Here is a 57,671-nt window from a genome sequence, read left to right as displayed (position 1 = left end):
TATTTTTATTATTTCAAAAAGGGATAGTGTCAATACATTGTTTAGGCTGCCGGCTGAGAAATTTGGAAAAGATGAGGTGGAATTGGAAGAGTTGATTAAACTTCCCCTTACTAGCTCCACAGGTGCGGATATTTCAGCAGATGGAAGCCAGATCTTGGTGAAAAATTACTTGGCTATTTATTATTGGAAAAGAAATAACGGAGAAAGTATAGCACAAGCCATGAGCAGAGAGCCAGAGGAATTACCTTATTCACCGGAACCACAAGGTGAGGCTATAGGCTTTCGGTCTGATGGAAAAGCATTCTATACACTGAGTGAAAAACGATTCGATCTGGATCCCGTTCTTTATAAGTACACAGCCAATAAGCCTTGATGCAAACTACTTCTACTATTCTGATGGTTCGTCCAGCAAATTTTGGCTTCAATCCGGAAACTGCTGAAAATAACTTTTATCAACAATCAGATAATAGACCTGCCGATGAAATCAATAGGCTTGCTAAAAAAGAGTTTGATGGATTTGTGGCAATGCTCAGGGATCAGGGTGTTCAGGTGATCTTGGAGGATGATACTTCTCAGCCCGTGAAACCGGATGCAGTATTTCCGAACAATTGGTTTAGCACACACCCTGATGGACGATTGATCCTATATCCTATGTTTTCTCCGACAAGGAGATTGGAAAGGCGGAAAGATTTTATCGAGGATTTGATGAAGCGTAAGTTTCAGGTGGATGAGATTATAGATTTGAGCTTTTTTGAAGACGATGGGCAGTATCTAGAGGGGACAGGAAGTATGGTGATGGATCATCAATCCAAGATAATATATGCATGTTTTTCAGAACGCACTCATGGCATCCCTCTTGACTATTTAGGGAAGTTACTTGGCTATAAAGTCATTGGATTTAATGCTGTACAGGAAAATCAAGGTATTCTTTCTCCTATTTATCATACGAACGTGATGATGCATGTAGGTACAGACTTGGCAGTTGTTTGTTTGGATAGTATTCCAAAAGCTTCCGAAAAGCAGGCAGTACAAAAGAGCTTAACCCAGGCTGGTAAAAAAGTGGTTCCCATTACTCCAAAGCAAAAGTTTTACTTTGCAGGAAATATGCTTGAGGTAGGGAATGATGGAGGTGAAAAATTTACGGTTATGTCGGAAACTGCGCTGGATTCGCTGAATGTGGGACAGATTCAATTGATAGAAAAATACTCAACCATCATTAGTCCTTCCATTCCCACAATAGAGAAATTGGGTGGAGGAAGTGCCCGCTGTATGATGGCTGAGATTTTTTTGCCTCGAGGTTAATACATTGAATCAGGTTTTTGCACCTGGATCTGCAAATTCCTTTTAGCCACCGTGAGTGTCTCACTCACGGTTTTCCATTAGGAATTTTGTAATTTCAATATCATCTCGGGTCACATTTTCCGGAACATAAAAACCTGACTTTTATGCAGCTAGGCAGATTATACTTTTTTACTGCTACAATTCACGATTGGATTCCATTATTGGGGAAAAGAGATTTTAAAGAAATCATCCTAGCTAGTTTAGGGTATCTAGTTGATAAAAAATACATGAAAGTGTATGGGTTTGTCATTATGCCAAATCATGTTCATTTGATTCTTGAAAACATTAAGTTGAATGGGAGAGAGAATCCAAGCGCAAGTTTATTGAAATTCACAGGCCATCGATTTCTGAAAAAATTAATGCAAGAATCCCCTGATTTTCTTCATGAATTTAAAGTGAATCAAGTAAATAAAACCTATGAATTTTGGCAAAGAGATTCATTGGCAGTTGAGTTATATTCACCAAATGTAGTCTATCAAAAATTAGAATATATTAACAATAACCCATGTCAAAAGAAGTGGATGCTGTCTTTTGATCCAATAAGTTATCCTTACTCGTCATTTAATTTTTATGAAACAAACTCTGATAGTTTTGGATTCTTATCTCATATAGGAGAGAGGCTCTGAATGATGGCCTTTTTTGAGCAGATGTTAAAGTTGCGGGTGGGAGAGATTTAGCGTTTTGCCGTTCGTGAGACACGAACTGCGGCAAAAATTGATAGAGAAATACTCAACCATCATTAGTCCTTCCATTCCCACAATAGAGAAATTAGGAGGTGGAAGTGCACGCTGTATGATGGCTGAGATTTTTTTGCATCGAGGTTAATACATTAAATCAGTATTTTGCTTCTGTACCTGCTAAATTCCGGTGTAGTTAAATGGAGAAATCAAACTCAATTCTTCTTTCAATTTATCAGAAATAGGAAGGTTGGCGATGAATTCTGAAATTGATTTTTCCGTGATTTTTGAATTGGTTCTTGTCAGATCTTTCAGTGCTTCGTAAGGTTTGGGGAAACCTTCTCTTCTCAGCACAGTTTGGATTGCTTCTGCTACTACTGCCCAATTTTCTTCCAGATCGGAATGGATGGCAGCTTCGTTCAATTCCAGTTTACCAAGGCCTTTCAGCAAAGACTCGAAGGAAATCAACATATGTCCAAGAGGCACACCGATGATTCTCAATACCGTGCTGTCTGTCAAATCCCGTTGAAGTCTAGAAACTGGCAGTTTGGCTGCCAAGTGCTCCAAAAGCGCATTTGCAATGCCCAAATTTCCTTCAGCATTCTCGAAGTCAATCGGGTTGACTTTGTGTGGCATTGCAGATGATCCGATTTCTCCAGCTTTGATCTTTTGCTTGAAATAGTTCATTGCCACGTATTGCCACACATCTTTAGAAAGATCAAGAAGGATGGTGTTGATACGTTTTAAGCCGTCAAAAATAGCAGCAAGATTGTCATAATGCTCAATTTGAGTAGTAGGATAGCTTCTTTCCAAACCCAAATACTCACCTACAAACCGGTAGGCAAACTCATTCCATTCAAAATTTGGATACGCCACGTGATGCGCATTCATGTTGCCGGTCGCTCCACCGAATTTTGCTGAATATGGAATATGGTTAAGTAAAATTAGTTGCTTCTTAAGTCGGATTACGAATACTTCAATTTCTTTGCCCAGCCGGGTAGGAGAAGCTGGCTGTCCGTGCGTTTTGGCAAGCATTGGAATATCTTTCCATTCAGTTGCCAAGGTTTGAAGTCTATCGATCACAGCATCCAACTGTGGTAGAATAACTTCATTCAAACCTTCTTTCAGCATTAAAGGAGTTGCTGTATTATTGATATCCTGAGAAGTAAGTCCAAAGTGTATGAATTCCTTATACGATTCTAACTCTAAAGCATCAAATTTCTCTTTTAGGAAGTACTCAACTGCCTTCACATCATGGTTTGTGATTTTCTCTGTGGTTTTGATGGTTTCCGCATCATCCATAGAAAAGTTGGTCACAATCGATCTGAGGTTCTCGAAGAGATTTTTATCGAAATCCTTCAATTGAGGCAATGGAAGTTCGCATAATGCTATGAAATACTCTACTTCTACATGAACTCTATATTTGATCAAGGCAAACTCCGAAAAATAAGCTCTCAAAGGGACCGTTTTGCCAGCATAGCGTCCATCTACAGAAGTCACTGCGGTCAATGCATTTAATTCCATCTCTTTAAATCAATTTGGTTTTAGGAAGCTGCAAAGTTAATTTTTTGAAGCCAAAAGTAGGGCCTTGAATACGCTAATTCAGGAAATAACCTTTAAATAATCCGAACCAGCGAAACATTATCTGAGTTATCTAGATCAAATAATCACCCACAAGCCAGAATATTTGGCATACAAGGTTAATTTTGCATCCATTAAACAAATAAAAGCTCAGATCAGGAATGTTCAATTTATTTAAGAAAAAGAAGGAAGAGGTAAAGGCACCACAGTTTTTGCCACTAAAAGTGAGAGAGGTAGTAAAAGAAACAGCAGATACAGTTACCCTGTATTTTGAGCAGCCAGAGCCATTTTTGGATTATAAGCCAGGTCAGTTTTTGACATTGGTTATGGAGTTTGAAGGGAAGGAGCAGCGTAGATCTTACAGTCTCTGCACTTCACCATATGTGGATCCCTTTCCGGGAATTTCTGTAAAACGTGTTCCAAAAGGTAAATTTTCCAACTTTTTAAATGAGCGTGTTTTTCCTGGGAAAACTATCAATGTGCTTAAACCTTTGGGGAATTTCACTACTAATTTTCACTCCAAGAACAAAAAGCATTTCTTCTTAGTAGCCGCAGGTAGCGGGATCACGCCTATCATGGGCATATTGAAATCCGTCTTGGTGAATGAACCAAATTCCAAGGTTTCTTTGCTTTACTGTAGCCGTAATGAGGAGCAGATTATCTTCAAAAAGGAATTGGAATCACTGGTGGAGAAAAATGGGGATAGACTTGAAGTGATACATAATTTGAGCCAACCAGGAGCGAACTGGTCTGGCTTATGTGGTAGATTGTCGAAGGAGACGATTTTAGAATTCATCCAAAAAGCAGAGGCTGAGCAAGATTTTGATAAGGAATATTTTGCATGCGGGCCTGAGGGAATCATGGATAATGTAGTGGCTGTATTGGATGAGTTGGGCGTTCCGACTGAGAAAGTACATCGTGAAAGTTTCTATTCAGCTGCCGCTGACAAAGCTCATGATGATGCCGCCCATGGCATTACGGGAGGGTTATTGACCCGTGATGTTACGGTTGTTTTGGAAGGTGAAGAAAGGATAGTGACTGTTTCACCTGACAAAACTATACTTGAAGCTGGTCTTTCTCAGGACCTGAACATGCCCTATAGCTGCCAAAGTGGATTATGTACCGCGTGTAGAGGTAGATTGCTTAGTGGCAAGGTGAAAATGGATGAAGATGCTGGTCTTAGCCCAAATGAAATTGAAGCTGGCTATGTACTTTGCTGTGTAGGTCACCCACTTACTGATGATGTCAAAATCACCATTGAGTAATTTGGACAACAGTAACGAAACTCCAATTTTGGAAAATCAGGAATTCAGGAGGGTTTATAAAAACCTTGATCAACTAATTTTGATCCTACTGATCTTGGTTTTACCACTTTTTGGGATGATCTATTTGTATCAATCAACTGGGGAAATCAACTGGGATTTGCCTGAGTTGCCAGTGGTTTTTGGACAAATTTTATCTGGTGCTGGCATTGGTCTATTACTTGCCCAAGACTTACTTTTCCGCAAGAAAATTAAGGTAGTCTTCGATACTGATGAGCTGCTGATGAAACTAAAGATCTATGCAAACGCTACCAGGGAACGGTATTTTATACTTTTTCTGGTTGCTTTGATCTGCTCGGCCGGATTACTTTTTTTCGGATCGGCCATTTACAACGTGATTTTTGCTGTGGCGTTATTTTTCTTTTCTGTGGCCAAGCCAACTCCTGAGCGAATTAAAAGGTTGCTAAAACTCAATAAGGAAGATGCTGAAATTATTAGGTTGGCGTCAAGACCGGATTGAGAATTGAGACCTTAGCCTAAAGATTTTAGAATCAAGATATCAGAGTCAAGAGTCTATCCACTTGAATTAAAGGGCACTAAAATAACCTGTTAGAATTTCCTTTTTAAAGCGCTGAAAGCGCTTAATATTTTTAGACCAGCTTGATAGGGCTGGGTATTTTAATGGATTGTAATTTTCAGCTCTGAAAGAGCGAAATAAAGCATTTAGAAATTATTGCGCTCTTTCAGAGCTATCTCAATCATACTAGATATTGGTCGACCCAGCCCTAACAGGCTGGGCTCTTTATATATTTGGCTTTCATCCCCATTCCAATATGGATTAATAATCCCTTATAGCGTCCTAATAACTTTTGTGCTCCGAACAGTAATAAATCAAGCACAAAAAAAGCCAATCCATGCGGATTGGCCTTTTCGGATAAATTATAGCTAATTAATTTTCTATAGAGATGTTGCCCGATGAAATCGATCCTTTCACCCACGCGGAAGCATCATTATCGATTTCCAGGTTTTTGCCTGTGCTGATGCTTCCTACTTTCAAATTTCCAGAGGAAGCCTTTAACGAGAAATTATATGCTTTCAAATCAGATGGAGTCTGGATTTTGAAATTTCCGGAAGTACCGTTGAAGTTTGTGTTTCCACTGAGTCCAGCGTTGGTTGCACGAATGTTTCCTGATGTAAACTTCATTGATCCTAAAGAACCTATGTTGCTCAACTTGGCATTTCCTGAAGTAAGTGCTACGCTTAATTCGCCCTTAACTCTATCTGCGTCCAAAGAACCGCTGGTAGACTGATATTTTACACTTCCGCCCACATTATTGATGTCAGCATTTCCGGAGGTCACTCCAGCATCAATGTCTCCGGATACTTTGTCTACGTACAGCGATCCTGAACTTGCTCTGATTGAAAGGTCTCCAGAGATATTTGTAGCGGTGATTTTGCCTGAGGAAACTCTCAGATTAGTTTCATTCCCGATTACCTTATCTACCGTCAACGTACCTGAGGAGTTTTTCATGTCCAGATCAATATTCATTGGACCAGTGATTTTGATATAGCCTTTGTTTCGGTTATTTCCCCAGGAAGAATTGTTTGAGCTTTGTTCATAGGAGATTTTGAGTACATCGCCTACCGTTACAAAAATGATATCCTGGTTTTCATTTGATGATTCAAGAAATGCTTCCACATTCACATCAGAATCTGAACCGCCCATATACGATACATCCAGCCAGCCACCACTTACTTCGACGGCTTTGATGTTGGAGTAGTTTTTATTGGTATCTACCAATACTTTCTGTGCAAAGCTGACCACTGAGATCAGCATCATGGCTAATGCCAAGGTTGATAATTTAAAGAATTTGTTCATAGTTACGTTGTTTATCTGATAGTGACTCCGAAGCTCAAGGCTTGAACTTCTGGGCCTAAATTTTCTTGGAAAAGGTTGTTTAAATCGTAATTAAAGAAAAGGATAACATCACTAACTCCGATTTCTGCGCGGGCTCCATAGCGGAAGTTTTCCACGTACATGTTTGACTTTTCAAATTGCTTTTGCTTTTTGCCGTTTTCATCGTCATAGACATATTTACCACGTCCGCCGATTCTCACGCCTGCATATCCACCTAATCCAAGGCGAAGTTTCTGGTTGTTCGTGAGTAGGGTAGGAACCAAAGTAAAGTTGAGGTAGGAAGCTGAGATTTTGGATTTGGTACCTGTGCCTGGTCCTGCGAATTCCTCCCAAACGATTCCATCCGGATTTTTCACTGCGATCAAACTTCTGTCTTCCAGTTTGAAATTGTACCAATTTACTCCCAGAGAAGAGTACAGATGAAAGTTTTGAGAGATTTTTGTGGTTCCCATCAGATTGATGGCATAGTACCAGGAACCCCAAGGCTTCACTGTTGGCATCCTGTCAGTAGGTGTCACCTGGTTGATTCCAAGTTCAGTATCCAGCCCTACAGAGAATCGCCTCGTTTTATGGATGTCACTGATTTTCACTTCATCAACTTCTTGCACGTCGAGAATCCATTTTCCGTCCTCTTTTTTCTGGTAAGACCAAGTGTTCCCAAATACTTTGATGACCTTAGTTTTGGTATAGATTACTGTATCTGGTTCGCTCTGCGCAAAAGCTTGGCTTAAGGAGAAAACCAATATTAATAGTGGTAGTAGTGTAGTTTTCATGGTGTAAAATTTTTGAGAAAAAACTCGTTTTAAAAATGTCACGCTGAGTGGAGTCGAATTCTAGTTCGATCCCGATAGCAATCGACTCCGCTCAATGTGACTTAAAATACTATCCCAAAAGTGATCGGGTTAAGTGCCGGACCTTTGTCTTCCTGAAATAATTCATTCAGGTCGTACGTGGTGAAGAATTTGACTCTTCCGATTCCCAGCTCGCCACGTATACCATATCTGAAATTTTGTAGGTACAGCCCAGTGTCTTGTTTGTCTTTATGACGACCTGATCCACCTAATTCTCGATACACATATTTGGATTGGCCGCCCAACCTGTATCCTGCGTAAGGTCCTGCAGCGATTCTCAATCCTCTTCGGCCATCGTCGCTCATCTTGCCAAAATCCAGCTCCAGCATAGTCATGGCGGTGATGTAAGAAGCAGAGATTTTGCTCTTGAATCCGTCCACATCAGTTCTTTGGATAAAGTCAATGGAATTATCGCCTCTTACTGCTTGGAAGTCCCTGTTTTCAAACTTGAAGTTGTAGAACTGGAAACCAAGTCCGAAGTCCCAATAGAATCCTTTAGAAATACGTTGCGCAGCCATCCAATTGATTCCTACATTCCAGCTTCCCCAGCCTTTTACAGCGTATGGATTATCTGAGGTTGGGAATTTTCCATCTTCCAGGTAATTATTTACTCCTAGGTCCAGGTTAAAGTATGTTCTGAAAGGAGGGTCGCTGCGTCTTTTTAACCCTGGCTCAAAACGTACTTTGGTATTTTCTCCCGTCTCATCCACTAGGAGACGCATATTCCCGATGTATACTTCGGTTTCTGCTCCATCTTCAGTCACTTTTACAACTTGCTTGGATGAGCCATCTTTTTTCTTGATTTCAACGATGGTTGTTTCTCCGGTTTCTTCATTTTCTTCCAGATCCAGCTCACGGATGATCTGATTGATGTTCATCAGTTTTAGCTTTTCAAAATCTTCTTTGCTATTCACGATGATTACTATTCTTCCGGCTTTACCGAATTCCACCACTACACTGTCACTAAGAACGCTGTGGTCTACCGATGGCATGGTTCCTGCAAATCCCATTTGCACGATGGCCATCAAACAAAATAATAGAAGGTATTTTTTCATTGGTATTTAGAGTTATCTATCAAATGGCATCCTGCATTTCGGGCAAAAAAGGTCTCCGATTGATGCATGGGTCATGCCCGTCTGCCAATGGCAGGCTCGATTTAATGTTGAGTTTCGAATTATTTTAGTTGGTGAAGTTTACTTTTCTGCCTTTGATTTTCGGGTTGTAATAGAAGCGAAGAGATTGTTTTTTGCATCCTGCAGGTCTGCAAATCCTTGATCTACTTTGCCCAATAAGCCCTCTACTTCGCTGACAGTTTTGCCGATCTCGGCGATTAGGTTTTTATCTTTCGGTTCTTCAGTCAGTCCACTGGAGTAGATTTTAACCCGGTATGCTGGTTCAGCTTCAACTGGCTCAGTTGCCTGCGCCACAGCTTGTTCGAAGTTCAAAGGAGGAAATACCGCTTCTTTAAATTCTGGTGTTTCCACCTCAATTTTTGGGGCTTCCGTTTTTATTGGCTTTGGTTCCTCTTTTACTTCGTTCATTGCCACAAGATTTTGAGGAGTTGTATTCTGAGGTTTTTGAGTTTTAGAAGAAGTATCAGCAGGCTTGGCTTTAGGTTTTCTGATAGTAGTTGGTTTAGTCTTCAATTCCTCAGCAGCCTGCTGATTTTCAATTTCTTTTTCCGTCTTTTCTGGTGTGGTAATTTCTGCTTTCTCTGTTATTTCAGGCGTTGTAATTTCCGGTTGAGTTGGTGTTTCTGAAATCACCTCAGTGGTATTGTCAGCAAGTATTGGCTTTTCTACGCTCACATCTCCTTCTCTCAACACAAAGTAACCAACAGTAAAAAGGATAGTAATAGAAGCAGCCGCTGCCCACCAAATCCCCTTGTAGGATTTAGATTGCTGAGGAAGCTGAGACTCCAGCCTTTCCCAGGCAAGCTTGCTTGGTCTTACGGTATGGTTTTCGAGTTTTTCTTTGAAAAACTGATCGAGATTATTTTTTTCCTTAGCCATTGATTCTCCTTTCTTTTGGTGTTTGACTGGCAATTTTTTCCTTCAAAGTATTCCTTGCCCGATTGAGCTGGGACTTTGAAGTGCTTTCTGTGATTCCCAAGAGATCTCCAATTTCCTGGTGAGAGAAACCTTCGATTGCGTAAAGGTTGAAAACTGTCCGATATCCTACCGGGAGGCTTTCCACCATTCTTATCAAATCTTCAGTTTCCATATGATTGAGCTCGTAGTTGTGATCCTGATATTCAGTCTCATTTTCCATGTTGATCTCCATCATTAGATGACGATGACTTCTCAACGTCATGAGAGCTTGAGTGACGATGATCCGCTTCATCCAGCCTTCGAAACTTCCCTTTGACTGAAACTGAGGGAGTTTTTCAAAGATTTTCATAAAGCCTTCGATCATCACATCTTCGGCATGTTCCCGATCTTTTAGATATCGGATGCAGATGGCCAAGAATTTTCCCGAATACTGATCATACAAGTGGCGCTGCGCCATCCTGTCTCCTTTGAGACACCCTTGTAGTAAATCTGATTCGTTTGAAAAATTGACTCTGCTGAACATTTGAATTAGCTTTCAATAAGGTAGATGCCCGTATTTAAAAAATGGTTGCTTGGGTTAGTGAAAAAAAGTTAATAATTTTTCTAAAGTGACTTGCTTACTACTTTCAATAATAGTTAAATGCTTTTAAATGAGTTATTTATGATTATAAAAAGTCTCATGTATTTCTTTGTTTTTTATTGTGTCGAAAGTAAGGATTAAAAAGAAAAGGTCTCCACTTGATATAATTTATTATCAAGTGAAGACCTTTTAAATTGTGCTTGTAATGCTTAGAATTAGAAGGCTGCCTTGTAATTAACGACGATATCGAGTAAAGTCCATTCGTTTTCTTTAATGGTTACTGGCTGGATATTTCCATCGCCATCAAAAATGCTGGCGAAAAGCCCGTCTTCTTCTACGGTCAGGATGGAATATCGTCCTGGGCTCAAGTTGATGGAGTATTTTCCGTCTTCGTCAGTTTCGATTTCTGTGATCGGTTTTGCAGCTACAGATTGAAACAAGCCATTTTCTAATGTTACATCAGATATTTTTAGCAAAGGATATACGCGAACGGTTCTTTGCACCGGATCACCTACAGTTATTCTTTTGTCTTTCTTACCTTCTTTGGCATCCTCAGTGATCATAGGCATCTGGTTTCCTTCTTGCCAGGTGACCAAGCCAACCACACCTTGACCTTCAGGTTGGTATGGGGCACATTGAAAAAGCAGTAGCGTAAATGCTGAAGCGAAAAGCATTCTAAGTAGTTGGTTCATGTGTTAGGGGGTTGTAAATTCAAGCGGAGCAAATCTCCTATGTTTTATATCCCCTCAAACAGCATAAATGATTCCAAATAATTTGGGATTACCGTATTCCAACCTAATTCATTTTTAAGTTTTTGTGAAAGCGCACCCGAACTTTCCTCCTCTCCATGGACAATAAAGGCAAGCTTTGGCTTTTCGCTAAATCCTTCTGCCCATTCCATTAGCTCATTCTGGTCAGCATGAGCCGAAAGTCCTTCTACACTATAGATTTTCGCTTTCACGGGCACTTCTTGTCCATAGATTTTTATCTCCGGTTCTTCATTGACCAATCTCCAGCCACGTGTGCCTTCAGCCTGATAGCCTACGAATACGACCCCGTTATTTTCATTAGGCAAGTGATGGAATAGGTGATGAAGCACACGTCCACCTGTAGCCATACCGCTAGCAGAGATGATAATAGCCTTTCCCTTTAGATCATTTAAAGTTCGGGATTGCTCCTGTTTTCTAAAATAATGTAACTGGGAATGATGAAATGGATGCTGATCGTTGTCGTCCAAAACTCCAATCAATTTGTGGTCTTGGTGAAATTGCTTGTAAAGATTTGAAACGTTGATTGCCATAGGAGAATCCAGGTAGATGAGTACTTTTGGTATTTTTCCTTTTCTCATGAGTTGATACAAATAGTACATAACCAACTGGGTGCGACCTACCGCAAATGCTGGGATAATCACCAATCCATCTCTGCTAAAAACATCATTTATGGCTTTGGAAAGTTCTTCTTCAGGTTTGATGGTAGTGGAAATTCGATCACCATAAGTAGATTCTATCCATATCACATCTGCTTCGGGGATCAAGGTAGGAGGGTAGAGTATAGGGTCATGGTACCTTCCCAAATCACCAGAGAACACTAGTTTTTTGGTTTGCTTATCTCCTTTGATGACTATTTTGGCAATGGCTGCTCCTAGAATATGACCAGCATGGTAATAGGTTACCTCTATAGAAGGGTGGATGGAAAAAGGTTTTTTGAAATTCTGTGGAACCAGCAAAGGAAATACAGCTTCCGCATCTTCTACTGTATATAATGGTTCCGGATTTTCGTGTATGGAGTACCCTTTTTTTCTGGCGTATTCAGCTTCTTCTTCCTGAAGCTTTCCAGAGTCCAGAAGCAAGATTTTTGCAATCTCTGCAGTAGCCGCGGTACAATAAATTGGCCCTGAAAATCCATCCTTGACCAATTTAGGTAAATATCCCACATGGTCCATATGTGCATGCGTGAGAACAATTGCCTCCATATCTGTAGGAGGCATGGGGAATTTGTCCCAATTTCTTCGCCTCAATTCTCTTTTTCCTTGGAAAAGACCACAATCAACCAAGAACTCAAAATCTCCTAGATCCAATAAATATCTGGAGCCGGTCACGCTGCCTGCAGCACCTAAAAATTTTACGCTTACATCCATTTTCTTTTGGGTTTAAACCAAAAGGTACTGTGTTAAAAAGCAATCAGTTTACGGAGAAATTTGGTGTGAATTCCATATCATTTTTCCAGATCGCATACATCAGTACCAATAATTTTCTAGAAACAGCTGTGACCCCGATCTTTTTACTTGGCTTGTTTTGATTGACTCGGTTGTAAAATATTTTTAAGTCTGGATTATGCCTGCTCGAACAAAGGGCAGGCATATACAGCGCATTTCTGATAAAGCTGTTCCCTTGTTTTGATATCTTGGATTTACCCACCTTCATTCCAGATTGCTTTTGCCTGATATCGAGTCCGGCGTAGCTCACCAACTGTTTACTATTTGTGAAAAGTGCAAAAGCATTGGTCTCTCCAAGAATACAAATAATGGTTATGAAGCTTACCCCTGGGATTGACTCTAGCTTTTCAATTTTATCTGATAGAGCTGAGTCATTCATAGCCAATACCCTTAGCTCAGCTTCGATTTCGACAACTTGACTTTCGAGTAACCGGATCTGTTTCTTCAATCTTCTTGTAGTGCTTTTGGAGCTTGCATAGGAATGTTCCTTTGCATGAAGCTGGTTTTTGGCCACTACCAGTTTGGCTTTGGATTCTCTCAATTCTCGGGTCAAAAACCTTATTTCTCGCATCAATGGAGTAGGTATGGCCCATTGTTTCATTTTTCTCTCCAGCCCCAATTTGGAGAGTATTCTGGCATCAACTGCATCAGTTTTTGTTTTTATTTCCAAGGTTTTAGCATAATGACCAATAGGCCAGGTGTTCATAATAGACTCCCGTTGCTTCCATGACAAACCAGATCTCATCGCAAGACATGGATTGAGACTTGATCCATTTTTGTAACTGCGTAAATCCCGATGGAGAATTTTCAAAGGCCTTGGCCTTGGAGTAGAACTCATTTCGATCCTGGTCCAGGTAACCTAAACAACAGGACAGGGAATCTTTGGAGACATCCACTCCAATAGATTGTCTTAAAACTTTCATAGCTTTGATTTTAAGATCAAAAATAGGCGAGCTTCATACGGTCTCTACTCGTAATATCCGGGATACAGTGAAGGGTTCCCTAGGTACTGTTCAGACTTGGAGAAGTGATAGGAAAGCGGGGAATTAAACTTTTACCGGTATGTCAATGACTACCTTACCCAAAATAGTTCTCCCACTTTCCTTGCCTTTTATCTCCAAAGAAACTCAAGAATTCAAACATACGAGATAAAAAAAAAGAGGCACCCATTTGGGTGCCTCTAGTATTAGTCATTTATCTCTAGACTGTCGACAGGAACTTGGGATTGATTGAATTTTGCCCTGCTTATACTGTCGAGTTGAGCTCGATCGTACTCACCTGTATCTGGCGCTTCTACTTTAAAGTTTACATCTTCTGATTCTTCATCTTCATCTGGAGCTACTTCCTCTTTGCAAGTCAGACAAACCAAGCCCTGCTGGTTAAATGCCCAAATGGTATTTTGTGAAAGATCACTGGATTTAAAACCGTTTCTATAGATGGTGTTTCTCAGGATTTCCAGTAATGAACGCTCCATGATGAAAGGTTTGTCATATGGGATTTCCAAGAAGAGGTTCAACTTTTGATCCCGGAAAACATCCAGATTGGAAATATCATAACCCTCGTCGAAAGTGACTACAGAGTCCAAGACATCATAATTGTAACTGATCATCTTTGCATTTTCCATTGCCTCAGCTTTTGTTTTTCCTCTGGAGAAGAAATCTTCCCTAAGGGTAACCGTAGAATCAGACGTGCCTTCTAGCTTAAGGTTTACATTATTGAAGGTGGATTCCTCACCGATTGGATTAAGCCTCAGAATCATAATGCCATCAGTCAAAGGTAGTTTATTCTCAATTTTATGCCAGTTTTCTTCCTTGAATTGTGCAACTATCAATGGAATCTGGAAGGCACATATACCTACACATAGTAACCATAGCCCAAGTGCTACGAAACCGAATCTTGCCCCAATCAAGTTCTTTTGCATAAGCACGCTCAGCCCAAGAAGAATGATGATGATCCCAGGGATAATCAAAAGGAAGGAGGCTCCGATGACCAACCAAATTGGAACAAGGTTGGAGAATAGCTCTACAGGGAAATTGTCCATCAATACACGGTAGTCATCGTTGGTGAATACTCCCATGTAAACTGCCAAGCTGAAGATTGGAGTGATGGTCAATCCTAGTCCGAGGAAGAATACAAACAGGCCGAAGATCACTCGAATTACATTCAGAAAGAATCTTCCCAAAGGACCTAATGCACTTCCTATGGCTTCTATCACCTGACCGATCACTCTGAAGGGAGTCATTAGAATCTGTCTTGTTCTGGATTCAGGAGCTTTTGGAATAGGGTTTATGTTTTCTTTTATCGTAGAGTCAATATTGTCAAGAGTAATTTCTCCGCCCTTCATACGGATCCGCTCTGTGATGGAACTAGCTACAGGAGTAATGATCCATAGAATCAGATAAATAAGGAAACCCGATCCACCAGCAAGAATTAACAAGACTAAAGCTAATCGGGTATAGATTACTTCCACGCCAAAATAAGCTGCTAACCCACTAGCTACTCCGCCGATAACTTTGTCATCAGGATTCCTGTAAAGTTTCTTGATGTTTTTGTCTTCCTCTATTTCATAGGACACAGGCAAAATAATCCATAGTACTATGTAAGCCACTGCTGCGAAAATCCCGAAACTTAAGTTTAGCCTGAAGTCATCAAATGGCCAGATATCCAGGAATCCAAAGTTAAAGCGAAGATTACCGGAGAATAACAAGAGGATGGCGATTAGTCTAGTCCATAGAGGATCTATAGCGAAGTAATGAGCCATTCCGGCACATACACCACCAAGGATTTTTCTGTTTTCCAAGCGGACTAGTTTTTTATAACCTCTTTTGTCGGCGTCAGGGGGCGTTACATATTTGTAGAAATCCTGATCGTACGCAGCGTTTTCTTCTTCCTCATTCAATTCGGCTTTTTCCTCATCTACTGAAGCGAAATCCGCAATAGTTCCCATTTTTTCAATGAGCTTATCGACGTTTTCAGCCGTGATTACCTGCTTATTATTTTTCAGGTTGCTAAGAAAAATCTCCGCAATTCTATTTTCTATATCAGAGATGATCTCATGATTGTCTTTATAAGAAGAAAAGTGACGATTGATCGCATCCAGATATTTTCGGAGCGTATCGTATCCGTCTTCTTCGATGTGGAAGAGTATCCCACTGATGTTTATACTTATCGTCTTTTTCATCTGTTTGTCATTAAATTTTTACGGTCAGATGGAATCTCGCCTGATAGAGAGTTGCTCCACTTTGAGATACTTGATGTAGGGCTAGATTTCATGATCAATTCTTTGAGGTGATTAGAAGGGTGGAATTGACTAGTGAATCCCAGGTATTGGCAAGTGTGCCAAGAAAGGATTTGCCTTCTTCTGTGATGGAGTAGTATTTCCTCGGAGGACCTGATTCTGATTCTACCCAGCGGTATTCAACCAATGAGGCTGACTTCAGTCGATTGAGAAGTGGGTACAGAGTCCCTTCCACTACGATCATCTGAGCTTGGGTAAGCTCCTCTATCAAATCTGAAGTATAAACCTCGCCCCGGGAAATGATATGTAATACGCAAAACTCTAAGAGTCCTTTGCGCATTTGTACCTGTGTGTTGGCGACATTCATGATTAGGTGATTATGTGTCAAGATTTCTGGAAATCCTTATTTCCTTCCTCTCTCCTTAGAGAAAAATGATACCAATTTTTTCCAAGCTACCTTGTATAACCTATTTCCTTGCCATAAACAGGTAGTAGGTATAGAAATATAGATTCAAAAACCTGCTTATCATTCTCCAATCGATGATTGATAGTTTATCTTTCTTAATGGGAAAAAATATTCCAAAAATATATTGCCAGAAAGCGAGTACCGAAATGTTAAAATTTTGAACATATTTATGTACGACAGCGGACAGGTATTGACTTCATAATCATGATTTATAGATTGCATAGAAATTGGTTTAAGAAAATGGTTTATTTTGGATTGTGAAATATAGAATTAGGTGTCAATTTTTTATTTGCTCTCTGCTAGTGTCAATTTTGACAAGCCATGCTAAGCTATTTTCTCAGGATCTGGCTCCCAAGTATTCGAATGAATTTCTAAGTATAGGAGTGGGTGCGCGAGCTTTGGGTATGGGTGGCGCCCAGGTCTCAGCTGTACGGGATGTGACTGCAGCCTATTGGAATCCTGCTGCACTTATGGGTGTACAGCATAAGTATGAATTCAGCTTGATGCACTCTGAGTATTTTGCCGGCGTCGCCCAGTACGATTATCTGTCATTTACCACACCGATCAAAGACAAAAGTCAGGTTGCGGTTTCTCTCATCCGTTTTGGTGTAGATGATATTCCTGATACCCGATTTCTTTACGATGCGAATGGTGCACTGAATTACAACAATATTCAGTTTTTCAATGCTGCTGATTATGCGCTGCTGTTAAGTTTTGCAAGAGATCTTTCCGATAAATTCAAAGTCGGGATGAACGCCAAAGTGATTCACAGAAATGTGGGAAAATTCGCTCAGGCATGGGGATTTGGTTTGGATGTAGGAGGGATTTACATCAAAGACCGTCTTACTGTAGGCCTGATGGTAAGGGATATTACTACTACTTTCAATGCCTGGTCCCATGATGCAGAATTAGTGCGTGAGATCTATGCTCAGACTGATAATGAGATTCCGGTCAATTCCGTAGAATTGACTCTTCCACGGGCGATATCAAGTGTAGCTTATACTTGGAAGATCGGCAAGCAATTCAGTTTGCTGACTACATTGGATCTGGATATGACTTTCGACGGGGAGAGAAATACTGTGGTCAGCACACCTCTGCTTAGTATAGACCCAAGATTTGGCTTCGAAGCTGGTTTTCAAAATATTGCATTTATACGTGCAGGGATAGGTAACTTTCAATACATCAAAGATTTTCAAGGAAATGAAAGCCTGAATATGCAGCCTAGTATGGGAATAGGAGTATTTATCAGTGAGCGTTTTCAGATCGATTATGCACTTTCAGATATAGGAAATGTGTCAGAAACTCCCTATTCGCATGTGTTTAGTGTAAAAGTAAGTTTGGAGAAATTGGATCCTGATTTCAGGAAATTTAAAAGCTGGACAGAAAGATGATAAAACAACTACTTTTCGTTTTTCTTGCACTCTTTTCAGTCTCCCCGCTGACTCAAGCTCAGCAGCTTGTCTGGTATAACTATGATCAGACTTATTATAAAATTCCCACTGCAATGGATGGGATATATAGGATTTCAGCTGAAGCGCTGAGTGGATCAGGAATAAATCTTAATGGATTGGACCCACGGAATATTCGACTTTATCATAGGGGAGAGGAAGTTGCGATCTATATCGAAGGAGAAAATGACGGTAGATTTGACTCTGGTGATTTCATTGACTTTTACGGAATGAGGAATGACGGGACATTGGATAAATTGCTTTATTCAGATTTTGAAACAATCCCTAATCCGTACTATAATACTACTTCGGATACCACTGCTTTTTTTCTGACTATCTCCGCCGGACAAAATGGTAAGAGAATGAACCTCCGGTCTGAACCAGAGCAAACTTTGCCCATTCTTAATCAATATACTTCTGAAAAATTATTAGCACTTGGAGAGCAATATTCCTTAGGCGTGGGATATGCTTTGGGATTCAGATTATCCAAGTTTGACTTGGGGCAAGGATGGATGTCTACCGCTATCACAAAGGGAAACACGCGCCGGATTACTTTGGATCAATTGGGAGCGATCGCCAATGCCGGACAGGCAAAATTAGAATTCGGATTGGTGGGCAGGTCTGAAAATGAACATACTACCAGAGTATATGCAGGGCCAACTGCGGCCACTCAGCGTTTAATTACCACAGTTAATTTTGCTGGATTTAATTACCCTCAGCAAGTGATAGACCTGTCCATGTCGGATTTCAACGCAGACGGAAGTATAGTGCTATCCTTTGAGTCTGCGGGAGCGGAATCCGTGGACAATGTAGCTGTGGCTTATACCAAAATCACTTTTCGAAATGCAGTTAGTGCTGGAGATTTCACTTCCAAGCTTTTCATTGCCCCAGAAGGAGAACGACAAATTCAACTTTCCCAGGTGACTGCTGATTATGCTGCGTTGGAAATTTCAGACCCTTCTAATCCAGAAAGAGTTCAGTTAACCACTAATGCCCAAAGCTTAGCTTTCCGAGCTGCTGTATCAAATGATTCGAGTAGGGTCTGGGTTCAAAATGAAGAAAGTATCACACAGATTACTTCGCTAGAGCCAGTAAAATTTAGAAATTATCTAGCCCAGCCGGCCAATTATATTTTGGTAGGGAATGAACAACTGGAAAAACCCACCGATGAATTTGCGAATCCATTAAATTCCTACGCAGAGCATAGAGCTTCTCCAGCGGGAGGCGGCTTTGATACCTTGACTGTGATGGTGGAGGATTTGTATAATCAATTTGCTTACGGTGAATATTCTCCGGTGGCTATTTACGAATTTTTAAAGGCGTATTACCCAGTGCATAAGCCAACCCACATGTTACTTGCGGGTAGATCTTTGGCAATGTACTCTACTTCTCGGGTAGGAGGGGTTACGCATTATTATAGAAATAACCCGGCAGCATTTAGCTTCAGGGATTTGGTTCCGGCAGGTGGATTTCCTTTTTCAGACAACATTTATACAATCGGGCTAGATCCTTCTCAATCTCTAGCGCCGGCTATAGCAGTCGGAAGAATCCCAGCCAGAAATTCCCAACAACTGGCTGACTACTTAAACAAGGCGATAGAAAAAGATGCCGTGGGAATTTCCCAGCCTTGGCAAAAAGAGTTGATTCACCTATCAGGTGGGGAATCAGAGTTTGAACTGGAACGTTTTTATAATTTCCTGAATGGGTTCAAGACCATTGCGGAGGGACCTTACTTGGGAGGGAATGTCACTACGTACAGGAAAAGATCCAACTCAACTATTGAGGTGATAGATATCACAGGAGATTTGAATGAAGGTCGATCCATGCTCACCTTTTTTGGTCATGGAGCTGCAACGGTGATTGATATAGAAATAGGCTTTGCTTCTGATCCTACTCTGAACTATCAGAACAAAGGGAAATATCCCATCATGTTATTTAATGGATGTGATTATGGAAGTGCCTTTGGAAACAGCTACACACAGGGAGAAGATTGGGTAATTACACCGGATAAAGGAGCAATATCGGTTTTGGCAAACTCTGCAATCGGGGTGGATGTGTACCTGAGAAGATATTCTGATATGTTTTACAGGAAAGCGTTTTCAGATAGCACCTTAATTTACAGGACACTCGGAGAAGTGAAACAAGAAGCGGAGAAGGCTTACCTGGATGCCTATGGGGCTACTCCACTTTCTTATTCCCACTTGGAGCAGATGATCAACTATGGGGATCCGGGTCTCAGGATTTTTCCTGCAGATAAAGCTGATTATGCAATAGATATGCAGGATGTGTCATTGGATAGCTTTGACGAAAATCCTTTATCTGTTCTGTCTGATAGTTTACAATTGAGCTTTGTAATCAGGAATATTGGTAGAGTGGATACCGATTCTATTGAATATCAGGTTATACGAAAGCTACCTGATGGGTCTACAGAGACTTTTGAACCGGTGAAAATTCCTTACATCTCCCGAATTGATTCGCTCGCTTTTACCATCCCAAATACTGACCGCAATTCTGCCGGAGAAAATACGTTTAATATAGAAGTAAACTCTTCGATGGATGTGGAAGAGATGACCTTCGCTAACAATTCGGCTACCTACACCAAGTTTATTCCACTGAGTGGTACATTAAATTTATACCCACTGGATTATGGGATTGTCAGTGAAACCGAAACAACACTTATTGCTCAGATTCCTGGTAAAACCAGTGAAGACCGAACCGTTGTTATTCAGTTGGATACTGCCGCAGCATTTAATTCCTCTTTTCGCAAAGAAATTCGTGTTACTACGAGAAGTTTGGCTGAAATGCCATTAGCTCTGACAGCTTTCTCTGATAGCACTACATTTTACTGGAGATCCAAATTCCAGGAAGCCAAGCCAGGTGAAAGCGATGCATGGACTAATTCAAGTTTTTCTTATATCGCTTCAGGTCCTGAAGGTTGGACGCAGCGAACAAGCTATCAGCTGGAAGAAGATCAGTTGACAAATCTGGAGATCAGTGAGTCTGATAGGCGCTGGAAATACCTGGATATTCAGGAAACCGTCGAAGTGTTTACAGTGGGAGCAGGAGTAGATACGCTATCATTTAGAAACACCCAGTTTTATTTGGATCAGATTCCTCAGATCATCGATAACGTAAATAATGCAAACAGCCGTCTCTGCCCAAATGGCTCTTTGGGATTAGTGGCATTTGAGCAAAAAAGTCTGATGCCTTACTTGGCGATTCCGGTTCCAGGGTTTGATATCCTGGATTCAAGAGCTTGTGGACGAGTTCCTCAAATGATCCAAAGTATCCAGAATGCATGGATTACCACTCCCGGGCAAACGATGCTGGTAGATTACGTGAATAATGTCAAAGCGGGTGATTACGTGGTTATTTTCTCAGTAGGCAATGTCACTTTCGAAGCCTGGCCAGATATAGCAATAGAAAAGCTGAAAGAGTTCGGAGCGAGCGAAGCTACGCTAAGAGCCTTGAAAACTGGGGACCCTTACATTCTTTATGGCAGAAAAGGAATGCGTCCAGGTGAGGCCATAGAGATCGTGGGAGATCCAAATTTGGATGTGAGTGCATCGCAGCAAACACTTTCTTTCGATACGGAGCTCACAGGTTATCTGACTTCTGGGGTAGTGCTGACCCCAAGAGTAGGACCGGCGTCATCATGGGAGCGATTCTTCCAAAATGTAAATGCCAGAAACTGGATCAATGAGGAAGAGAAAACCTACTTTGATATTATAGGTGTGAAGGAAAATGGAGAAGAGGATCTTTTAATCGCAAATACATTTGATAAGGAAATGGATCTTTCCTTTATCAGTACGGATACTTATCCATATCTGAAGCTACGGTACAGTATGAATGACCCTGAATCCACAGCGCCAGCTCAGTTGGATAAGTGGCAGGTGAATTATACTGGAGTTCCTGAGGGAGTTTTAATCCTGAAATCGGCCAAGGATCAAGTCAACTTACGTGAGGGTGAGACGGGTTTATTGGAGCTTCAATTCAGGAATATTTCCAAGTACAACTTCCTCGATTCTATCCAAGTGGATTGGAAAATGACCAATCTGACAAGTAAGAAAGTGGAGGAATTTTCAAAGAAATTTACTCCGCTGAGAGCAGGGGAAAGCTTGGACTTTACGATCGAGTTTAATTCCATCGGAAAATCCGGAGAGAATACGTTGGAGATCTTTGCCAATCCTAGAATACAGGCGGAGCAGACCTATCGAAATAATCAGGTGGATTTGGAAACTTACTTCATAGTGGAGGGAGACAATTCTACCGCTTTGCTGGATGTGAACTTTGACGGAATTTACATCATGGATGGGGATATAGTCTCTCCAAATGTGCTTATCACTGCTCTTCTAAAAAATGAGCAGACGCTACTTTATAAAAAAGATACCGTGGGATTGGATCTTTACCTGAAGCAAAACTGCGAATCCTGTGACTTCAATCGAATAAATTTTTCCAATCCGAACTTGACTTGGACACCGGCATCAGAAGATGAGGACTTTAAAGTTTCACTCATCCCTGGGCCATTGGAAGATGGAATGTATACGCTTAGAGTGGCAAATGAGGATTCTTCGGAACCTTACGAGATTACTTTTGAAGTAATCAATGAGTCCCAGATCACGAATTTTTATCCATATCCTAATCCATTTAGTACATCTGTGCGCTTTGTCTTTACGGTGACGGGAATGGAAGTGCCCGATGAAATCAAGATCCAGATCATGACTGTGACTGGAAAAGTTGTCCGGGAGATTCTACAGAATGAACTTGGGCCAATCCGCATCGGAAACAACCTGACCGAATACGCTTGGGATGGGAAAGATGAATTTGGTGACCAACTTGCCAATGGAGTTTATATCTACCGAGTGCTAGTTCGCAAAAACGGGCAGTTTATGGAGCATAGACCTACCGCCGGAGACAAGGCATTTAAGAAGGGATATGGTAAGATGTATTTGTTGAGGTAAGTTTATTTAAGTATTAAAGGGAGAATTGGAAATTTTCATGATTGACTTTCGCAAAGTGTATTTTGCAGAAAGCAATGCACTTCATTTTAGCTCGGTTGGTTTTTACAATAAGTACCATCATAGTCGTGTTTTCCACAGATCAACTCTAGATAAACTAAAAAATTAAATTAGAAAATATTTCAGGATTGACGAAGGGTGGTAGCAGAACAAAAAAAGCACAAACCGCTGTAACATGATATTGTGCATGCAGGTTATAGTGGTTTTCCAAGTTTCGTGGCTCGTAAAAAAGATATATGTAACTTGATAAGTTTTCGCTTCATGCTTCCGCACGATACAAGATTGCCTTGTAACTCATATTTAAACTTAAAAAGTGTTTTCAATACAGAAAGTTTTATAAAAAAAATTCCTGAACTTATATTACAATAGTTATTCTTTAAATAGGGTCTAAATTGATGAATAAATTATCCAATAGTAATCTCATTAAAAATTTGATTTTAAGTCCATTTGGTATATACTTAGGATGGGTTATTATTTTATTTTCTTTTGTATTATGTATTCCTTTATTAACCCAAAATTATGATACGAGTGCTCAAGTTCCATTTATCTTTATAACCTATAGTCTAGTGACGTTCATATTTGGATTGTTTATAATTAGCTTTTCCAACTTGTTTTTATTTAAAGATTGGGTTAAACAGTATTGGTATATAAACAACGTTATCCTGATTGTTTCAATAGGCTTAATAGTATTTTATATTATTAAAATAATTGGTTTATAGGTTATTTCTGAAAGACTATGTATAAACTCACCTTTTTGCATTTGCGCGTAAAGTATTATATATGATTTCGCTGTTTTCTATTACATTAGTACTAGCATGAAATTGATGTGCAATGCTTCATATAAATAATCCTCAACCGTTTTGGTGAATAAATAAAACGACATATGCCGATTAATATTTACGTAAAAGACTCCGGAGAAAAATTGGAATGGCTCTGTGATGAATATTGGGATTTACCAATGCAAATAGATGCTCTCGAAAATTGGCTGATGAATAAAGGAAAAAATTTAGAGCCAAGTAAATATGTAGCAGACATTGGATTTGACATCAGGAAAGAGGCCACTGGTGGGGGTGGGGTTTTGAACTCCGAATCAATGGCAATAATGGGTAAGATCGGGATGGATGTATACTTATCTGAGTATCCCTCAAATGAATGAATAAGACTGTATTACTGAGGGATTTGTGTCTATTTTTTAAGACTCAGTTTTAATTCTTCCCGGTCAATAAAAAAGCCGAAGGTAAACTTCAGCATTTTAGAATAGGGCGTCAGCAAGCTCATACTGGTGGGACCTACCCATAAATTATTTTCAACCTTCGTCCTTGGTGGTTTTCACCAATCCTATGCCGGATAAAAAAAAGATCAGACCCAATACTCCAAATACAATCATTTCTTTGACGCCTGCTGATTCGTTGGTAAAAGTGAAAGCGGTATAGATGAGCCCTGCTGTACCCAAAATAGTAAGTATGGCTCCGAAAATTCTTTTTAAGTTCATATGATGAATGGTTTGTAATTTCACTACTTCCACAATCATGCCATTGGGGGCAAATTGCGTAGGTTCGATAGGACTGTTGAGTAATGGCGGCAATCCATTAGGTTTTGAACGACTTGCGCAATGACTCTAGCTTGAGCAGGTATTCCCCAATTTGAGATCATTGAACTCTTCAAACAGATTGTACTAGTGAGGATGCGAGGTGCAATATTTACCTATAAACTGGCATGAAAAATAAAGCCATGAAACCCTTCATCAAAAAAAAGGGTTTCATGGCTTTTTATGCATCTGGTTAAAGATTGAGAACTATAGAGTCCTAGAATTTAGGGTTTGAATGAATCTTTCATTGAAGATTTTTTAATTATCCTTTTTCTTGACAGTGTGGTCATCGTGTGCGCCGTCTTTGCAGCACTCTTCTAAGTTTGCATATGCTTTTGGATCACGTTTCAGTGAATCAGCATTGTAACCAACCATTGTAATTCTCTTTCTGAGTTTGTCCGGATCTGTTTTGGAATCTAGGTAGGCAATGTTTAGCACCTTAGTTTCCAAGTCTAGGTTCACGGATTTCACTGCTTTTTCGAAGGTTAGATCCTTTTCCAAAGTTTCCTTACACATCTCGCAGATAGCAGATGTTTTGATGCCGATAGTTTTTACTTGCGCTTGTGCCGCAAATGCGAAAGCAGCAATAAAGAAGGTTAAGATTAATTTTTTCATTATTTCGTTAGTTTATTTTATATCTGATACCTGTATAAATAACCCGGCCAGCGATTGGCCCCCAGGTCATGGAAGCATCGAAGTTCTGACCAAATGGGTTTTCAGGATCTATAATAGGATTTGATTGTTTGAAGTTCAAGATGTTTTCTCCGCCCAGATAGATACTTCCCCAACGAAAACCACGACTCACTTGGGCATTTAGCATAAAGAAATCCGGTGACTCAGTGGGTTGCTGAAATTCAACCGGGCTTTCGCTTGTATTCGGAATTCGCATAGGTCCATTCCAGTTCAGCGTCATATCAGCTTTCCACTTATCGTAATTCGTAGCGTACGCCAGATTCATAAAGAATCGATCCTGACTTTGAAATGGAATTTGCTGTAAAACACCATTGGTTGTCATCATCATTTCATAATGCTTGTAAGCAGCTTTGGCGTCCAGCCTTTCAGTAATCGGATAACTTGCTTCTATCTGAAAGCTATTAGCATAGGATCCCTTATTCAGGTTGTTGATCACAAGTTGCTCAGAACTTATATCCATGTCATAAACCAGCTGATTTATGAAATTTGTATAGAAGTAATCGGCGACTATACTTAGTGGACGCTCGTCTACAGTGAAGTTACCTGCCAGACTTACGCCGGTGTTCCAAGACTCTTCAGGTTTTAATTCTGCATTGAAAACCAACTCTCTGGCTGATATCCATACTGAGCTATTTTCCATCAAAGCATTTGGCGTTCTATAGCCTTTTCCTACAGAACCTCTCACAGTCCAATTTGGGATAAACTCCCATCTGGCATGAACTCTAGGAGTGAAGTATGTGCCAAAGAGATTATGGAAGTCAGTTCTGGCTCCTGCCACTACAGTGATTTGATCATTTGGAATGAAATTATATTCGAAGAAAAGACCCGGCACTTTTTCAGTTCTATACATAGCCGTATCAAGACCCGTCAGAGAATTGGAATCAAATGTTTCTTCAAAATCATCGTATAGAAAACTTGCCCCTGATTTATATTGGTGAAAGCTTGATCCGAGAACATTTTGGTAAATGAAATTACCATAAGCTGTTTTCTCAATGCCCTGATAGATTCTTCTTCCTGCTCCACCATTAAAATCCTGATAGGAAAGGGAATACTGAAATCCCCAACTCTGGGTAGGTTTATCAGGATAGATCATACCGAGTTTACCGAAGACTTCAGCTTTTCTCGTATCCATCTTATAGCCATACATGCTGCTAGTGGCGAGATCACTGTTGAAACCGAATCCTTTTTGCCCACCTGCATTGTCTGACATAAATAGATTTAACCCAATCTGAGCCATCAGTCTTTCACCTTCATACTTATATCGATTAAGGAAATTGATTTGTCGGGCTTTAGGTAGATCCATGAATTCATCGTCATTCCCGTCAATTTCACTACTCAGTTGACTTGCATGAAATAGTACGCCTGAACTCCATTTTTCAGAAATTGGAATCTGGTGATTGGCATTGATTTCCAATCTTCCAAAGGAATTAAGGTAAGCATTCAGGTACCACTTGTCCATGGTTTCTGGCTTGAAAAGATCTACGTTGATCTGCCCAGTCATGGATTCGTAGCCATTTATTACTGTTCCGGCTCCTTTGCCTACATCAATAGACTGGATCCAAGTGCCAGGAACAAAGGTTAATCCTAGTCTGGAATTTAAGCCACGGATATTCGGAATCCCTTCCCTGCTGATAAGTACATAGCGGCCATCCAATCCCATCATTTGAATTATTTTGGTGCCAGTTACTGCATCGGCATAAGAGACATCCACAGAGGCGTTCGTTTCAAAGCTCTCCGAAAGATTGCAGCAGGCAGCTTTTTGAAGTTCGCTTTCCGTAATAAGAATATTGAGAAATGGAGCTTCGTCCACCACGGACTCGGAACGCGCCTGGATCGTAATTTCCTCCAGATCTTCTCCACTTTCCTGGAGTGTGATAAGCATAATTTGGTCAAAAACTGGAGCTAAAGTGTCTGGTTCATAACCAAGGTAGCTTACGATTAGACGGTCGGTTTTCTGGACATTTTCCAAATCGAATTGGCCATCCAAGTTAGTGATAGCACCTTGTTCCCTTTCTAGAATTTTGATGCTTGCCCCGATTAAGGGCTCGTTAGATGCCGATTGTACCTTGCCTTTTATGCTGTTTTGAGCGAATAAAAGTGCTGGCGCAATGAGACATCCTATTAATAGAATTATTTTGTTCATAAAGATTGCTTGTGTGTAAATAGATTACAGTTCGCCACAGGCGAATAAAAATCAAGCAGTTCTTAAATCAGGAAGGATTGATGGAGAATGTTCAGATCGGGAATGGGTAGATCTGGGGAAAGGTATTCAGGATTTGAAATCTGAATGGTTTCAGCCAATACTCCAGGGGTGGTAAGTACATAGGCCAAAACAAATTCAGGAGAAATCTGTACCTGGGATTGCGTTTTTCCAAAATAATCATCTGAGTCTGATGATGCATATTCATCAGAGCAGCAATCAGGATCTTGGTTCATTTTTTCGCCGCAGCAATCGGACTTTTCTGGTGCGATAGAGACTTCTGTGCTTTTTAACTCATCACCACAATAATGCGCTGCCAAAGTCAGGTTGATCTGACCAGTCAGGAATAATAAAAGCATTAATGATGAGATAATTTTTTTCATGCGTTGGCAAAGATCGGTAATTCATTATAAAAAGAAAAACCTACCTCCTTTACGAAATGAGTGGAAGTAGGTTTCAATGAGTTTTAAACATGAAATTATTCTGAGGATTTAACAGGAGAGGAGTACTTCACAACTTGGTTAGGAATCGGATCAATTGTTTTGAGATATGCGTAGATAGCTTTTAAATCTCCTTCTTCCATACCAGCGTACATTACCCAAGGCATGATCGTGTTGAATTCGCCTGGCTGGACTTTAGGCAGATGATATCCTGAATCCAGATATTGCTTGAATTTCCCCACAAACATACTTTCAGACCAGGTTCCTAACCCAGAATTATCTTGGGTTATATTAGCAGATCTAACAACCGAACCATCTGGGAAAGCAAATTCTCTTCCTCCTGAGAATTCTTTTCCGGCAAGGATAGTCCCTTGCGCATCTATGGGACTATGACACTCCACGCAGGAAGCAGCATTAGTCAGATACTTACCATAGGCCACTTGGTCAGTCTTTGCAGGCTTAGATTGCGGATCAGCATCTTTTGGAATAGTTTTCATAATTATGCTAACAGGGAAATCAGCCTCAGATTCCGGGATTTCATTTTCAATAGGATCTAAGGTTCTGATGTAAGCAATAATGTCATAGATGTCTTCAGGATCCATTTTGCCATAATAAGGATAAGGCATCAGGGGAAACATCACCCTCTCATCATTAGTCACTCCTGTAGTGATCAAGCGGTATAATTCTCCGTCGGTGTAATCTGAAATTCCGAATGGGGTAATGTTTCTGGCATAGAATACACCTGGGAATCCCATGCTTTGATCGAACTTATCCCCACCAGACCCAAGAGTTCCCGCTTGAATAGGTCCAGAAAATAAAGAAAAGTCCCTTGCCGAGTGGCAATCAACACAGACTGTGACATGATTTGCGAGGTAAGCGCCTCTGGCTACCCTGTCAGGACTGTGATCAATGGTTAAATTTTGGGCAGGCTTGACTTTTGGAAATGTGAAATTTACAAATGCAATTCCTATAATTACCACTAAAATTAGAACGCCTAAGATGTAGGCTAGGATTTTAAAAATTTTTTTCATAAAAAATTTAGTAAGGTTTTGGAAAATTTAGCATTAAAATTAATCTATTGATTTTCAATGATCTAATTATTTTTTAATAAAATGAAAAATTCAGAAAAATTTAATTTGATTGATCATGTGTAGCTTTTTAACAGAAAGTTTAAAATGCAAGCAGTAGAAGTTTGATTGTGTATTCTATTCCGTATTTTGGGCTCTATTTTAAGTTAAAAACAAAATTTTATGAAAAAAATATACTTGCTAGGGTTCCTTTTTGTGACCTTTTCATCTTTTGCGCAAAATCAAAAAGTAATTCAAGAATTGGATAGTAAAGCCGAATTTTATGGGGAATTAGCTAATCAAATCTGGTCAAACCCTGAGTTGGGCTACCTAGAAAATAACAGCTCTGCCTTACTTCAAAAGACGTTGTCGGACGCTGGCTTTACCGTGAAGTCCGGAGTAGCAGGAATTCCTACAGCTTTTGTAGCAGAGTATGGATCAGGAAAGCCAGTAGTGGGAATAATGGCTGAATTTGATGCTCTTCCCGGAGTATCCCAAAAGGCAATTCCAACAAGAGAACCAATAATTGAAGGTGGAGCCGGTCATGCATGTGGTCATCATCTTTTTGGTACGGCTTCTACTGCGGCTGGTATCTCAGCTATGGAATGGATGAAGGAAAATAATATTAAAGGGACAATACGGGTATATGGAACGCCGGCTGAGGAAGGTGGAGGAGGGAAGGTCTACATGGCAAAAGCGGGAATCATGGATGATGTAGATGCCATGCTTCATTGGCATCCGTCTTCCGCAAATAATGCCGGAGCAAATTCTTCTTTGGCTAATATTTCTACAAAATTCCGATTCTATGGTGAGGCTTCACATGCTGCGGCTGCTCCCGAAAGAGGCAAGTCAGCATTAGATGCTGTGGAAGCAATGAACTTCATGGTGAACTTGATGCGTGAGCATGTGCCGATGGAAACAAGAATGCATTATGTGATTACACGAGGTGGTGAAGCGCCGAATGTCGTTCCGGCATTTGCGGAGTCTTATCATTATGTGAGACATCCGGATGCAATGAAAGTAAAAGAGATTTTTGAAAAAATGGTTGACGCTGCTGAGGGTGCTGCACTAGGAACCCAAACTAGAATGGAGTACGAAATCATCAACGGGGTTTATAACCTGCTGCCTAACGAAACACTTGCTCAGGTAATGCAAAAAAACCTTGAAATCATAGGAGGTGTGAGCTACACTGCAGAAGAAAGAAAATTTGCTGAAGATATCATCAAAACCTATCCTGCGGGAGTCTTGGTATCACCGGAAGATGCTACTAAAATAGCTCCTTTCGAAGTGAATGAAAAAGGCTCTGGTGGATCAACGGATGTTGGTGATGTGAGTTGGTTAGTGCCTACTGCAGGATTGGGGACGGCTACTTGGGTTCCTGGTACATCCGCACATACTTGGCAAGCTGTGGCAGCCGGGGGAACTAGCATCGGTGAAAAAGGAATGATGGTGGCTGCAAAAACCTTGACATTGACTGCCATCGATATATTCAATGACCCGGAAATTGCGACAAAAGCGTTATCAGAATTAAATAAAAGAAGGGGTGAAGGCTTTAAGTATGAAGCTCTTACTGGAGATAGGAAGCCTCCGCTTGATTATAGAAAGAATTAACCCAAAACAAAAAAGGCAGTCGAACAACTGTCTTTTTTGTTTTATATATTTGATTAAGCTTAGATAAGCTTTGAGGCACCGTAAAGTTTGATTGTCTAGATGAAAAAAGAACTTTTTCTTACCCTTATTTTTAGTTTTTCTCTAGGCATCTTCAGTTCCATCGCACAAGTGCCAGCGGAAAAATCCTCAGATAAAGCAAAAATCGGCCTAGTTCTTTCGGGAGGAGGTGCCAAAGGAATTGCTCATGTGGGAATTCTGAAATCGATGGAGGAAGCTGGCCTTAAACCAGATTACATAGTAGGAACTAGTATGGGGGCTGTAGTAGGAGGATTGTATTCCCTAGGATATAGCGCAGACGAGCTGGAGGAAATTATCAAAAACATTGACTGGGGATTATTGATTTCAAACAGAGTAAGTTTTAAAGATATTGCTTTCGAGGAAAAGGAATATTATAACCGCTACTTAGTTGAGTTTCCTATAGTTCAGGGCAAAATAGCTTTTCCATCAGGACTGATTCAAGGGCAAGTTCTTTCAGATGTACTACATTATTATACTTGGCCGGCAAATTCCTATGAGACCTTCGATGATTTTCCCATTCCTTTCCGCTGTGTAGCCACTGATATCCTTACGGGTCAACCCATGATTTTTGACCGTGGCTATTTACAGGATGCTTTACGGTCAAGTATAGCCATTCCAACTTTCTTTTCAGCTTTTGAAATGGATAGCACTTCTGTAGTAGATGGAGGTGTAGTCAACAATTTTCCGGTAGATATAGTACGGGAAATGGGTGCTGACATAGTTATAGGGGTGAATGTCAGCTTCGAGGATTTCGAGAAGCTGGACCAACTTGGAGGTTTCGGTGGGATTCTGATGCAGATCGCCATGGCCCCTTCTCTGAGCATCACTAAAACCAATATCGAAGCAACAGATATTTACATCAAGCCGGATCTGGGTGAATACTCCACAGGAAGTTTTAGCTCTTACGATGAGATTCTTGAGTTGGGAAAGGAGACCGGGAAAAAATACTTTGATCAGTTTAAGTTTCTAGCGGATAGCTTAGGTAGGAATGATGTAGTCACTGGTTTAAATTTTGAAACAGACTCAATTCAAATCGATAAAATTGATATTTTAGGTAATAATTTGTTTTCCACTGATTTGGTCCGCTCCAAAATGAATATCAACGAAGGAGACTTCGTGACTAGAGACAAGATGGAGGCAGCAGTTCATGGTATATATGGGATGAACGGATTTTATAAAGTTGACTACCGCCTTACTGAGCTCGATCTTTATAAATATGGATTGTTACTAAGAATTAAGGAAAAGCCAAGTACATTATTAAGTAGTGCGATACACTATGATAATCAATTTTCAGCTGGGATATTATTTAATTTTACAGCTAGGGAAGTCATCGGTCACAACTCCCGCGCTGTAATTCTTGCAGATATCTCCGAGAACCCGAAATTTCGTATTGATTACTATAAGTATACAGGCACAAAGAAAAAATATGCCTTCAATTTAAGGTTCAATTTCCTAAGTCAGGAGCTTCCTTCTTACGTTCAAGGAAAAGAAAGTGAAATTCAAATTGGACGAAACACTCGGATAGAAACCCAATTAATTTCTACTAACTCACTTAAGCAATCATTTTATATTGGAGCCATTTTCGATGCCTCAAAATCAAAGTACCGTTTTTTATCAAGTGCTTTTGATGATTTTAAAAGTGGACGTCAGGCCTATTTCGGAGCACGTTTTAAGTACTATAGAAATTCACAAAACGACCGGAATTACCCTACTGATGGAGCAGAAGCCCTTTTGGAAACATCCATGCATTTAAAGGATTGGTTGGATGTAAATCTTCGACCGGGAATTGACACTGTATACATAGATACCGACGAGGGAGTAATATCACTTCCAAAGGAATTAATTGATCCTTTTGTGGACGGGTTAGTTCCCAATTCATACCTCTCTATCTACGGAAAGTATTCAAAGTTTGTGAAATTTGGTCCTAAATTTCAATTTCACCCAGATTTTGCTGCTGGCTTGACAGTGTCATCAGAAGATCCCAATAACATTTTTACAGAGTTTTTGGTAGGAGGATATCAGAATGTGAGATTTAATGACACACGGTTTTGGGGCTTAAACTATGCAGAAGTTCAAACCCCGAATTTTATTAAGTTCGGAGCGGAGTTTCAGTATATACCATTTAATAAAATCTACCTAAGAGCTGGAGCAAATCTATTGGGATATAGTGATCAGGTACCGATAAACGATTTAGACTTTTTCAATAATGTGTACCAGCAATACAGTTATTTAGGCTATGGGGTGGATATCTCATACCAGTCCATCATGGGGCCGATCAGTGCTGGAATTGGAGGGAATAATAAGGATAATGCACTCAGAAGTTACTTATCCATTGGCTTCTCTTTCAATTATTCTGACAGGTAGTAAAAAAGCTATAATCTTCGCTTTAAAAGTGAAATCCCCAAAGCATTATTTGAGTAAATAGAAACTAGAAACTTGAATGGGGTAAGAAAAATTCTTAGCTATACATAAAAAAAGTCATTGCCCTTCCAAAGAAAGGCAATGACAAAAAATAATTATTCTGGGTCTAATAATGAGTCAATAAGAGCATCAATATCGCGAAGGTGATTTTGTACTATTCCTCCGCTATATCGTGAGCTAGCTGATCGTGCTGAAGTTTGTATAGCTTTCAGTTCTGCGCGAGCAGCGGCACTGATGTCTGTACGATTTTTCTCATCCTGCTCCATTAAAGAAGCCAATTGATCGACATGAGCCCGCTGTAAGTTTCTGCGGAATGTATCGATATCCTTCGATCTGGAAAGTTCAGACCAGATACCTTTTCTCAAATCACTTAACATCTGGGTCATCGAATATGCATCAGAACTATTAAGTGCCTCGTTATCAATCATCCTTTCTAACCGGTCTTTTCTAAGCAAACTTCCCAGCAGTCGTGATTGCAAATTACTAATTGCAGTTACCGCACCACTAGGCTCTATGTTGTTAAGTATTTCCTTTTGCAAAAGCCAATCAGGGGTGGTGAAAACATTCTCATTCAGGAATTTCATGGACTTCACTTGCTCCGTTTTGGAAGTTGGAGTGTAGGTTATACCGTCTTGATCTGTAGTCTTATACTCTTCATACACACCACCAATATTGGTCACGACATGATTTGCAAAGCGGCTCCAAACTCCTATCAATTCTCCGTACAACTCTTCCAGATCTCCATAATCTTCACCTACAGTGGCTGTCCATTTGGCCAGGTTGGGAGCTACTGTTTTCAAGTTTGCCAAACCATAGGTGCTGGCTTTCACTGGATCATCTCCGACAGATTCAGTCTGTGAGCTTGGGTCAAAGGAATTACTTCCTCCGAAAAGGTACATAGGATCACCGGCCTTTTCCCTGATCCAATTATTTAGCGTAGGTTTTTCGGCTTCTGGAGAATTCGCACCTGGAATATAGCGGTAGCCCCAATTAATAGCATAATTATCGTAAGGCCCCAGCATTCTCACCCAGCGCACGCCCGTGTCACCAGGCTGAGCTACATAATTGTATCTCGTGTAATCCATGATGGTAGCGGCCAGTCCCCATTTCTGGGTAAAAGTAGCTGATCGCAGAGAATCAGTTGGATAAGCATAAGATGCTTTCATATTATGTGGTAATCCAAGTGCATGACCGATCTCATGGGAAATCACTCTTCGCATCATTTCACCGATTTCTTCATCCGGCGTATTCAAGGTTCTGGCAGAAGGATTTGCAGCACCGGTTTCTAACATGTAACGGTTTCTGTAAGAACGCAGATGATTGTGGTACCAGACGATATCACTTTCTATGATCTCTCCAGAACGTGGATCAGAGACACTTGGTCCCATCGCATTTCGAGTGGTAGTAGCTACATACCGAACTGTAGAATATCTCGCATCTTCGGCGCTCCAGTCAGGATCTTCTTCTACTGTAGGTGCATCTTTAGCGATGATGGCATTTTTGAAACCAGCTGCTTCAAAAGCTACTTGCCAGTCTTCAATGCCTTGTCGGAAGTAGGTTCTCCACTTCTCAGGAGTAGCTGGATCCAAATAATAAACGATAGGTTTTACAGGCTCCACTAATTCCCCTCTTGCATAAGCTTCAGGGTCTTTGGGCTCCAGCCTCCATCTTCTGATGTATGTTTTTTCGTCAGACTTAAGTGCCTCAGAGCCATAATCAATTTGACGGATTGTAAACCAGCCTACCCGTTGATCATATAATCTAGGTTGCATCGGCTGCTCAGGTAGCTTGTACATAGATTGACTCATTTCCATGGAAATGGTTCCTGATCTCGAATTGGAAGGTGGATCGGAAGCATTATAGGTCATGTCGTGTCGCACTTCTATGTTTTCCGGATAGCTGGCCAATCTTGTGATAAAACTCCTTTCTTTATCCAGATTTCTTACCTGGTATTGTTTTCTCATGTTGGTGGATAATCCGCTGAGTGCCGGGATATCTGAAAGGAATAGATCAGTAACTTCAACAAGCGCCGCGGTAGAGTCAGTATTAAAAGCTTCTATTTTAAATGTGGCCAGAATTGGGTTGTAGTTATTCGCTTCCACAGACAGATGAATAGGAAGTGAATCTGCTGCTACGTTGCTGAATGAAATAGAACGAAGAATGATGCTGTTTTGTAGTCTCGACCAGCGGATTACCTGTTCATTTGATTTGGAACCTGCAGTAGTATAGCCACCGCCTAGACCTTCTGAAATTTTAGAAATCCGACTTACCAATAGCATGTCAGTATTCAGCAAATCAAAAGGAATTTCATAATAGTTTTTATCGCCTACTTTATGGATATCGAAAAGTCCTTCGTCAGAGATCGCCTCATCAGTGACTATTTCATCATAGTTTTTAAATTCACTTTTCTTAGATGATTTGGTAGTCTGGCTTTGAGGTGCAGTCTCATTCTTCTCATTTTTTTTGTTCTTCTTTTGTGCAAAGCTTGCCACGCTCAGAACCATAAAGAAGATTGTTAAAAGAGTTTTATTTTTTCTCATGTGCTACATGCAAATTGTTTGTAGTGGCAAAGTAGAACACCAAGACAAATTAAAAAAGGAGTCATTTTTGGTGACTCCTTATTCTTAGATAAAGGGTTTGTAATTAGTTTTACTTACATTTTAATTGGTTCAATAGTCTCAATACTTCCATCCGGCAAATGCTTCAGAGAAGCAACTTTGATGTTGCGTAAGTGAGTCTTGCCAGAAAGCTGCGTATCATGGTAATAAATATACCAAGCTCCATCCACTTCAACTATGGAGTGATGATTTGTCCAGCCTTCCACAGGATTTAGCACTACTCCCAGATAGGTGAATGGACCGTATGGATTATCAGAAGTGGCATATGCAATAAAGTGCGTATCGCCTGTCGAGTAAGATAAATAATACTTATCCATGTACTTGTGAATCCATGCAGCTTCAAAGAACCTTCTGTTATTATCGCCATTCAAAAGAGGATTGCCGCTTTCATCTAAAATCTTAATTTCCTTTGGAGTCTCTACAAATTGTAGCATGTCATCACTCATTTTGGCAATGATGGGACCTAGAGCCGGCTCATCGTCTGCAGGAAGTCCATCTGTTGGCGCAGCTCCTTTATCATCAAATTTGTTGTTTCGGTACTTTTGCAATTGTCCGCCCCAAATGCCACCAAAATACATGTAATATGAGCCATCCGAATCTTCAAAAACGGCTGGATCTATACTGTAACTCCCTTTGATAGGTTCTGGCTGCGCTGTGAATGGGCCGATTGGAGAATCACCTACTGCTACACCAATTTTAAAAATGTCTTTGTCGTCTTTAGCTGGAAAGTAGAGGTAATATTTACCGTTTTTCTCTGCTGCATCCGGTGCCCAAAGTTGTCTTTTCGCCCAAGGATGATCATCAGCGCCCAATACTTTGCCATGATCTTTAATGGCAGCATCTGGATTGTCCATCGAGTAAACGTGGTAATCCATCATATTAAAATGAGCACCTAGATCATCTTCAGGTACATCTGACTCTACGTCATGGGATGGATAGATATAGATTTTTCCATCAAAAACATGCGCGGAAGGATCGGCTGTGTAATGATCTGAGATGAGAGGTTCAGAAAGATACTTTGAGGTAGTGTCACTTACCTCTACTTCAGTAGTGACATCTGTAGTTTCGCTTGGTTTGCTGCAGGATGCCAGGGCAAATAGAGCACAATATGCTGGTAAAAATTTCAATAGGTTTTTCATAGATAGTTTACTTGTTAATTCTTTTGTCAGTTAAGTTTAAAAAAATCAAGATATGAAATTAATAAACTGATTATTAGTATCTATAATCGGTTGAATGCCTGAATACTTTTTTAGTTTAGACTAAGCTGATTGGTTCTGAACTGATTCAGTGTCAAGTTACTCTTGATGAAATGTTAATAAATATTCAGATCAAGGTAGGCATTTCTGAACTTTCCGTTTGGATCATATTTTTTGGCCAGCGCTAAAAAGTCCGGAAATTTCTCATAGCGTTGGTGGAGAGTAGTGGGGTCTAGTTCAAACAATTTCCCCCAGTGTGGTTTGACTGAAAATGGTGCCAGAGCAGCTTCGATTTTTGGGAGCAGGGACAGCACTTCTTCCGTTTTTTGCTTCCAGGTGAAATGTATGCTTACACTATCTTGCTGATAGCAGGGGCTCATCCAGAAATTATCCGCAGCTATAGTTCTTACCTCTGTGATCAACAATTGTGGTGAGATTTCATTATTCAGTTTTTCAATTGCCATAATGCCTGCTACGGCATTTTCTCTAGGAATGAAAAACTCTGATTGTAATTCCTCTCCAGCACTTGGTGTAAAACCCATTTTGAAATGCGGAAGTCGATTGTACCAAGGTCCAGGAACCCCCATCTGCTCCGAGCAGTTTTCCGCAGATAGCCCAAGTATGGGATGGATGTTTTCTGTGGCTGCTTTTGCTCCGTAAAAATCACTTCCCAAATCCGCAGGATTTTCATCGATACGACTTTTAATCCATATTTCACTGATGTTTTTATTTGTCCAATCTGTAAAAAGGCTTACACTATATCCACTGGACATAATTGTATCAAAATTCGCCTCCAATGCGTCCAGGCTAAGATTTAAAAATACATGCTGCTTCACTTGAAAGGTATCTTCGATTGCCAATGTGACTTTGGTGATAATACCAAAAGCTCCTAATCCAACTACCACCGCCGGAAAATCTTTATGACTCCGGTCAATAGTGGCCAACTCTCCCGATGGAGTGACCAACTCGATTGAGATTACCTGCGTTGCCAAGTTGCCATTCTTGACTCCAGATCCATGTGTGGCTGTCGCACATGCTCCTGCTACTGTAATATGTGGAAGTGAAGCCAAATTTGCCAAAGCAAATCCCCTCGCATCCAATTCTTCAGCAAAATCACCGTACCTGGCTCCAGCTTCCACTGTCACTGTTTTTTGTTCCTCGTCTATATTTAGAACCTTATTGAGATTTCTTGTAGAAATTTGGTTTTCAGGACTGTCAGCTATGTTGTTGAAACAATGCTTGGATCCCAAAGCTTTTTGTTTGCCTAGTTTTTTGACCAAGTCCTGAATTTCTTCTACAGAAGTTGGTTCGTAAAGATTTTTAGCTTGGTAGGTGTAGTTACCAGCCCAGTTTTTTCTGATTTCTGCCTGAATCTCTTCCATCTGTGGTTTTTTGGGTGAGCATGATAAAAAAGGAGAAGCTATACCTCCTACTAAAACAAGGGAAGAGGTTTTGAGGAATTCAATTCTTTTCATGTTATATGGGTTGATCGTCGGAGAATTATAGCTGAAAAAGCTTTGGTTAATTCTAGTCATTTTTGACGACTTTCCGAAATATTGAATTGACTCATACCGACTTGGCTAAAATTATTTCATTGCAACTTCTTATTCTACCAAAGTTAAGTCTAGTATAAAAATGACTGCTTTAAAAGAAGCTGGCTGCAAATAAGAGTTGCTATTACTGGTCGGAAAAACTTGAAACTAATTCAGGTAGAAACGTCTTTGGAGAGCAAGGTGATAGGTCTCTCAAGAATATCAAGCATTTCATTGCGAAGCTCAGAAAACAGTTTCCTGATTCTGCAAGTCTCTTCATCTGTGCATTCTGCACATGATTCATAAAATCGCTCTGAAACGCAGGGGATCAATGCTATTGGTCCATCTACCACTCTCATGATTTTGGCTACTGTGATTTCAGATGGATCTTTTGCCAGAGTATAGCCACCCTCTGCACCTCTTACACTTTTTACTAATTGATGGGTTTTGAGATCGCGTAAAATGTTTTCCAGAAACTTGTACGGAATATTCTCATGGGAGGATATTAGTTTTGCAGAGATAGGTTTGTCTTCTACGTGATCTTGCAGGTACAGAATTGTTTTAATAGCGTATTTGGCGCGTTTTGAAAGCATTTGAAAGATTTTGTAATCTGAAATTACAAAAATCTCTCAAATGAGCAGGTTTATTTAGGCAAGTGTCAAATACATGGTACGTATACTTAAGAAAATTATCAGGAGGCCAACCATTACCAACAGATACTTAGGTTTTATCAGCTTACAGATATAAGCTGCAAAAGGTGCGGCGATGATACCTCCTATAATCAATCCTAAAACTGGAGCTAGGCTAAGTTCTTTCACAAAGAATAAAAATGTACTAGCGCTGGCCAGTGATACAAAGAACTCTACAAAATTACCTGTTCCTATAGCGTAACGAGGTATTTTTCCTCTACTGAGAAGTGTGCTGTTGACGATCGGACCCCAGCCCCCACCACCAATAGCATCTGCAAAACCTCCGGAGGATGCAAGCAGGGGCAGGCTTCTACTGTTTGGATCAAATTGAGGTTTTTTCTTTTTAAATACTTTGCTCAAAATCACAATTCCCATCACAAAAAGGTATACTGCTATCACAGGTTTGACTAAATCCCCGTCAATATTTGAAAGTAAAAAAGCACCAGCTATTGAACCCAATACGCCGGGGATCAAAAGTTTCTTAGCCAGTTTCCAATCCACATTTCCCATTTTCCAGTGTGAAATTCCTGAGGCTAAGCTGGTAAAGACCTGGGCAAAATGAACCCAGGCAGATGCTGAAGCAGGAGGGATCCCGATACCAAGCAAGATGGAATTACAACTCACACCATAGGCCATCCCCAGAGCACCATCTATACTTTGTGCCAAGAAACCTACTAATACAAACCATAAGAATAACTCCACGTCCAGATCCCAACTTTTGATCGCTTCACTAAAAGTTTGAGTTACCACCAGGCCAAAGACCATTAGTGAAAAACCAAAAAACATTGCCCAAAAGGGCTCACTTTTTAACCTGATTAATATTTTCTCCATGCCACTTTGCTTATGTGATATCATTTCGATTCAAAATTAATGGATAAAAATCTATTTCCTACCAAAATAATAGGATTAATAGGATTTAAATAAATTCTTGTTTTCATTTGTATCATTCTTTTCCTACCGACTTAATATGATATAAAATGAAAACAGTTCTTACAAACCTAGCCCTATTGTTTTTTACCATTGCTTCAGTCTATGCCCAACAACTTGAAATCAAGGGGAAAATTATTGACAGTGATACTGAAGAAGCCCTTGTGGGAATTGCCATATTGGTAAAAGGAACCCAACAGGGAACCTCAACCGATTTAGATGGAAAATTTTCCTTAAGATCTAACCGAAATGTGCCATTAACCTTAGTTATATCCGGTTTGGGATATTTGCGGGAGGAATTTGAAATTACTGAGATCAACCAAGAGATTCATGTGAAGTTAAGGCCTTCGATTTTGAACACTGATGAAGTGGTAGTAACGGCTTCAAGGGTGGAGGAGTCCGTGATGAAATCCCCAATTTCTATTGAGAAGCTAACCATTCGGGATTTACGGGAGTCACCCGCTCCTTCACTTTTCGATGCAATAGAATCGGTAAAAGGAGTTCAGATGACAACACTGAGCATGGGATTTAAGGTGCCAAATACCCGTGGATTTGCCAATACTACCAATGCAAGATTCCTGTCCATGGTGGATGGTGCTGATACACAGGCTCCGGGTCTAGGAGTTTCCATAGCAAATACTGTTGGGCCAACAGAACTTGATGTTGAAAGTATAGAAATCATTCCTGGAGCGTCTTCGGCCTTATATGGGCTGAATGCATTGAATGGAACATCCAATATGATTACGAAGTCTCCATTTCTATATACTGGTTTTAGTTTTTATGAACAAATTGGGGTGAACCATATCAACAGCAGTGCTTTTGGTCCCCAGCTATTTAATCAGTCTGCAGTGCGCTATGCTCAAAAAATAAATGAGAAATGGGCATTCAAAGTAAATCTGGGATGGATGAAGGGTACAGATTGGGTGGCAAATAGTAGCCAGGAGCTCAATCCTAATGGAAATGCTTCTACTGGACTTTTCGGGGCAGATAACCCAGGATCTGATCCCTTAAACTCCTATGGCAATGAAAATTCAAACCGAAAGACTTTAACTCTTGCGGATGGCAAGCGATATGAAGTTCGTAGGACCGGGTATTATGAACAGGATCTGGTGAATAATGATTATGGAGTGAGCAATATGAAGGCAGACGTCGCATTACACTTTAAGCCAACTGAGAAAACCGAAGCAGCTTATGTGTACAGAATAGGCACCACTGATGCAATCTACCAAAGAGGTAACAGAATTAGGCTTGACAATTATCGAATTCAACAGCACAAGCTTTCGCTGAAAGGGGACAATTACTTCCTTCAAGGCTATCTTACTCAGGAGCATACCCTTGATTCTTATAATATTCGTCCCATAGGTGAAAATATGGATCGCGCATTCAAATCGGACGCAGATTGGTATTCAGATTATTCCAATTCTTATAATACATCCTTTTCCAATGGCTTAGATGCTGCTGCAGCTCATTTAGCTGCAAGAAATGCAGCAGATTTAGGGCGGTTCGTCCCTGGAACTAGTTCTTTTGATAAGAAGCTAGATGAGCTGGCTCATATCAATAATTGGGATACAGGTGCACAGTTGGTCATGGAGCACAGCTTTTATCACTTCGAGGGACAGTATGACTTTAAAAATCTTATCAAAACAGTGGATATTTTGGTTGGGGCAGATTTCCGTGATTTTAATATTCATCCTGAAGGCAACAGCTTTACCAATCCTATTGGGGAGGATCCTTTTGCAACCTTGCACTATAAAAAAATTGGGGGTTTTGCTCAGGTAAGTAAGCGTTTCGTACAAGATAAACTCAAAGTAATAGGCTCCGGCAGGATCGACAAAACACAATATTTTGACGCAAAATTTAACCCCAGATTGGCAGCTGTTTTTTCTCCGAGTGAAACTCATCATATCCGTGCCTCTATCCAGAATGGCTTTAGATTTCCGACACTTTTTGAAGGATTCAGTACAGTTAATAATGGAGGGGTAATCCGTTATGGGGGAATCGAACTGATGTCCAAGGATCAGCAGCTGTTTGAAAATTCCTATTTGAGAAGTTCTGTGGATAAATTTCAGCAGGCAAATACTGCGGATGTCAACAGTGGTTTAGATTCAAGGGAGGCTGTAGTTAAGAATTCCGGCTTGCTAGTGCGAAATGATTACACTTACTTAAAACCGGAGGAAATCAAAGCAATTGATTTAGGCTATAAAGCTAGTCTTCTTGGAAATAGACTCTTCTTTGACGTGGATATGTACTTTAATCAATACAGGAATTTTATAGACCAAATAGAGATTGCAGTTCCTAAAGTAGGTACTATTGGGAATGTTGAGGGAGAAGTAGATCCAACTTGGTTTGAAATGGATAACAATGCTACGCAAACTAGGTATCGTATGTGGACCAACTCAAAAAGTACCTATCAAAATTTCGGGTTTTCAGTGGGAGGTTCATACAATTTCTATAAGAAAATGGTGTTTTCAGGAAACTATAGCCATGCCGAACTTAGTAAATTGGATAATAGAGACAGCGGTTTGGAAACGCCCTTTAATACACCTACACACATCCTAAATCTTAATCTGACAGATCGGGAATTGACCAAAAGCATCGGATATAGTATTGCCTGGAGATGGCAAAGCGCCTTTGAGTGGAAAGCTCCTTTAGCAAATGGGGAAGTGCCTTCTTACCAAACTCTGGATGCCCAGATCACTTATAAATTACCGGCGATTAAGTCAGTCTTTAAATTCGGAGGAACAAACTTATTGAATCAGAGATACACCCAATATACCGGAGGACCAGAAATCGGCGGTTTTTATTACTTGACCGTGACCTTAGATGGGTTGTTAATGTCCAAAAATTAGTTTTTGAATTTCGTTAAATAGTAATTTTAGAAAACTGGAGTATTTGTCTTTTACGAGTATTCCAGTTTTACTTTTATAACCTTTACACGAATCTTTTTAATTTGTCTAACATATACTTTTTACCAAGCATAAACTGACAGGTGACCATGGCGCTGATGGTGATTGCCAAAACTCCGATAAAACGCGAATACCTGACTTTATAATTGTTCAATTTGAATATAAATAAGACCAATCCTTTTGCTAATGGATTTTTCTGGACAACTTGGACATGAAATTTATAGGGTTAATATAAGGTATAGAGCAAAAAATTATGAGAAAACTTGGCTTAATATTATTGGGGGTACTTATACTAGGGGCTATTCTCGTCCTCACGCTTGTCATGAAAATCATTGAATTTTTCATGGGAGCCATTTTGTTCGTTTTGGCAATTGTCATCTTAATTATCCTCTATAATAAAATAAAAGACAAGGTCTCTTGAAATCACTTAGCAAAATGAGCACTAAAATAGACGCTCAATAGGTCCATTGTTATTTCAAAATCAGGAAAACATGGAAGAACCCATTTTCTAAACTTAATGAGAATCCCGATGGTTAATCTTTGTCAGTTTTATATCTCTGATATGATGGAGTGAAGCAAATCGATCTTATCAGGGGTCAACGGTTTGTGAAAGTAATGTTGCACGCGATTGTAGTCTAATGCTTTTTTCTGGTCCGATTCATCCAGTGAAGAACTATGCATAAAAACTTTAATTTGATTTTGGGTATCTATGCTATCAAGAGCTTCTAAAAATTGCCATCCATTCATTATAGGCATGCTGATATCCAGAAGAATTACCAGAATTTCATTAACAAAACAATCTTTTTTTCTCTCTAGATAATTTTTCACGGTTTCAAAGCCCACTAATGGGTCAATGAATGATTCGATCTCGTAAGTTGATCTTTCAGGAAGATGGGTATTTAATAATTTACTGGCTATCAGCAGGCACAAATTATCATCATCAACAATGACCAGTTTAATTTTTTTCATCGGGTAATTCTATATGGAAAGAGGCTCCCTCTTGTGGAATTGATTTTACGCTTATTTTTCCGCCTAATGCACTAACTCTGACCTTGGTCATGTACAAGCCCGTACCTTTATAATTATTGTTGATAGTTAAGGTGTCATAAAGTTTGAACATCCTGTCTTTATACAATTCCAGGTCGATCCCCACTCCATTATCACTAACAATTAGTACAGTTGAGTTACGTTTCTTTAGTGCTTTAATAGATATTTTTAAGGGTATGTTGGGTTTCCTAAATCTAATTGCATTTGCAATTAGCTCGTGAAGAATCAGGTGTAAATATTTCCTGACTGTTAGTACAGAAAATCCTTCAGGTATTTGTAAATCCAAATCGAAAGGGTCTGAAAGTAGTTCCTGCCAAAACTCTGAAACAATAGAGTCTACCAGTCTTTCGATATCCACTGAGGTATACTCCACACTCTTGTTATTTTGAATATGGAGAACGGAAGATACAATCTGAGTTATTTCAAGGAGATTGGTTACGGTCTTCTTTAAATGTGAAAAGTAATCTATCTTTTCTTCAGGTGAATTTCTCAATTCCATTAATTGGATCAAGCCTTGCAAGTTTGCGACCTGTGATCTAAAATGATGGTTGATAATATTTCCAAATTCAATTGATCCTTCATTTTGTAAAGTAACTCTGTCGACCAATTTCAGGAGGTCTTCTTTATTTTTTTCGAAGTCGGTGTGGTCTATACCTATAAATAAAATATCAGGACTATTTTCCGACTTGTTTCCTATACTGCAGCAGTCCCATATGGTAACTGTATTAGTGCCGGAGCTGTCTATTCTCTCTAAACGAAGTGGAAATGATTTTTCGGGATTTGCCAGACATCGGGAAATCACATCCAGAATTTTGGATCTGTTTTCTTCAGAATGCTCAAGCAACTCATTCCTACCCACCAACTCTTCTTTTGTTCCTCCTCCAAACGCCAAGTTATAAGGGGCATTTGAAAATAGAAGCTCACCAACTTCTGATAGTTGAAAGATGAAAATATTGCTGTTGTTAATCAGGGTTTTATAAAAATCCACCTGCTTTTCAGTATTGGTGTTTACTAAAGCAATAAGATCCAAGTGAGCTTTATCTTCACTGATATCCTGAATTGTACCCACTACACGTACTAATCTTTCATTTTCAAAAATCGGTCTGCCCTTAACCCTTAATGTTTTGCATGACTTTCCTACAGGTTTATATTTATGATCGCCTATATATTCCTCTCTTTTGTTAAAAGCCTGCTTGAAACCGAACCATAATAGATCCAGATCAATGATTTTTTTATCAATTTGAAAGGAATCTAGAGAGATTTCAGGAACGGGTTGTATTCCAAGGACAAAAGTGGCATTTTTTGAAAATTGAATTTTCTTCGTGGAAACAACATATTCCCATCCTCCAATTTTAGAAATGGATTCTACTTCCAAAAGGAATTTTTTCTGTAAGGAATCTTTCTGGGCAAGGTCTAAAAATCTAGTTTCATTTTTGAAAACTACATAAATATCATCCCCAATTCTATGATAAATCATGCTTAAATACATGGATTTAACCCTTAAAAAATTTAGGACATATAGATGGGAATATTGTGTTACTTCTAAGTTTTGAATCAATGCCTGAATATCTTTCATTATGAGATATACATCTTTGGTCCCTTCGAAATGGGAAGAAGAGGCTAGATAGTACAAATCATTAAATTCAGGTGACCAATCCGGCTGAAGGTTCAATAACCTATTGTTTACATGATTCCACTTGAGCTCTTTTGATTTGGCATTTGCGTAGAATCCTCCGAAGTCCCCCAAACTTGAAGTTTTCTTCACAATACTTGCTTCTTTGGAAAGGACAGTGGACTCAAGTTTATCAAACTTATTTTCACTGCTTTGTAAAAGGGCAGCAACTTTATTTGCCTTTACCTTTAAATAGGAAATTTGTTTATCGGTTAGTTTTTTTGGAGAATAGTCAAAAATACATAGTGCTCCTACACGAATTCCGTTTTCCAGCTGAATTGGTGCGGCTGCGAAAAATTCATAGGACAGAATAGTATAATTATAATGATGTCTGTATTCATCATGTGTACTAAACTGCTCAACGCTAAAAAAATCATCCTGACTAGAGACCAGTTTCTTGGATAAGGAGGTGTCCACATTTGCCTCATCCGTCAAGATTCCATACCGTGATTTAAACCAAACCCTACTTGCTAACACAATGGATATGGTAGCCCCGTAGCACCCGATTTCCTTTGAGATCTCTTCAGTAAGTTTGTCAAATATAATTTCATTTGGACTATCTAATAAGCTGTATTTTTTTATTAGTCTCTGTCGGCGAGCTTCATTATGCATTTTCCAGTCCAGCAAGTTGTATTCAAATAATAAGCAATACGCTAAAGGTTCTACAGGTCAAAATGAGCACACTAATTTTCATACTTGAAAGTAATATTTATGAGTGTGAAATTTATGGGTTTAGATAGGCGGGCCCTCCTGATAGAAACGACTGCTTTATTAGCTTGCTAAAGCAGTAATTGACCTATTCGCTTACATTTATAATTGCAAAGTTAGATATAGCTTTTAGAAATTCTATGTTGGACGTCGAAATAAGTTTTATTAGAAAAGAAACATAGTATGTTAAAAGACTTAATACATTATTTAAAATGCATATTACATTACTTAAATATTAATATGAAGATTATGATTTAATATTTTTCAAATACTTATTTTATATAAACAACTGTAATTCAATGTATTGTAAATATTTCTTCCTCAGTTTGTGATGAGTGGTAATTAATTTTGTAATAATTTACAAACAGCAATTTTTACTGATGGGAGAGTTATGTCTTTTAAGCTTACAAACAGCGGGACACTCAATATAAAATTTAGTTCTAGACAACTTTTTAGTCATATCCCGATATTCGATTTCGCCTTTTCAGTAGTCCGGTATGTAGTGAAAAAAAGAGGGTAAATACAGATAATGGAGTCAACCAACATAAATTTTTAGCCTACAGGTATAAGCAGGAAGATTACCACTTCATTCTATAAGCTGTCTAATTAAAAAGTGCCCGGAGTTCAAGGGGACTTTGGTTCGTCTTCTGTTTAATATATTATAGCCATTTGTCTTAGTTTAAGGATTGCATGTTTCTTAAAACCACTAGCGAACTATTATTCCATTTTTAATGTGTCTACAACTTTTGCTCTCGATACACGAACTGTTTGCGAAATAATGGTAAGAGCACCCAATAGAAGAAGTACTGATGATCCCAAAAGCACCGTTCCGGCACCAAATTCAACTCTGTTTGGAAAGTTTTCAAGCCAGAGTTGATTTCCAAAATAAGTGAGAGGAGCACCAATTGAGATAGCGATCACAAGCATTTGCAAAAATCCTTTACTTAGCAAAATTGTAATATTTAAATTTCCTGCACCGAGGAATTTCCGTATACCAACTTCTTTTGTCCTCCGCTCAGCAGTATAGGTAGTCATACCCAATAATCCCAGACAGGCAATAAAAATGGCCAGAAAGGATATAAAACCTAAGATAGATACGACATCAAAAATGCCTTTATGTGTGGATTCCAGCTCGGCATCCATAAATTCATAGCGGAACGGATGCACCGGATTAAGTTCTTTCCACTTATTTTCCAATGCAATTATGGTTTTCATTGGATCAGGAGAGGCAATTTTTACATTGATGTATTGGAACTGTGAAGGGTTGTACCTCAGCATTAAAGGTGAAATCTCATCCTCATTCAATAGAAGTTTGTACCTGAAATCCTTCACTACACCGATAATTTCCAATACCTGCTCGCCATATTTGGGTTCAAATTTTTCCCCGACTATTGCATCTACAGCGTCATAGCCCAAGTTCTTTGCCATTGCCTCATTTACTATTATTTGGGTGGCAGCCGTTTGATCATTACTGCCAAAACCAGTTCCTGCGATTAGGTCTATACCCAGATTCCCGATAAAGTTGCGATCTATATTCAAGACACCTACTGCTTGGAATTCATCAGAAGATCCCATTACTTTTACCTCATTGGTATTGTTTGTGCCAGTAGCTGGAATGATATCACAGGCAGAAATCAGCGAAATGCCAGGGATACGCTCCAGTTCTGTACTGAGCTTCTGATATTCCATACCCTGAAGAGGGATGTTTACTATGCTTTCGGTTTGGAACCCGTAGTCAAATGTTAAGTAATGCTTGAATTGGTTATAAATCAGGATAGATGTGGTGATGAAAAATAGAGAAACAACAAATTGGGAAATGCCCAACGCTTTTCTAAGCCCCAATTTCCCTGACTTCACTTCTGTTAAACTTTTTAGCGCCTTCATAGGATGATAGCCGGACAGAAGCAAGGCAGGATAGAATCCCGCCATAATACCTATGAGTATGGCTAGCAGGATGAAACCCAGATACAGCGATGGCATGAATGGAAGCTCAAATTTCAAATATTGATTTACCCAAAGACCTTTGAATGAAGGGATGAGAGCCAAAAGCATGATGACTGCTAGCACAAGTGAGAGTAAGGCTGTGAGGACAGATTCACTAAGGAACTGGACAATTAAATTTATTCTAAGTGCTCCTGTCACTTTCCTGATCCCAATCTCTTTTGCACGGGTTAATGCTCTGGCAATAGATAGACTGGTGTAATTAAGACATGCCGATACCAAAATAACCAAGGCAAGTACGGAGAGAAAATAATAAAGTATGAGGGGCAATCTATTATTGGTGTCATTGCCGGATAGCCCAAGTGCAACATCGGAAAGTGCTTGTGGTACCAACTTAAAGCCACTGGTGTATTCTGATCTGATTTCTGCTTCCTTGTTGCTGACAATATCATTTAGTGCATAAGAAAGGTCATCTATTGACTGATCTTCCCTGAGCAAAGCATAGGTATAAGTTTGGAAATACCATTTCCAATCATCCCTTCTGTCCGCCATTTTCTCTGAGTTTATCAGCGAGGGAATGGTGCTGCCTGAGACAAGCGCGTCAAAGGTTATGTGAGAGTCGAAACTGGATTCATCAATCACCCCGGTTACAGTAAATTCGCCCCAATCTACAGCGGGACTTCCTGGAGCATCTCCTCCAAGTGGGAATGGTAATTTTCTGTCTTCAAAACGGAGGCTTTGTCCCAGCGGATTTTGGTCTCCAAACAATTTACCTGCAAGTTCTTTACTGATTACAATTGAATAGGGAGAAGAAAGTGCAGTTTTGGCATTTCCGGATTCCAGAGTAAAGCTGAAAATGAAGAAGAATGAGGGATCAGCAAAGTATCCACGGACTTCCTGAGTTTTTTCTTTAGTGCTGACATCACCACCTAAACCCGGAATCAATTGCGTCGTCGCTTCAATAGGAGTATACTCATTTAGTGTGCCTGCAAGAGGTTGTGGCGAAGTGGCATATGGATTTTTTGAGCCTTCGTAATCAGAAAGGATGCGGTAGATCCGGTCTTTCTTTTCATGAAATTGATCATATCTGTTTTGGTCAGCCAGCATAGTCAGGATGAGCATGCTTACGGACATGGCTAGAGCGAGTCCAAAAATATTGATAAACGAGAATGTGCGATATTTTAGGATATTACGGAAGCCTACTTTGAAGTAATTACGAAACATTATAGTGTGGTTTTGGGGGAATGAAAATCCAAGCGGTCTAATGATACCTGGTCGGAAAAGCAATACTATATCCAGGAAAAAGTGAAGGTTTGCTTTTCTTTTTCCACTGGTTTCTCTGCGGGCATTATAGATTTCTATGAGGTCACCTTCTATTGAACCAGTCAGTTGAGGATCACAAAAGGCGCGGAAAATCCTAAGTAGAAAATTTGGCGGTAATTCAGTGTTTTCTCGCATGGATCAGCTTGATGTTTTTAGGTCCCAGGCCACCTTCGGGATAGCCTGCCATAGTTCCTCGCGGGTAGTTTTGGCGTGTTCCAAAGCCTTTTTGCCATAAGCAGTGATATTAAAAAATCGCTTGGGTCTTCCTGCTCTTATCTGTGTGCCGGCTTCTTCCCAGGATTTCAAAAACCCTTTTTTCTCCAATCGCTTTAAGGCGGTCTGCAAAGCACCAACGCTTACACTTCTTCCAAGCCGGCTTTCAATTTCGCTTTTGATCGCAACTCCATAAGCGTCGTTATACAGAACCCCCACAGTGAGCATGACGATCTCTTCAAACTCTCCCAACTGAAATTGTTTCATAACCTTATAATTAATTCCTATTTGTAGTATTAAAATTCATGCCACTTGAAAAATGTGGTCAAATAGGCAATAGGAGCGGGGTTTGGTTTAGATTTGTGTTCAGATATGTACGATCATTGATTGATTTCGCTCAAGTAAAAGCGCCCTGTAGAAAGCATTATTATATGTTCAAAGCCTTTAAAGTCTTTTTCGAAAACAACATGATATTATAAAAAAAGAGATGAGGTTTTTAAGCCAAATGCTTCTGTCTACTGTGCGGATAGGTAGGGGGATGAGGTTAAGCTCAACTGTTAAATGTGCTTGATGATTATGGTTATAGATACTGATATTTATTTGACGGAATTTTCTTATAAATCAAATTTTCTAATTTCGTAGCATGAAAGAGCTTGTAAATTTTTTACTGCAGTTTGGGGATTTGAACCTGCAACAGATTGAATTGATTGAGAGCAAAACCAACAAATTGGAACTCAAAAAAGATGAATATTTTATAGAAGCAGGAAGTATGTTTAATCAGGTTGCTTTTATTTTGGAAGGAATTTTACGCATCTGCTATTACAATAACAAAGGTGAAGAAATCACAAAGTATTTTCTGGATGAAAACCGTCTTCTTGCAAATCCTTACAAAGGCGAACCATTGACTGAATACATTCAGGCTGTAACTGACTGTAAACTCCTCGTATTTTATCAAAAAGACTGGGACGAACTTTCACAAACAATTATTAACTGGGACAGCATCACAAACAAGATTTTTCAAAAAGCCTTAGTAGAGAAACTAGACAGGAGAAGCGCCTTAATCACTGAAGATGCCACCACGCGTTACCTTACATTTTTAGAGAAATTTCCAAATATGGTTAATCAAGTTCCTCTTTCTTACATTGCTTCCTACCTTGGCGTCACCCAACAATCCTTAAGTAGAATTAGGAAAAGCATTCACTAACATCACTATTTACCAAATGGTAAACGATTTCATTTTTCGTTGATTCAACTTTGCAATATAAAAATAGACGAAAATGGACATCAAGAAAACAATTACTATTGGCTCACAAACTGAAAACCCCTTAACCGTTAAACGTTTTGGGTATGGTACTATGCGACTTACCGGAGAGGGCATTTGGGGTGAACCTAAAAATAGAGCGGAAGCATTGGCAATATTAAAAGCGACTTCCGAAAATGGTATACAGTTTCTGGATACAGCCGATTATTATGGACAGGATGTGACTAACCGGTTGATTGCAGAAGCATTGCATCCTTATAATAAAGATTTAGTAATATGTACTAAAGTAGGTGCTGATAGAGGTGCTGATAAAAGCTGGAGGGTTTATGACAAACCAGAACACTTACGAGCAAGCATAGAAAACAATCTGAAAACATTAAGAATTGAACAAATACAATTAGTGCATTTCCGGGTAATGCCTGGAAGCAATACATCATTTGAAGATTCTTTGAATGCTATGTTCGAAATGCAAAAGGAAGGAAAAATTTTACATATAGGATTAAGTAATGTAAATGAAGAAGAATTGAATGCAGCTCTGAGTATGGGGAATATCGCAAGCGTGGAAAATGCCTTTGGTTATGAGCAACGTACCACTTTTTCAGTGTATGGTCAAGAGGTCAGGGGAATGCAAGAGATCATAGGGATTTGTGTAGAAAATAACATTCCTATGATTCCGTTCTTCTCCCTCCAAAGTTCACTGCCCAACAGTGAAAACAAGATTGCCGAAATTGCTAAAAACCACAATGCAACATCTGCACAGATTAATTTAGCCTGGTTGTTACATTACAATGATTTGATTTTGCCTATTCCTGGAACTTCCCAGTTAAGTCATTTCAAAGAAAATATCGATGCCTTTGCAATCCAGCTTACTGAAGAAGAAATGGCTTTTTTGGGATAAATTTAAATCGGAAGGTAAATCCTTCACTATGAAAGGGGAATGGATTTCAGCTATTTGATTATTAGGTCAAATTTCAAGCTTTATAATTCGTATAAGTCAGTACTTTACTTATTGCAGAGATCTTACATATCAGAATAAATTCAAACTTTAATCTTATTGCCTGCATACTACCATCCAAAAAGTCATGGTTGAATGAATCACGATTTGGATACGAGCTTCACGGATTGAGCTAAGTCCACGATATGCTTTTTATTCAACTTTGTACCATCAAATTTATTAATCTAATGATTTTAAAAGATGGAAAATGTAAAAGGAAAAGTTGTGGCTGTCACAGGAGCCAGTAGTGGTATTGGTGAAGCCATCGCAAGACATCTTGCCTCATTGGGTGCTAAAGTAGTATTGGGTGCCAGAAGAACAGAAAATTTAGAAACAATTTCAAAATCAATCCAGGAAGATGGCGGTGAGGTTGTTTTTGCGAAACTGGATGTCACCCAACCTGAAGATGTCCGTGATTTTGTAGCTTTTGCTATGAAAAACTATGGAACTCTGGATGTTTTAGTGAACAATGCAGGATTAATGCCGCTATCCATGATCAATAGCTACAAGGTTGATGAATGGCATCAAATGATAGATGTGAACATAAAAGGGGTACTGCACGGTATTGCTGCTGCACTTCCTGTGTTTGAGGAAAAGGACAGCGGGCAGTTTGTAAATATCAGTTCTGTGGGTGACCGTTGGGTTGGTCCAACTTCTACAGTGTATAGTGCGACAAAATTTGCAGTGAGGGCAATTTCAGATGGTCTTCGTCAGGAAGTAAGCCGGAATATCCGGGTTGCTCTGGTAGCTCCCGGCGCTACGGAATCCGAATTGCCAAATACCATATCCGATCCGGAACTAAGGAGAATGGCCATCGAAACTTTCAGGAAAGATACGATTTCAGGATTGGCCATTGCCAAAGCTGCAGCTTTTGCCATTGCCCAGCCTGCCGATGTGGATGTGAATGAAATAGTGGTGAGACCTACCGCACAAAAGGCATTTTAAAAACAATACTATTTAAGGAGTCATAAAACCACGAAAATGCAATGAAGTGCATATCTCCCATGAAAGTGCCTAACAGAGAAGTTTAAGCTTTCTTTGATCTCATTGCCACATTACTCCAATATGAACACTAATTTGCTACATTAATAGCTATGGACAAGACATTTCGTTTCAACTCAATTGCCGAGTTTCACCAGTTTTGTAATTTGCCCGCTGCGGAACATCCCCTGATCAGTTTGATAGATTACAGCAGGGTTAGATATCCGGTAGATGAAAGCGAAATGCAATGGATTCAGGGATTCTATTCGGTAGGGTTGAAACGAAATGTTAATGCCAAATTTAATTATGGGCAGCAAGCATATGATTTTGATTCCGGCGTGCTCACTTTTGTATCCCCATTACAGTTTCTAAAAATTGAAATGAATCCGGAAATAAAAGTAAACCCTACAGGTTGGCTTTTGCTTATCCACCCTGACTTCCTGTTTGGAACAGCGTTGGCCAAGAAGATAAGGTCTTATGAATTCTTTCAGTATGCTGCAAACGAGGCTCTGTTTCTTTCTGAAAAAGAAGAACAAGTGATAGTGGACCTTTTAAAAAATATTGAAAGGGAATATCAATCCAATATAGACCGATTTAGTCAAGAGCTGATCGTTTCCCAATTAGAGCAGTTATTGATCTATTCGGAACGCTTTTATGAGAGGCAGTTTTTTACCCGTAAAAAGACCAATATTGAGATAGTGGACCGTTTTGAGCAGGTCCTCTCCAACTATTTTCAAAGCGGAAAATCATTGCAGAATGGAATCCCTACTGTAACCTCCATTGCAGAACAACTTCATATCTCGGCCAACTATCTGGGAAGTATCTTGAGGATGTATACCAAACAAAATACACAGCAGCATATTCAAAACAAAATCATCGAATATGCCAAAGAAAGGCTTTCCACCACGGCTGCTTCCGTTAGTGAAATAGCCTATGAATTAGGTTTCGAATATCCTCAGTCCTTTAGCAAATTGTTTAAAAACAAGACTCAACAATCTCCATTAGAGTACAGAGAATCCTTTAATTAAATAGACTTGATTTTGCGATTCAGCTTATCATCTCGAAGTATTCGGTTTTAGCAGCAGGAATTTTAATTAGACTTTCTTCTAACGCAAATGTTTAGGTAGATCGCCATCCATTTTTTTCCACTGTTTGGTGAAATATTTACGCACCAACATTTTAGCGGAAATGCCCACTGCGGCTGTTATAGCAGTATAGAGAACCACCCTCCCAAAAGTTGCTTCATCAGATTCAGGATTTTTGGGAGCTGGCTCTCCTGTTATAGCCTTATATCTGTTGTCTACTGCCGCTTTTGCGAGTGCTGCTACTCCTATTGAGAGAACTGCTGAAAGAATTGTGAATTTGTTTTTCGTAAGGTTCATACCATTTTTTTATAGGGAAGTACAAACACTATGCGAGTACGACATTTTCGGTTTTTTCATTTATTCTTTATGAGATTGTCTTAGACGTCAATTTATTTTTAGAAATATTTTAGGTTGAATCGGCCTCAACTCATAAGTTTAACATAGACCCTATATTGCTATTTCTATTTACTGGTAGAAAAGCGGATACACATATTTTTAATATATTTTTCCCGCATTAACGTCTACACTGTGAGGATTATTTTTCGTAAAATAAAATCCTTCTATTCGCTATTTTGTGGGAATAGGCTTCTTTAGCGATTTAGAAGGCTCACTAGTTAATGGTCTATTTATTGAATAATAATTAATCAAATGATGAATATCATTCACAATATAATTGACCTACTAACCAATAATTATGAAAACTACAGATAAAGCAGCGGAAATTTTAAACGATCTGGTGCAGATCAACAATGATCGAATTGAAGGATATGAAAAAGCGATCGAAAACCTTAAGGCAGAAGATCAGGATTTGAAAACAGTTTTTGTTTCCATGATAGATGAAAGCAGAAAATGTAAAATGGCCTTATCCAACGAACTCAATGTGTTCAGGAAGGACACCGAAGAAGGCTCCACAACTAGTGGTAAACTCTACAGAGCCTGGATGGATGTGAAGGCTGTGTTTACTGGCCACAATAGAAAAAGTGTTTTGGAGAACTGCGAATTCGGTGAAGATGCAGCCCAAAAAGCTTACAAAGATGCCTCAAATGAAGAGGATTTGCCAGCAAATCTAAAGTCAATAATTCTTGAGCAAAAGGCTATTTTACGTCAATCACATGACAAAATTAAGCTACTTCGTGACCAGCAGACTTAAACCTGTTTTATATCCAAAAACATAGCATAAAAAATCCCAGCTAAATGCTGGGATTTTTTTATGTCCTTTATCTAGATACATATTTTTTCATTAAGGCATTAGCTGTTTATATGATGTGGTTCAGTCATACTATCTAGAATTTTCTCAGAAGCAACTTCGCAGAAATCCAGTCCGGAGTAATCAGGATTTAGCCCGGATATATAGGGTACTGCCATTACATATAATCTTTTATTTGCTACGCCATAGTGATTTAGTGGCTGAAAATAGTCGTTGATAGAAATTCCAGGCAAATGCAGAAGGTAAACTCCTGAGATATCTCTGTGAACATCTTTATTTCCCTGTTCAAATTCTTTAATTGCATTTTCCTGATCCGAAAAATCAAGATACGCTGGGCTAAGAGTATGGGTATTTTTAAGTCCCTTAAAAGGTAGCTTTTTAAAATAAAATGGCTTCTGACCGAGTGCATCGATGAACATTTTAAAGCGTTCCTGCTTTTTGCGATTCTTTTTATCGCGGTACACATATATGCATCCTCCATTTTCAGAAGGTTTTACTACGCTATCCATATCTACATCCACCAAATCTAAAATTCCGGCATGATGCAACGCTAAAATCTCCCTAGCAGAACTTTGCGGTATAAAAGCAATAATGAGTGATATCAAGGGACTGAGAGATCTCTTATACCGAAGCATATCCTCTGCCGAAAAATGCTTAATGGAGTAATTGATCACATAGCTTAAATCGGCTAATGTTTCTTTCCATACGATGGATTCCTGGGTTTCTATGGACTGTTCTGCCTCTTCGTATTCCTCTTGAAATAACTTAAAGGGATCAGTTTTTCTTCGATTATCCATCATAAACTGCATGAATTCCTCCAAAGTCATTCCATCAGATTCCTTATATATATAGGGTTGCTTTTCTTGCAAAATTTTTCTGAAGTTCTGATCATACACAAAATCGAGGGGGATGAATCCCTGATTTTGATTTTTAATGATTTTGATTTCGTCTTCCGAAAGAAGGTGTGAAGGATCTGGTCTGGTATTTTCCAAGTGAATCCTTACTCCGGGTAATAATCCACCCAATGAAAAGATTTTCATTCGGAACCCCTTACTTTTCTTACGTAGATGATAAGTGTAAATCCCATCTGCTCCATGGGTAAATTTTCCATTTGCACGGGCCATGGTGCGGACTGCATCTATTGCAGTAAGCGAAGAGCCACGGATGGCAACTTCAAAATTCACCTGTAAGTCTAGTTTTTCAGGAGGGTAAGGAGAGTCAAACCATCCCTGGACCTTCTTTTCCTTCTTCTTTGGAAAGGAATGTCCTGTACAGATGATTGCTTTATCAAAGGATAATTTATCTCCTGATTTCAAAATAACCTTTACTTTTTCCGCATTTTCATTATCTACTACATTGATAACTTCGGTTTTCAAATGTACAACTGTTTGGATGCCATTCTCTTTAGCTTCTTTCTGGAGAAGATTAAACTGAGCTGCGAGGTATTCTCCAAATAGAAGACGAGGGAGTACCTTATATTCATCCAGGCTAATTTTTTCCATATCAAACTCCTTCAGCAAAGTCTTTGGCGCCTGAGCTATCCATTCTTTTACAGAGGTTTTGATAGTGGGAATTTCATTTGAGGACACATTTGTAATGTGTTCTTTGGAGGCTCCATATCTACTATAAGGAAAACCCGCTCCCAACTTTTCATGTTTTTCAAAAATGTGAATTTTGTAGCTACTGAGCTTAGCTTCAATTATTCTTTTATACATGAAGAGCGCAGCAGGACCACCGCCTAGTAAAGCAATTGATTGCATTTATATGCTAATTTGGGTTTATTATAAGGCTGAAAAGTTGAGCATAGCAGTGTCCAAAAACCTTCTCAGAAATAGTTGGGCAAGAAAGATTAAAGGTAAAATAAGTGTTTAATTTTCCTCTTTGCTTTTCTCCTTATTAGGCTGATCTTCTGTGAATTCTTCTCTTGGTACCTGGTCAGGTACATCTCTCTTTTCTTTTTTAGTACCAAAAGGAGTCACTTTAATATCCTTTTTGTCTTTTGGGATTCTGCGGTCTTTTTCTGAATCAGATTTCATAATTTTAGGGTTTAAGGTTGTTAGTTGTAGGAGTTCTATTATGCATTATTTGCCTTCAATATTTTTTAAGAGAATCACCATGGAAGCCTTTGATTTCATCTTTTGAAGTTCTTTGAACTTTGGATTCCTTTTCCTTGGCTTTGGTTTGAGTCTGCATAATAATATTGGTGAGCCGGTGAAGTGCACCTATCGCTGAATCCAATTTAAAGGCCAACATAGATTATGTCCTCAAGCTTTCATTTAAGTGGATATTATGATTTTTCTATCCGAGTGAGACTTCAAGTTGATGAGAGTTTTCTACGACTTGAGCATATATATCGCTGAGATGGATCTTAATACAATCACTTATGATTACTAATTTGCCCATAGTATTGAAACAGTCCGACATTGAGGAGGTTTTGTAGGCAGCCTGAAAATATTATCTAAATTCAACTATTGGATTACCTCAGGGTAAATTAGGCTGAGTTTTATACCAAAATTCCGGTTCATCAATAATGATTCGGAAGACATAGACGCTTACTACGGCAAAAATAATATGGGCTATAAACAACGCCGTAAAATAGTGTAACAGGTTGATTTGGGGAGGATGGG

Annotated in this window: 44 protein-coding genes and 2 pseudogenes (1 of these 46 running past the window's edge); 17 read left to right on the top strand and 29 right to left on the bottom strand. The window is 39.5% G+C overall.

The annotated features are described in order from the left end of the window. The 4 genes and pseudogenes from AACZ73_RS21620 to AACZ73_RS21605 form a co-directional block, all read left to right on the top strand. A protein-coding gene (locus tag AACZ73_RS21620; RefSeq protein ID WP_339880963.1) for a hypothetical protein crosses the window boundary here: on the top strand, positions 1–373 show its 3' end. The gene continues 497 nt to the left of window position 1, outside the view; 373 of the gene's 870 nt are visible here — the last part of the coding sequence; its start codon lies off the left edge, out of view; it ends in the stop codon at positions 371–373. After that, positions 373–1,302, top strand: a complete 930-nt coding sequence (locus tag AACZ73_RS21615; RefSeq protein ID WP_339880962.1) for an arginine deiminase-related protein — start codon at positions 373–375, stop codon at positions 1,300–1,302. Before AACZ73_RS21620 ends, AACZ73_RS21615 begins: the two co-directional genes overlap by 1 nt. A gap of 143 nt (positions 1,303–1,445) precedes the next feature. After that, positions 1,446–1,967, top strand: coding sequence for a transposase (locus tag AACZ73_RS21610; protein ID WP_339880961.1), 522 nt, complete (start codon positions 1,446–1,448; stop codon positions 1,965–1,967). Between the two features lie 79 nt (positions 1,968–2,046). Further along, a pseudogene (locus AACZ73_RS21605) lies at positions 2,047–2,166 on the top strand (arginine deiminase-related protein); the annotation flags it as partial. Between the two features lie 32 nt (positions 2,167–2,198). Here AACZ73_RS21605 and purB read toward each other — a convergent pair. Further along, entirely contained in the window at positions 2,199–3,542 is a 1,344-nt protein-coding gene (gene purB, locus AACZ73_RS21600) for an adenylosuccinate lyase (RefSeq protein ID WP_339880960.1), read from the bottom strand. 218 nt (positions 3,543–3,760) lie between these two features. Between purB and AACZ73_RS21595 the strand changes: the two genes are divergently transcribed. Together AACZ73_RS21595 and AACZ73_RS21590 are read left to right on the top strand one after the other, a co-directional pair. Then, positions 3,761–4,864, top strand: a complete 1,104-nt coding sequence (locus AACZ73_RS21595; RefSeq protein WP_339880959.1) for a ferredoxin--NADP reductase — start codon at positions 3,761–3,763, stop codon at positions 4,862–4,864. Continuing rightward, positions 4,842–5,381 carry a hypothetical protein gene (locus AACZ73_RS21590; protein ID WP_339880958.1) on the top strand — a complete coding sequence of 180 codons (540 nt, stop codon included), beginning with the start codon at positions 4,842–4,844 and terminating at the stop codon, positions 5,379–5,381. Before AACZ73_RS21595 ends, AACZ73_RS21590 begins: the two co-directional genes overlap by 23 nt. Before the next feature lie 429 nt (positions 5,382–5,810). Here AACZ73_RS21590 and AACZ73_RS21585 read toward each other — a convergent pair whose 3' ends face one another. From AACZ73_RS21585 to AACZ73_RS21535, 11 genes and pseudogenes are all read right to left on the bottom strand, one after another. Next, entirely contained in the window at positions 5,811–6,740 is a 930-nt protein-coding gene (locus tag AACZ73_RS21585; RefSeq protein ID WP_339880957.1) for a DUF4097 family beta strand repeat-containing protein, read from the bottom strand. Positions 6,741–6,751: 11 nt separating this feature from the next. Continuing rightward, on the bottom strand, positions 6,752–7,552 hold the full coding sequence (locus AACZ73_RS21580) for a hypothetical protein (protein ID WP_339880956.1): 801 nt from the start codon (positions 7,550–7,552) through the stop codon (positions 6,752–6,754). Between the two features lie 101 nt (positions 7,553–7,653). After that, positions 7,654–8,685 (bottom strand): hypothetical protein, encoded by a 1,032-nt coding sequence (locus AACZ73_RS21575; RefSeq protein WP_339880955.1) that lies wholly within the window; start codon positions 8,683–8,685, stop codon positions 7,654–7,656. 138 nt (positions 8,686–8,823) lie between these two features. Further along, positions 8,824–9,642 carry a hypothetical protein gene (locus tag AACZ73_RS21570; RefSeq protein WP_339880954.1) on the bottom strand — a complete coding sequence of 273 codons (819 nt, stop codon included), beginning with the start codon at positions 9,640–9,642 and terminating at the stop codon, positions 8,824–8,826. After that, a complete protein-coding gene (locus AACZ73_RS21565) occupies positions 9,635–10,204 on the bottom strand; it encodes a sigma-70 family RNA polymerase sigma factor (RefSeq protein WP_339880953.1) in 570 nt (189 codons plus the stop codon). The genes AACZ73_RS21570 and AACZ73_RS21565 overlap by 8 nt, the downstream gene beginning before the upstream one ends. A 272-nt stretch (positions 10,205–10,476) precedes the next feature. Further along, positions 10,477–10,953, bottom strand: a complete 477-nt coding sequence (locus tag AACZ73_RS21560) for a carboxypeptidase regulatory-like domain-containing protein (RefSeq protein WP_339880952.1) — start codon at positions 10,951–10,953, stop codon at positions 10,477–10,479. A gap of 44 nt (positions 10,954–10,997) precedes the next feature. Beyond that, positions 10,998–12,398 (bottom strand): MBL fold metallo-hydrolase, encoded by a 1,401-nt coding sequence (locus AACZ73_RS21555; protein WP_339880951.1) that lies wholly within the window; start codon positions 12,396–12,398, stop codon positions 10,998–11,000. Between the two features lie 43 nt (positions 12,399–12,441). Continuing rightward, positions 12,442–12,855, bottom strand: a complete 414-nt coding sequence (locus tag AACZ73_RS21550; RefSeq protein WP_339880965.1) for a transposase — start codon at positions 12,853–12,855, stop codon at positions 12,442–12,444. 171 nt (positions 12,856–13,026) lie between these two features. After that, positions 13,027–13,399: pseudogene (locus tag AACZ73_RS21545) on the bottom strand (transposase); the annotation flags it as partial. A 263-nt stretch (positions 13,400–13,662) separates the two neighbouring features. Beyond that, complete coding sequence (locus AACZ73_RS21540; RefSeq protein WP_339880950.1) at positions 13,663–15,657, bottom strand: PspC domain-containing protein; 1,995 nt, start codon at positions 15,655–15,657, stop codon at positions 13,663–13,665. Positions 15,658–15,751: 94 nt separating this feature from the next. After that, positions 15,752–16,081 (bottom strand): PadR family transcriptional regulator, encoded by a 330-nt coding sequence (locus tag AACZ73_RS21535; RefSeq protein ID WP_339880949.1) that lies wholly within the window; start codon positions 16,079–16,081, stop codon positions 15,752–15,754. Between the two features lie 401 nt (positions 16,082–16,482). On the opposite strand from AACZ73_RS21535, the gene AACZ73_RS21530 reads away from it, so the two are divergent. The 3 genes from AACZ73_RS21530 (at position 16,483) to AACZ73_RS21520 (ending at position 23,802) form a co-directional block, all read left to right on the top strand. Beyond that, complete coding sequence (locus AACZ73_RS21530) at positions 16,483–17,571, top strand: PorV/PorQ family protein (RefSeq protein ID WP_339880947.1); 1,089 nt, start codon at positions 16,483–16,485, stop codon at positions 17,569–17,571. Continuing rightward, positions 17,568–22,589, top strand: a complete 5,022-nt coding sequence (locus tag AACZ73_RS21525; RefSeq protein ID WP_339880946.1) for a C25 family cysteine peptidase — start codon at positions 17,568–17,570, stop codon at positions 22,587–22,589. Before AACZ73_RS21530 ends, AACZ73_RS21525 begins: the two co-directional genes overlap by 4 nt. Positions 22,590–23,529: 940 nt before the next feature. Beyond that, positions 23,530–23,802, top strand: a complete 273-nt coding sequence (locus AACZ73_RS21520; protein ID WP_339880945.1) for a hypothetical protein — start codon at positions 23,530–23,532, stop codon at positions 23,800–23,802. 150 nt (positions 23,803–23,952) lie between these two features. Here the strand turns inward: AACZ73_RS21520 and AACZ73_RS21515 are convergent, their stop codons facing one another. The 5 genes from AACZ73_RS21515 to AACZ73_RS21495 form a co-directional block, all read right to left on the bottom strand. Further along, a complete protein-coding gene (locus AACZ73_RS21515) occupies positions 23,953–24,231 on the bottom strand; it encodes a hypothetical protein (RefSeq protein WP_339880943.1) in 279 nt (92 codons plus the stop codon). A 261-nt stretch (positions 24,232–24,492) separates the two neighbouring features. Then, positions 24,493–24,849 carry a MerP protein gene (locus AACZ73_RS21510; RefSeq protein ID WP_339880942.1) on the bottom strand — a complete coding sequence of 119 codons (357 nt, stop codon included), beginning with the start codon at positions 24,847–24,849 and terminating at the stop codon, positions 24,493–24,495. 7 nt (positions 24,850–24,856) lie between these two features. Beyond that, the gene (locus AACZ73_RS21505) at positions 24,857–27,070 is read right to left on the bottom strand and encodes a TonB-dependent receptor (RefSeq protein ID WP_339880940.1); all 2,214 of its coding nucleotides are present in this window, start codon (positions 27,068–27,070) and stop codon (positions 24,857–24,859) included. 62 nt (positions 27,071–27,132) lie between these two features. Beyond that, entirely contained in the window at positions 27,133–27,510 is a 378-nt protein-coding gene (locus AACZ73_RS21500) for a hypothetical protein (protein WP_339880939.1), read from the bottom strand. Between the two features lie 95 nt (positions 27,511–27,605). After that, positions 27,606–28,598, bottom strand: a complete 993-nt coding sequence (locus AACZ73_RS21495; RefSeq protein ID WP_339880938.1) for a cytochrome C — start codon at positions 28,596–28,598, stop codon at positions 27,606–27,608. A gap of 219 nt (positions 28,599–28,817) precedes the next feature. Between AACZ73_RS21495 and AACZ73_RS21490 the strand changes: the two genes are divergently transcribed. Beyond that, positions 28,818–30,245: an amidohydrolase gene (locus AACZ73_RS21490; RefSeq protein WP_339880936.1), complete on the top strand. Its 1,428-nt coding sequence runs from the start codon at positions 28,818–28,820 to the stop codon at positions 30,243–30,245. A gap of 99 nt (positions 30,246–30,344) precedes the next feature. After that, complete coding sequence (locus AACZ73_RS21485; protein WP_339880934.1) at positions 30,345–32,687, top strand: patatin-like phospholipase family protein; 2,343 nt, start codon at positions 30,345–30,347, stop codon at positions 32,685–32,687. A 152-nt stretch (positions 32,688–32,839) separates the two neighbouring features. Here the strand turns inward: AACZ73_RS21485 and AACZ73_RS21480 are convergent, their stop codons facing one another. From AACZ73_RS21480 to AACZ73_RS21460, 5 genes are all read right to left on the bottom strand, one after another. Beyond that, positions 32,840–35,284, bottom strand: a complete 2,445-nt coding sequence (locus AACZ73_RS21480; RefSeq protein ID WP_339880933.1) for a zinc-dependent metalloprotease — start codon at positions 35,282–35,284, stop codon at positions 32,840–32,842. Between the two features lie 113 nt (positions 35,285–35,397). Continuing rightward, positions 35,398–36,501, bottom strand: a complete 1,104-nt coding sequence (locus tag AACZ73_RS21475; RefSeq protein WP_339880931.1) for a glycoside hydrolase family 43 protein — start codon at positions 36,499–36,501, stop codon at positions 35,398–35,400. A 173-nt stretch (positions 36,502–36,674) separates the two neighbouring features. Further along, positions 36,675–38,033: an FAD-binding protein gene (locus AACZ73_RS21470; protein ID WP_339880929.1), complete on the bottom strand. Its 1,359-nt coding sequence runs from the start codon at positions 38,031–38,033 to the stop codon at positions 36,675–36,677. Between the two features lie 230 nt (positions 38,034–38,263). Continuing rightward, complete coding sequence (locus AACZ73_RS21465) at positions 38,264–38,683, bottom strand: Rrf2 family transcriptional regulator (RefSeq protein ID WP_339880927.1); 420 nt, start codon at positions 38,681–38,683, stop codon at positions 38,264–38,266. Positions 38,684–38,737: 54 nt separating this feature from the next. Continuing rightward, positions 38,738–39,610 carry a sulfite exporter TauE/SafE family protein gene (locus tag AACZ73_RS21460; RefSeq protein WP_339880925.1) on the bottom strand — a complete coding sequence of 291 codons (873 nt, stop codon included), beginning with the start codon at positions 39,608–39,610 and terminating at the stop codon, positions 38,738–38,740. 146 nt (positions 39,611–39,756) lie between these two features. Between AACZ73_RS21460 and AACZ73_RS21455 the strand changes: the two genes are divergently transcribed. Beyond that, on the top strand, positions 39,757–42,555 hold the full coding sequence (locus AACZ73_RS21455; RefSeq protein ID WP_339880923.1) for a TonB-dependent receptor: 2,799 nt from the start codon (positions 39,757–39,759) through the stop codon (positions 42,553–42,555). 606 nt (positions 42,556–43,161) lie between these two features. Here AACZ73_RS21455 and AACZ73_RS21450 read toward each other — a convergent pair. The 4 genes from AACZ73_RS21450 to AACZ73_RS21435 form a co-directional block, all read right to left on the bottom strand. Then, on the bottom strand, positions 43,162–43,581 hold the full coding sequence (locus AACZ73_RS21450; RefSeq protein ID WP_339880921.1) for a response regulator: 420 nt from the start codon (positions 43,579–43,581) through the stop codon (positions 43,162–43,164). Beyond that, complete coding sequence (locus tag AACZ73_RS21445) at positions 43,568–45,943, bottom strand: ATP-binding protein (RefSeq protein WP_339880919.1); 2,376 nt, start codon at positions 45,941–45,943, stop codon at positions 43,568–43,570. The genes AACZ73_RS21450 and AACZ73_RS21445 overlap by 14 nt, the downstream gene beginning before the upstream one ends. An 813-nt stretch (positions 45,944–46,756) precedes the next feature. Then, positions 46,757–49,438 (bottom strand): ABC transporter permease, encoded by a 2,682-nt coding sequence (locus AACZ73_RS21440; protein WP_339880917.1) that lies wholly within the window; start codon positions 49,436–49,438, stop codon positions 46,757–46,759. Positions 49,439–49,441: 3 nt separating this feature from the next. Then, entirely contained in the window at positions 49,442–49,783 is a 342-nt protein-coding gene (locus tag AACZ73_RS21435) for a helix-turn-helix transcriptional regulator (protein ID WP_339880915.1), read from the bottom strand. A 376-nt stretch (positions 49,784–50,159) separates the two neighbouring features. On the opposite strand from AACZ73_RS21435, the gene AACZ73_RS21430 reads away from it, so the two are divergent. The 4 genes from AACZ73_RS21430 to AACZ73_RS21415 all read left to right on the top strand — a co-directional run bounded on the left by AACZ73_RS21430 (position 50,160) and on the right by AACZ73_RS21415 (position 53,780). Beyond that, the gene (locus AACZ73_RS21430; protein WP_339880914.1) at positions 50,160–50,720 is read left to right on the top strand and encodes a Crp/Fnr family transcriptional regulator; all 561 of its coding nucleotides are present in this window, start codon (positions 50,160–50,162) and stop codon (positions 50,718–50,720) included. A gap of 73 nt (positions 50,721–50,793) precedes the next feature. After that, positions 50,794–51,675 (top strand): aldo/keto reductase, encoded by an 882-nt coding sequence (locus AACZ73_RS21425; protein ID WP_339880913.1) that lies wholly within the window; start codon positions 50,794–50,796, stop codon positions 51,673–51,675. A gap of 297 nt (positions 51,676–51,972) precedes the next feature. Beyond that, positions 51,973–52,716 (top strand): SDR family oxidoreductase, encoded by a 744-nt coding sequence (locus AACZ73_RS21420; protein WP_339880912.1) that lies wholly within the window; start codon positions 51,973–51,975, stop codon positions 52,714–52,716. A gap of 149 nt (positions 52,717–52,865) precedes the next feature. Beyond that, positions 52,866–53,780, top strand: a complete 915-nt coding sequence (locus AACZ73_RS21415; RefSeq protein WP_339880911.1) for a helix-turn-helix transcriptional regulator — start codon at positions 52,866–52,868, stop codon at positions 53,778–53,780. Positions 53,781–53,858: 78 nt separating this feature from the next. Here the strand turns inward: AACZ73_RS21415 and AACZ73_RS21410 are convergent, their stop codons facing one another. After that, a complete protein-coding gene (locus AACZ73_RS21410) occupies positions 53,859–54,134 on the bottom strand; it encodes a DUF4235 domain-containing protein (protein ID WP_339880909.1) in 276 nt (91 codons plus the stop codon). A gap of 397 nt (positions 54,135–54,531) precedes the next feature. Between AACZ73_RS21410 and AACZ73_RS21405 the strand changes: the two genes are divergently transcribed. Beyond that, positions 54,532–54,987 carry a PA2169 family four-helix-bundle protein gene (locus tag AACZ73_RS21405; RefSeq protein ID WP_339880907.1) on the top strand — a complete coding sequence of 152 codons (456 nt, stop codon included), beginning with the start codon at positions 54,532–54,534 and terminating at the stop codon, positions 54,985–54,987. 98 nt (positions 54,988–55,085) lie between these two features. On the opposite strand, the gene AACZ73_RS21400 is transcribed toward AACZ73_RS21405, so the two are convergent. Both AACZ73_RS21400 and AACZ73_RS21395 read right to left on the bottom strand, forming a co-directional pair. Then, positions 55,086–56,804 carry an FAD/NAD(P)-binding protein gene (locus tag AACZ73_RS21400; protein WP_339880905.1) on the bottom strand — a complete coding sequence of 573 codons (1,719 nt, stop codon included), beginning with the start codon at positions 56,802–56,804 and terminating at the stop codon, positions 55,086–55,088. Between the two features lie 108 nt (positions 56,805–56,912). After that, positions 56,913–57,080: a hypothetical protein gene (locus AACZ73_RS21395; RefSeq protein ID WP_339880903.1), complete on the bottom strand. Its 168-nt coding sequence runs from the start codon at positions 57,078–57,080 to the stop codon at positions 56,913–56,915. Between the last annotated feature and the right edge of the window lie 591 nt (positions 57,081–57,671).

Origin of the sequence: uncultured Algoriphagus sp., assembly GCF_963974835.1 — a bacterium.
Taxonomy (GTDB): Bacteria; Bacteroidota; Bacteroidia; order Cytophagales; family Cyclobacteriaceae; genus Algoriphagus.
This window is presented reverse-complemented; position numbering and strand designations above follow the sequence as displayed.

Coding starts and splice junctions, on each gene's coding strand:
- AACZ73_RS21615 (WP_339880962.1), top strand. CDS start 373: ATGCAAACTACTTCTACTATTCTGATGGTTCGTCCAGCAAATTTTGGC.
- AACZ73_RS21610 (WP_339880961.1), top strand. CDS start 1,446: ATGCAGCTAGGCAGATTATACTTTTTTACTGCTACAATTCACGATTGG.
- purB (WP_339880960.1), bottom strand. CDS start 3,542: ATGGAATTAAATGCATTGACCGCAGTGACTTCTGTAGATGGACGCTAT.
- AACZ73_RS21595 (WP_339880959.1), top strand. CDS start 3,761: ATGTTCAATTTATTTAAGAAAAAGAAGGAAGAGGTAAAGGCACCACAG.
- AACZ73_RS21590 (WP_339880958.1), top strand. CDS start 4,842: ATGTCAAAATCACCATTGAGTAATTTGGACAACAGTAACGAAACTCCA.
- AACZ73_RS21585 (WP_339880957.1), bottom strand. CDS start 6,740: ATGAACAAATTCTTTAAATTATCAACCTTGGCATTAGCCATGATGCTG.
- AACZ73_RS21580 (WP_339880956.1), bottom strand. CDS start 7,552: ATGAAAACTACACTACTACCACTATTAATATTGGTTTTCTCCTTAAGC.
- AACZ73_RS21575 (WP_339880955.1), bottom strand. CDS start 8,685: ATGAAAAAATACCTTCTATTATTTTGTTTGATGGCCATCGTGCAAATG.
- AACZ73_RS21570 (WP_339880954.1), bottom strand. CDS start 9,642: ATGGCTAAGGAAAAAAATAATCTCGATCAGTTTTTCAAAGAAAAACTC.
- AACZ73_RS21565 (WP_339880953.1), bottom strand. CDS start 10,204: ATGTTCAGCAGAGTCAATTTTTCAAACGAATCAGATTTACTACAAGGG.
- AACZ73_RS21560 (WP_339880952.1), bottom strand. CDS start 10,953: ATGAACCAACTACTTAGAATGCTTTTCGCTTCAGCATTTACGCTACTG.
- AACZ73_RS21555 (WP_339880951.1), bottom strand. CDS start 12,398: ATGGATGTAAGCGTAAAATTTTTAGGTGCTGCAGGCAGCGTGACCGGC.
- AACZ73_RS21550 (WP_339880965.1), bottom strand. CDS start 12,855: ATGAATGACTCAGCTCTATCAGATAAAATTGAAAAGCTAGAGTCAATC.
- AACZ73_RS21540 (WP_339880950.1), bottom strand. CDS start 15,657: ATGAAAAAGACGATAAGTATAAACATCAGTGGGATACTCTTCCACATC.
- AACZ73_RS21535 (WP_339880949.1), bottom strand. CDS start 16,081: ATGAATGTCGCCAACACACAGGTACAAATGCGCAAAGGACTCTTAGAG.
- AACZ73_RS21525 (WP_339880946.1), top strand. CDS start 17,568: ATGATAAAACAACTACTTTTCGTTTTTCTTGCACTCTTTTCAGTCTCC.
- AACZ73_RS21520 (WP_339880945.1), top strand. CDS start 23,530: ATGCCGATTAATATTTACGTAAAAGACTCCGGAGAAAAATTGGAATGG.
- AACZ73_RS21510 (WP_339880942.1), bottom strand. CDS start 24,849: ATGAAAAAATTAATCTTAACCTTCTTTATTGCTGCTTTCGCATTTGCG.
- AACZ73_RS21505 (WP_339880940.1), bottom strand. CDS start 27,070: ATGAACAAAATAATTCTATTAATAGGATGTCTCATTGCGCCAGCACTT.
- AACZ73_RS21500 (WP_339880939.1), bottom strand. CDS start 27,510: ATGAAAAAAATTATCTCATCATTAATGCTTTTATTATTCCTGACTGGT.
- AACZ73_RS21495 (WP_339880938.1), bottom strand. CDS start 28,598: ATGAAAAAAATTTTTAAAATCCTAGCCTACATCTTAGGCGTTCTAATT.
- AACZ73_RS21490 (WP_339880936.1), top strand. CDS start 28,818: ATGAAAAAAATATACTTGCTAGGGTTCCTTTTTGTGACCTTTTCATCT.
- AACZ73_RS21485 (WP_339880934.1), top strand. CDS start 30,345: ATGAAAAAAGAACTTTTTCTTACCCTTATTTTTAGTTTTTCTCTAGGC.
- AACZ73_RS21480 (WP_339880933.1), bottom strand. CDS start 35,284: ATGAGAAAAAATAAAACTCTTTTAACAATCTTCTTTATGGTTCTGAGC.
- AACZ73_RS21475 (WP_339880931.1), bottom strand. CDS start 36,501: ATGAAAAACCTATTGAAATTTTTACCAGCATATTGTGCTCTATTTGCC.
- AACZ73_RS21470 (WP_339880929.1), bottom strand. CDS start 38,033: ATGAAAAGAATTGAATTCCTCAAAACCTCTTCCCTTGTTTTAGTAGGA.
- AACZ73_RS21465 (WP_339880927.1), bottom strand. CDS start 38,683: ATGCTTTCAAAACGCGCCAAATACGCTATTAAAACAATTCTGTACCTG.
- AACZ73_RS21460 (WP_339880925.1), bottom strand. CDS start 39,610: ATGGAGAAAATATTAATCAGGTTAAAAAGTGAGCCCTTTTGGGCAATG.
- AACZ73_RS21455 (WP_339880923.1), top strand. CDS start 39,757: ATGAAAACAGTTCTTACAAACCTAGCCCTATTGTTTTTTACCATTGCT.
- AACZ73_RS21450 (WP_339880921.1), bottom strand. CDS start 43,581: ATGAAAAAAATTAAACTGGTCATTGTTGATGATGATAATTTGTGCCTG.
- AACZ73_RS21445 (WP_339880919.1), bottom strand. CDS start 45,943: ATGCATAATGAAGCTCGCCGACAGAGACTAATAAAAAAATACAGCTTA.
- AACZ73_RS21440 (WP_339880917.1), bottom strand. CDS start 49,438: ATGCGAGAAAACACTGAATTACCGCCAAATTTTCTACTTAGGATTTTC.
- AACZ73_RS21435 (WP_339880915.1), bottom strand. CDS start 49,783: ATGAAACAATTTCAGTTGGGAGAGTTTGAAGAGATCGTCATGCTCACT.
- AACZ73_RS21430 (WP_339880914.1), top strand. CDS start 50,160: ATGAAAGAGCTTGTAAATTTTTTACTGCAGTTTGGGGATTTGAACCTG.
- AACZ73_RS21425 (WP_339880913.1), top strand. CDS start 50,794: ATGGACATCAAGAAAACAATTACTATTGGCTCACAAACTGAAAACCCC.
- AACZ73_RS21420 (WP_339880912.1), top strand. CDS start 51,973: ATGGAAAATGTAAAAGGAAAAGTTGTGGCTGTCACAGGAGCCAGTAGT.
- AACZ73_RS21415 (WP_339880911.1), top strand. CDS start 52,866: ATGGACAAGACATTTCGTTTCAACTCAATTGCCGAGTTTCACCAGTTT.
- AACZ73_RS21410 (WP_339880909.1), bottom strand. CDS start 54,134: ATGAACCTTACGAAAAACAAATTCACAATTCTTTCAGCAGTTCTCTCA.
- AACZ73_RS21405 (WP_339880907.1), top strand. CDS start 54,532: ATGAAAACTACAGATAAAGCAGCGGAAATTTTAAACGATCTGGTGCAG.
- AACZ73_RS21400 (WP_339880905.1), bottom strand. CDS start 56,804: ATGCAATCAATTGCTTTACTAGGCGGTGGTCCTGCTGCGCTCTTCATG.
- AACZ73_RS21395 (WP_339880903.1), bottom strand. CDS start 57,080: ATGAAATCTGATTCAGAAAAAGACCGCAGAATCCCAAAAGACAAAAAG.